This window comes from Amycolatopsis sp. MJM2582 (assembly GCF_000754115.1).
In the GTDB taxonomy this organism is placed as follows: Bacteria; Actinomycetota; Actinomycetes; order Mycobacteriales; family Pseudonocardiaceae; genus Amycolatopsis; species Amycolatopsis japonica.
In genome coordinates this window covers 342,231-398,211 of sequence record NZ_JPLW01000004.1, presented here as the reverse complement: position 1 = coordinate 398,211, position 55,981 = coordinate 342,231, and the positions used below count along the sequence as shown (strand labels likewise).

General features: G+C 70.7%; 54 protein-coding genes and 1 pseudogene (2 of these 55 only partly in view). 17 read left to right on the top strand and 38 right to left on the bottom strand.

The genetic code is table 11. The features are described from left to right. The 6 genes from ED92_RS27170 to ED92_RS27145 all read right to left on the bottom strand — a co-directional run. On the bottom strand, nt 1-45 hold the beginning of the coding sequence (locus tag ED92_RS27170; RefSeq protein WP_037343247.1) for an iron chaperone. The gene continues 396 nt to the left of window position 1, outside the view; only the first 45 of its 441 coding nucleotides appear in the window; the start codon lies at nt 43-45; the stop codon falls past the left edge of the window. Between the two features lie 50 nt (nt 46-95). After that, a complete protein-coding gene (locus ED92_RS27165; protein WP_037343246.1) occupies nt 96-719 on the bottom strand; it encodes a glyoxalase in 624 nt (207 codons plus the stop codon). 304 nt (nt 720-1,023) lie between these two features. Beyond that, a complete protein-coding gene (locus tag ED92_RS27160; RefSeq protein ID WP_125737904.1) occupies nt 1,024-1,551 on the bottom strand; it encodes a regulatory protein RecX in 528 nt (175 codons plus the stop codon). Between the two features lie 79 nt (nt 1,552-1,630). Next, complete coding sequence (gene recA, locus ED92_RS27155; protein ID WP_005164741.1) at nt 1,631-2,671, bottom strand: recombinase RecA; 1,041 nt, start codon at nt 2,669-2,671, stop codon at nt 1,631-1,633. A 207-nt stretch (nt 2,672-2,878) separates the two neighbouring features. Further along, entirely contained in the window at nt 2,879-3,073 is a 195-nt protein-coding gene (locus tag ED92_RS27150) for a DUF3046 domain-containing protein (RefSeq protein ID WP_016332706.1), read from the bottom strand. Nucleotides 3,074-3,171: 98 nt separating this feature from the next. Further along, nucleotides 3,172-5,082: an Hsp70 family protein gene (locus ED92_RS27145; RefSeq protein WP_037343242.1), complete on the bottom strand. Its 1,911-nt coding sequence runs from the start codon at nt 5,080-5,082 to the stop codon at nt 3,172-3,174. Nucleotides 5,083-5,255: 173 nt separating this feature from the next. Here ED92_RS27145 and ED92_RS27140 point away from each other — a divergent pair, with 173 nt between their 5' ends. Together ED92_RS27140 and def are read left to right on the top strand one after the other, a co-directional pair. Beyond that, nucleotides 5,256-9,878: an ATP-dependent helicase gene (locus tag ED92_RS27140; RefSeq protein ID WP_200882753.1), complete on the top strand. Its 4,623-nt coding sequence runs from the start codon at nt 5,256-5,258 to the stop codon at nt 9,876-9,878. Nucleotides 9,879-9,915: 37 nt separating this feature from the next. Further along, nucleotides 9,916-10,416, top strand: coding sequence for a peptide deformylase (gene def, locus ED92_RS27135; RefSeq protein ID WP_037343240.1), 501 nt, complete (start codon nt 9,916-9,918; stop codon nt 10,414-10,416). 64 nt (nt 10,417-10,480) lie between these two features. Here the strand turns inward: def and ED92_RS27130 are convergent, their stop codons facing one another. From ED92_RS27130 to ED92_RS27115, 4 genes are all read right to left on the bottom strand, one after another. Then, nucleotides 10,481-11,566 (bottom strand): GNAT family N-acetyltransferase, encoded by a 1,086-nt coding sequence (locus tag ED92_RS27130; protein ID WP_052120892.1) that lies wholly within the window; start codon nt 11,564-11,566, stop codon nt 10,481-10,483. A 95-nt stretch (nt 11,567-11,661) separates the two neighbouring features. Beyond that, complete coding sequence (locus ED92_RS27125; protein WP_037343238.1) at nt 11,662-12,345, bottom strand: VOC family protein; 684 nt, start codon at nt 12,343-12,345, stop codon at nt 11,662-11,664. 235 nt (nt 12,346-12,580) lie between these two features. Further along, nucleotides 12,581-13,345, bottom strand: coding sequence for a maleylpyruvate isomerase family mycothiol-dependent enzyme (locus ED92_RS27120; protein WP_037343236.1), 765 nt, complete (start codon nt 13,343-13,345; stop codon nt 12,581-12,583). A 24-nt stretch (nt 13,346-13,369) separates the two neighbouring features. Continuing rightward, nucleotides 13,370-13,852 carry an SAV_6107 family HEPN domain-containing protein gene (locus tag ED92_RS27115; protein WP_037343234.1) on the bottom strand — a complete coding sequence of 161 codons (483 nt, stop codon included), beginning with the start codon at nt 13,850-13,852 and terminating at the stop codon, nt 13,370-13,372. Nucleotides 13,853-14,073: 221 nt separating this feature from the next. Between ED92_RS27115 and ED92_RS27110 the strand changes: the two genes are divergently transcribed. Then, a complete protein-coding gene (locus ED92_RS27110) occupies nt 14,074-14,595 on the top strand; it encodes a YbaK/EbsC family protein (RefSeq protein WP_037343231.1) in 522 nt (173 codons plus the stop codon). Then, the gene (locus tag ED92_RS27105; RefSeq protein ID WP_037343229.1) at nt 14,592-15,155 is read left to right on the top strand and encodes an N-acetyltransferase; all 564 of its coding nucleotides are present in this window, start codon (nt 14,592-14,594) and stop codon (nt 15,153-15,155) included. Before ED92_RS27110 ends, ED92_RS27105 begins: the two co-directional genes overlap by 4 nt. On the opposite strand, the gene ED92_RS27100 is transcribed toward ED92_RS27105, so the two are convergent. The 3 genes from ED92_RS27100 to ED92_RS27090 all read right to left on the bottom strand — a co-directional run bounded on the left by ED92_RS27100 (nt 15,152) and on the right by ED92_RS27090 (nt 18,940). Next, on the bottom strand, nt 15,152-16,033 hold the full coding sequence (locus ED92_RS27100) for a DMT family transporter (RefSeq protein WP_037343228.1): 882 nt from the start codon (nt 16,031-16,033) through the stop codon (nt 15,152-15,154). The genes ED92_RS27105 and ED92_RS27100 overlap by 4 nt on opposite strands. Before the next feature lie 294 nt (nt 16,034-16,327). Then, the gene (locus ED92_RS27095; RefSeq protein ID WP_037343227.1) at nt 16,328-18,013 is read right to left on the bottom strand and encodes a DUF885 domain-containing protein; all 1,686 of its coding nucleotides are present in this window, start codon (nt 18,011-18,013) and stop codon (nt 16,328-16,330) included. Nucleotides 18,014-18,055: 42 nt separating this feature from the next. Then, nucleotides 18,056-18,940, bottom strand: a complete 885-nt coding sequence (locus ED92_RS27090; RefSeq protein WP_037343226.1) for a methylenetetrahydrofolate reductase — start codon at nt 18,938-18,940, stop codon at nt 18,056-18,058. A gap of 120 nt (nt 18,941-19,060) precedes the next feature. Here ED92_RS27090 and merB point away from each other — a divergent pair, with 120 nt between their 5' ends. After that, nucleotides 19,061-19,738 (top strand): organomercurial lyase, encoded by a 678-nt coding sequence (merB, locus tag ED92_RS27085; protein ID WP_037343225.1) that lies wholly within the window; start codon nt 19,061-19,063, stop codon nt 19,736-19,738. Here merB and ED92_RS27080 read toward each other — a convergent pair. Next, a complete protein-coding gene (locus tag ED92_RS27080) occupies nt 19,735-20,040 on the bottom strand; it encodes an AzlD domain-containing protein (RefSeq protein ID WP_037343224.1) in 306 nt (101 codons plus the stop codon). The genes merB and ED92_RS27080 overlap by 4 nt on opposite strands. Further along, nucleotides 20,037-20,705 carry an AzlC family ABC transporter permease gene (locus tag ED92_RS27075; RefSeq protein WP_037343222.1) on the bottom strand — a complete coding sequence of 223 codons (669 nt, stop codon included), beginning with the start codon at nt 20,703-20,705 and terminating at the stop codon, nt 20,037-20,039. The genes ED92_RS27080 and ED92_RS27075 overlap by 4 nt, the downstream gene beginning before the upstream one ends. Before the next feature lie 47 nt (nt 20,706-20,752). Between ED92_RS27075 and ED92_RS27070 the strand changes: the two genes are divergently transcribed. The 5 genes from ED92_RS27070 (at nt 20,753) to ED92_RS27050 (ending at nt 25,701) form a co-directional block, all read left to right on the top strand. Then, complete coding sequence (locus tag ED92_RS27070; protein ID WP_037343220.1) at nt 20,753-21,301, top strand: CGNR zinc finger domain-containing protein; 549 nt, start codon at nt 20,753-20,755, stop codon at nt 21,299-21,301. Nucleotides 21,302-21,423: 122 nt separating this feature from the next. Then, a complete protein-coding gene (locus ED92_RS27065) occupies nt 21,424-22,515 on the top strand; it encodes a polyprenyl synthetase family protein (protein WP_037343219.1) in 1,092 nt (363 codons plus the stop codon). Beyond that, nucleotides 22,515-23,990, top strand: coding sequence for a phytoene desaturase family protein (crtI, locus tag ED92_RS27060; RefSeq protein WP_037343218.1), 1,476 nt, complete (start codon nt 22,515-22,517; stop codon nt 23,988-23,990). The genes ED92_RS27065 and crtI overlap by 1 nt, the downstream gene beginning before the upstream one ends. Beyond that, on the top strand, nt 23,987-24,916 hold the full coding sequence (locus tag ED92_RS27055; protein ID WP_037343217.1) for a phytoene/squalene synthase family protein: 930 nt from the start codon (nt 23,987-23,989) through the stop codon (nt 24,914-24,916). Before crtI ends, ED92_RS27055 begins: the two co-directional genes overlap by 4 nt. Then, the gene (locus ED92_RS27050) at nt 24,913-25,701 is read left to right on the top strand and encodes an LLM class F420-dependent oxidoreductase (protein WP_037343216.1); all 789 of its coding nucleotides are present in this window, start codon (nt 24,913-24,915) and stop codon (nt 25,699-25,701) included. The genes ED92_RS27055 and ED92_RS27050 overlap by 4 nt, the downstream gene beginning before the upstream one ends. Before the next feature lie 59 nt (nt 25,702-25,760). Here the strand turns inward: ED92_RS27050 and ED92_RS27045 are convergent, their stop codons facing one another. Next, on the bottom strand, nt 25,761-26,321 hold the full coding sequence (locus ED92_RS27045; protein WP_052120889.1) for a CGNR zinc finger domain-containing protein: 561 nt from the start codon (nt 26,319-26,321) through the stop codon (nt 25,761-25,763). A gap of 22 nt (nt 26,322-26,343) precedes the next feature. On the opposite strand from ED92_RS27045, the gene ED92_RS27040 reads away from it, so the two are divergent. Continuing rightward, nucleotides 26,344-27,522, top strand: coding sequence for an MFS transporter (locus tag ED92_RS27040; RefSeq protein ID WP_037343215.1), 1,179 nt, complete (start codon nt 26,344-26,346; stop codon nt 27,520-27,522). Here ED92_RS27040 and ED92_RS27035 read toward each other — a convergent pair. After that, the gene (locus ED92_RS27035) at nt 27,491-27,859 is read right to left on the bottom strand and encodes an Rv2175c family DNA-binding protein (RefSeq protein WP_037343213.1); all 369 of its coding nucleotides are present in this window, start codon (nt 27,857-27,859) and stop codon (nt 27,491-27,493) included. The two genes, ED92_RS27040 and ED92_RS27035, sit on opposite strands and share 32 nt — an antisense overlap. A gap of 186 nt (nt 27,860-28,045) precedes the next feature. Here ED92_RS27035 and ED92_RS27030 point away from each other — a divergent pair. Together ED92_RS27030 and ED92_RS27025 are read left to right on the top strand one after the other, a co-directional pair. Beyond that, nucleotides 28,046-30,102: pseudogene (locus ED92_RS27030) on the top strand (PASTA domain-containing protein). A 123-nt stretch (nt 30,103-30,225) separates the two neighbouring features. Continuing rightward, nucleotides 30,226-30,990 (top strand): hypothetical protein, encoded by a 765-nt coding sequence (locus ED92_RS27025; RefSeq protein ID WP_037343212.1) that lies wholly within the window; start codon nt 30,226-30,228, stop codon nt 30,988-30,990. Nucleotides 30,991-31,096: 106 nt separating this feature from the next. On the opposite strand, the gene ED92_RS27020 is transcribed toward ED92_RS27025, so the two are convergent. Beyond that, nucleotides 31,097-31,930: an NAD(P)H-binding protein gene (locus tag ED92_RS27020; protein WP_037343210.1), complete on the bottom strand. Its 834-nt coding sequence runs from the start codon at nt 31,928-31,930 to the stop codon at nt 31,097-31,099. Nucleotides 31,931-32,025: 95 nt separating this feature from the next. Here ED92_RS27020 and ED92_RS27015 point away from each other — a divergent pair, with 95 nt between their 5' ends. Next, complete coding sequence (locus tag ED92_RS27015; protein ID WP_037343208.1) at nt 32,026-32,775, top strand: TetR/AcrR family transcriptional regulator; 750 nt, start codon at nt 32,026-32,028, stop codon at nt 32,773-32,775. A 71-nt stretch (nt 32,776-32,846) separates the two neighbouring features. Here the strand turns inward: ED92_RS27015 and ED92_RS27010 are convergent, their stop codons facing one another. The 20 genes from ED92_RS27010 to ED92_RS26915 form a co-directional block, all read right to left on the bottom strand. Beyond that, the gene (locus tag ED92_RS27010) at nt 32,847-33,683 is read right to left on the bottom strand and encodes a cell division protein FtsQ/DivIB (RefSeq protein WP_037343205.1); all 837 of its coding nucleotides are present in this window, start codon (nt 33,681-33,683) and stop codon (nt 32,847-32,849) included. Nucleotides 33,684-33,686: 3 nt separating this feature from the next. Then, nucleotides 33,687-35,096: a UDP-N-acetylmuramate--L-alanine ligase gene (gene murC / locus ED92_RS27005; protein ID WP_037343202.1), complete on the bottom strand. Its 1,410-nt coding sequence runs from the start codon at nt 35,094-35,096 to the stop codon at nt 33,687-33,689. Further along, nucleotides 35,089-36,216, bottom strand: a complete 1,128-nt coding sequence (gene murG, locus ED92_RS27000; protein WP_037343200.1) for an undecaprenyldiphospho-muramoylpentapeptide beta-N-acetylglucosaminyltransferase — start codon at nt 36,214-36,216, stop codon at nt 35,089-35,091. Before murG ends, murC begins: the two co-directional genes overlap by 8 nt. Continuing rightward, nucleotides 36,213-37,691 (bottom strand): putative lipid II flippase FtsW, encoded by a 1,479-nt coding sequence (gene ftsW, locus ED92_RS26995; RefSeq protein ID WP_037343198.1) that lies wholly within the window; start codon nt 37,689-37,691, stop codon nt 36,213-36,215. The genes murG and ftsW overlap by 4 nt, the downstream gene beginning before the upstream one ends. Next, nucleotides 37,678-39,081 (bottom strand): UDP-N-acetylmuramoyl-L-alanine--D-glutamate ligase, encoded by a 1,404-nt coding sequence (gene murD, locus ED92_RS26990; RefSeq protein ID WP_037343195.1) that lies wholly within the window; start codon nt 39,079-39,081, stop codon nt 37,678-37,680. The genes ftsW and murD overlap by 14 nt, the downstream gene beginning before the upstream one ends. Before the next feature lie 3 nt (nt 39,082-39,084). Further along, nucleotides 39,085-40,170: a phospho-N-acetylmuramoyl-pentapeptide-transferase gene (gene mraY / locus ED92_RS26985; protein ID WP_016332673.1), complete on the bottom strand. Its 1,086-nt coding sequence runs from the start codon at nt 40,168-40,170 to the stop codon at nt 39,085-39,087. Continuing rightward, nucleotides 40,167-41,699, bottom strand: a complete 1,533-nt coding sequence (gene murF / locus ED92_RS26980; protein ID WP_037343193.1) for a UDP-N-acetylmuramoyl-tripeptide--D-alanyl-D-alanine ligase — start codon at nt 41,697-41,699, stop codon at nt 40,167-40,169. The genes mraY and murF overlap by 4 nt, the downstream gene beginning before the upstream one ends. Continuing rightward, entirely contained in the window at nt 41,696-43,201 is a 1,506-nt protein-coding gene (locus ED92_RS26975) for a UDP-N-acetylmuramoyl-L-alanyl-D-glutamate--2,6-diaminopimelate ligase (protein WP_037343191.1), read from the bottom strand. The genes murF and ED92_RS26975 overlap by 4 nt, the downstream gene beginning before the upstream one ends. 365 nt (nt 43,202-43,566) lie before the next feature. After that, the gene (locus ED92_RS26970) at nt 43,567-45,495 is read right to left on the bottom strand and encodes a penicillin-binding protein 2 (protein WP_037343188.1); all 1,929 of its coding nucleotides are present in this window, start codon (nt 45,493-45,495) and stop codon (nt 43,567-43,569) included. Continuing rightward, the gene (locus tag ED92_RS26965) at nt 45,495-46,205 is read right to left on the bottom strand and encodes a hypothetical protein (protein WP_037343185.1); all 711 of its coding nucleotides are present in this window, start codon (nt 46,203-46,205) and stop codon (nt 45,495-45,497) included. The genes ED92_RS26970 and ED92_RS26965 overlap by 1 nt, the downstream gene beginning before the upstream one ends. Further along, entirely contained in the window at nt 46,202-47,161 is a 960-nt protein-coding gene (gene rsmH / locus ED92_RS26960) for a 16S rRNA (cytosine(1402)-N(4))-methyltransferase RsmH (protein WP_037343184.1), read from the bottom strand. The genes ED92_RS26965 and rsmH overlap by 4 nt, the downstream gene beginning before the upstream one ends. A 204-nt stretch (nt 47,162-47,365) precedes the next feature. Further along, nucleotides 47,366-47,797 (bottom strand): division/cell wall cluster transcriptional repressor MraZ, encoded by a 432-nt coding sequence (gene mraZ, locus ED92_RS26955; RefSeq protein WP_005156436.1) that lies wholly within the window; start codon nt 47,795-47,797, stop codon nt 47,366-47,368. Nucleotides 47,798-48,445: 648 nt separating this feature from the next. Further along, complete coding sequence (locus ED92_RS26950; protein WP_152611019.1) at nt 48,446-49,039, bottom strand: hypothetical protein; 594 nt, start codon at nt 49,037-49,039, stop codon at nt 48,446-48,448. After that, on the bottom strand, nt 49,032-50,171 hold the full coding sequence (locus tag ED92_RS26945) for a WXG100 family type VII secretion target (protein WP_037343182.1): 1,140 nt from the start codon (nt 50,169-50,171) through the stop codon (nt 49,032-49,034). Before ED92_RS26945 ends, ED92_RS26950 begins: the two co-directional genes overlap by 8 nt. Then, entirely contained in the window at nt 50,168-50,491 is a 324-nt protein-coding gene (locus tag ED92_RS26940; RefSeq protein WP_037343180.1) for a type VII secretion target, read from the bottom strand. The genes ED92_RS26945 and ED92_RS26940 overlap by 4 nt, the downstream gene beginning before the upstream one ends. After that, a complete protein-coding gene (locus tag ED92_RS26935; protein ID WP_037343177.1) occupies nt 50,488-51,015 on the bottom strand; it encodes a YbaB/EbfC family nucleoid-associated protein in 528 nt (175 codons plus the stop codon). Before ED92_RS26935 ends, ED92_RS26940 begins: the two co-directional genes overlap by 4 nt. Before the next feature lie 52 nt (nt 51,016-51,067). Further along, nucleotides 51,068-51,820 (bottom strand): ESX secretion-associated protein EspG, encoded by a 753-nt coding sequence (locus ED92_RS26930; protein WP_037343174.1) that lies wholly within the window; start codon nt 51,818-51,820, stop codon nt 51,068-51,070. After that, nucleotides 51,817-52,395 (bottom strand): PPE domain-containing protein, encoded by a 579-nt coding sequence (locus ED92_RS26925; RefSeq protein WP_037343171.1) that lies wholly within the window; start codon nt 52,393-52,395, stop codon nt 51,817-51,819. Before ED92_RS26925 ends, ED92_RS26930 begins: the two co-directional genes overlap by 4 nt. A gap of 8 nt (nt 52,396-52,403) precedes the next feature. Continuing rightward, complete coding sequence (locus ED92_RS26920; RefSeq protein WP_081975928.1) at nt 52,404-52,940, bottom strand: DUF3558 domain-containing protein; 537 nt, start codon at nt 52,938-52,940, stop codon at nt 52,404-52,406. Nucleotides 52,941-52,944: 4 nt separating this feature from the next. Beyond that, nucleotides 52,945-53,298 (bottom strand): hypothetical protein, encoded by a 354-nt coding sequence (locus ED92_RS26915; RefSeq protein ID WP_037343168.1) that lies wholly within the window; start codon nt 53,296-53,298, stop codon nt 52,945-52,947. A gap of 271 nt (nt 53,299-53,569) precedes the next feature. Between ED92_RS26915 and ED92_RS26910 the strand changes: the two genes are divergently transcribed. The 3 genes in view from ED92_RS26910 to ED92_RS26900 are tightly spaced (at most 17 nt apart) and all read left to right on the top strand, a layout consistent with a single transcriptional unit that may run on beyond the window. Beyond that, the gene (locus ED92_RS26910; RefSeq protein WP_037343166.1) at nt 53,570-54,658 is read left to right on the top strand and encodes a MoxR family ATPase; all 1,089 of its coding nucleotides are present in this window, start codon (nt 53,570-53,572) and stop codon (nt 54,656-54,658) included. 17 nt (nt 54,659-54,675) lie between these two features. Further along, the gene (locus ED92_RS26905; RefSeq protein WP_037343164.1) at nt 54,676-55,950 is read left to right on the top strand and encodes a DUF58 domain-containing protein; all 1,275 of its coding nucleotides are present in this window, start codon (nt 54,676-54,678) and stop codon (nt 55,948-55,950) included. Beyond that, on the top strand, nt 55,947-55,981 hold the start of the coding sequence (locus ED92_RS26900; RefSeq protein WP_037343161.1) for a DUF3488 and transglutaminase-like domain-containing protein. It continues 2,476 nt past the right edge of the window; the window shows 35 of its 2,511 coding nt (coding positions 1-35); its start codon is at nt 55,947-55,949; its stop codon lies beyond the right edge, outside the window. Before ED92_RS26905 ends, ED92_RS26900 begins: the two co-directional genes overlap by 4 nt.

Sequence of the window (55,981 nt, the reverse complement as noted above, 5' to 3'; positions counted from 1 at the left end):
CGCGGCCTTCTCTTCGGCCGAGAATCCTTCGTAGGTCGTGGTCATGGCGTTTTCTCCAAGGTAGGCGGCGAGCGGGGGCATCCGGAAGTGGCACATCAGGACTGGGCGGCGAGCGCCGAGGTCTCCCAGGCGAAGCCGTCCGGGTCGGTGAACGGGGCGGCGCCGCAGATCGCGATACGGTGCGAGCCGGTGCCCTCCGGGGCGACGCCGGCGTCCTTGGCCAGGGCCTTGCGCCGGTACAGCGCCAGCTTGATCGCGTCCGATCCGGACTCGAACTCGACGTACATGCGGCCGAAGCTCTTCCCGACGGTGAGACCGTGCTCGACGTAGAACTTCTTGCTCGCGGCCACATCGGCGACGCCCAGCAGCAGCACGATGGCGTCGATCTCGCGGGTGGCAGGCGCGGTGTTCTTCTTCGCCGAGGTGGCGATCTTCCAGATCGCGCCGTCCGGAGCCTGGACGGTTCCGCCGTAACCCCACATCGACTTCGTGGCGGGCTTGATCACGGTCGCCCCGGCGGCGACGGCGGCGTCGATGAGCGCGTCCGCGTTGGCGGGTTGGGAGACCGTGAGGGAAAGGGTGTAGCCGCGGAAGCCGGTGGACGGCTCCTGCGACGCCCGGAAGCGAAGCTCGGAGCCGAGCCCGAAGGCGGTGGTGTAGAAGCGTTCGGCGGCCTCGGTGTCGGCCACTTCGAGGGTGATGGCGTCGATGAAGTTCATGCCGGTAACGCTATTTCGCGGCGGGCTTCCGGCGCTTCTCGATTCCTGATCGGTCGTATCGGCGCTGTTCAGAGGCTTGGCGGAGGGTGATCTGGGCTGTGCGGGGTTCCCGTGGCGGCAGGCCCGTGGTCACCGGGGTCGTGAGTGGCGTTTCGGGTTCTAACCCGAAACGCCACTCACGACCACCCCGGCCCATGCCTCACGTGACCGATCAGACGACACGCGTGATCGCCCGGGAACGCAAAACACCGGCCGCGCGGGCAAGTGTGCCCGTACGGCCGGTGAGTGGCTGTGGTGCGGAAGCTCAGTCGAGGGTGGCGTCGTCCAGCAGTGCCGATTCGGCGCCGAACTCGCGGAGTTCGTCGCGGATCACGGTGTAGGCCAGCCCTTGGGGATAGCCCTTGCGGGCGAGGAAGCCCAGCAGGCGGCGGATCGCCGTCTGCTCGTCGACGTTGCCCAAGGAGCGCATGCGCTTCCGTACCAGCTCTCGGGCGCGCTGCTCCTCTGCCTCTCGGTCCACCTCTTCGGCGGCCTGGACGGCGATATCCCCATCGATTCCTTTGCGTTTGAGTTCGGCTACGAGGGCGGTCCGTGCCAGGCCCATGTTGGCATGGCGGGAACGCACCCACATCTCGGCGAACTCGGCGTCGTTGATGAGCCCTGCCTGGTCCAGCTTACCGAGCAGGGTCTCCGTCGTCTCCTCGTCGAAGCCCTTGCGCTTGAGGGCCTGACGCAGTTCCTCCGTGGAACGCGGGCGCGCGGCCAGGAGATCGAAGCAGATCTCCTTGGCCTTCTTCCTCCGCTCGTCCGGCGGCAGCTCCGCCGGATCCACTTTGGGCGCACGCATTCAGCTCTCACTCCAGTCGAAACGGTCAATCGGCGACTTCACCCCGGTTGCGGGGCTCCGGAACTCAGAAGTCGACCGGCGCGGGGGCGGCTTCGGCGTCGACGGCGGCACCGATGCCGAGCTTCTCCTTGATGCGCTTCTCGATCTCGTTGGCGATGTCCGGGTTGTCCAGCAGGAACTTGCGGGCGTTCTCCTTGCCCTGGCCGAGCTGGTCGCCCTCGTAGGTGTACCAGGCGCCGGACTTGCGCAGGATGCCCTGGTCGACACCCATGTCGATCAACGAACCCTCGCGGGAGACACCCTTGCCGTAGAGGATGTCGAACTCGGCCTGCTTGAAGGGCGGCGCGACCTTGTTCTTCACGACCTTGACGCGGGTGCGGTTGCCGACGGGCTCGCCGCCGTCCTTCAGCGTCTCGATCCGGCGGACGTCCAGGCGGACCGACGCGTAGAACTTCAGCGCCTTACCACCGGTCGTGGTCTCCGGGGAGCCGAACATGACGCCGATCTTCTCGCGCAGCTGGTTGATGAAGATCGCGGTGGTGCCGGAGTTGTTCATCGCACCGGTCATCTTCCGCAGCGCCTGGCTCATCAGCCGGGCCTGCAGACCGACGTGGTTGTCACCCATCTCGCCCTCGATCTCGGCGCGCGGCACGAGCGCGGCGACCGAGTCGATGACCAGGATGTCGAGCGCGCCGGAACGGATCAGCATGTCCGCGATCTCGAGCGCCTGCTCACCGGTGTCCGGCTGGGAGACCAGCAGCGCGTCGGTGTCGACGCCGAGCTTCTTGGCGTACTCCGGGTCCAGCGCGTGCTCCGCGTCGATGAACGCGGCGATGCCGCCGTTCTTCTGCGCATTGGCGACCGCGTGCAGGGCGACGGTGGTCTTACCGGAGGACTCCGGACCGTAGATCTCGATGACGCGACCGCGGGGCAGGCCGCCGATCCCGAGCGCGACGTCGAGTGCGATGGCACCGGTGGGGATGACCTCGATCGGCGCGCGGCCCTCTTCGCCGAGGCGCATGACCGAGCCCTTGCCGTACTGCTTGTCGATCTGGGCGAGGGCCAGTTCGAGCGCCTTGTCCTTGTCGGGTGCTGCTGGTGCCATGGAGTCCACCTCGTTGGTTGAGCCGGGTAGGGCTTGATTCAGTTCTGAGCTGTCGGGTCCGACGCTACGGGCGACCACCGACAATTCCAGGCCTCGCGCCCAAGCTGTGGATCGCTGACCCCGTTGTGGACAACACCATAGACGAACGTGTGTTCGAGGCCGTCGCCGACACGCCGTTGCGCTAGGGTTCTTGCCCGTTCTTCGAGGTCAGCGCCGCTCGGGCGGGATCTCGAAGGCGTCGCAGACCGCCCGCCAGACGTCCTTGGCCGAGGTTCCCGCGTCGAGGGCCTGTTCGACGGTCCGGCCCCCGAGTTCGCCGAAGACGTGATCCCTGGAGAGGGTTTCCGCACGTCCTGGACCGAATTCGTCGGCCATCAGCCGCCGGAAGACCGTGATACGCATCAAGCGGAGTCTAGCCCGGGCACTAGGCGGGAAACGCGTGAAGGCCCCCTTCACGCGGCTGAGCCGAGGGAAGGAGGCCTTCACGCGCGAAAAGGGGGCTATTCGCCCGGCTGGACGCTCTTCTCGAAGTAATCGGCCAGCTCACCCGGCGTCGGGGTCTGTCCTTCGGCAGGCACCTGGTAGATGAAGCCGACCAGCGGCCGGTCGGTCACGGTGAACACCAGCACGGCGGCGTTCCGCCCGGCGGCCGAGGAGTACTGGCCTTCCAGCGCGTTGCCGGCCCACTTGGCCTCGGTGCGGTCCCCGCCCGCCGACTTGAGCAGCCCGTCGGTGTAGGCCTTGAGCTTCTCCGCCGAGTCGCTCTGCAGATAGGTCACCTGGGTCCCGGCGCGGCCCGGCGCGGAGCAGGTCGACGTCACACCGAGGTCTTCCGCCGGTTTCGCCGGCCCGTTGCCCATGCCGGGTTTGCAGTCCCCGGTGTCGGCGATCTTCCCCGCGAGCTGGCGCAGGCATCCGGTGAGGCCCTTGTCGTCGGCCGCGCCGGGCACCTTGCACTCGTCGGCCGTGTACGTCGTCGCCGAAGAGGACGTCAGGAAGAACGTGAGCCCGGCGGCGAGCAGCACGACGACGGCCACGATGGCGCCGATGACGAGCGGCTTCTTCTTGCTCGCGGGCGCCTTCTCGGCGGTGGCCTGCCCGGCGAGGGAGTACGTCGGGAAATTCGTCGGCGCGGGCTGCTGCGCCTGCTGCGGGCCGCTGTTCGGATAACCCGACTGGGGGAAGCCGCCGGACTGGCCGGGGCCCCCGCCCGAGTAGCCGGGGATCGACGCGACCTGCTGCGGCGGCGCATACGGTCCCGACGCGCCGGGGCCGACCTGATGCGCCCCGGTTCCCGCCGCGACCTGCCCTTCGACACCCTGCGTCCGCGAGCTGATGCCGTCGGAAGCGACGTGCTGGGCGCCGAGCGCCACCGCGGTCTCGGGCTGGTCGAGGCTGCCGGGGACGACGCCGAGCTTCTCCGCGATCAGGCTGCCGACCAGCGGGAGACGGCTCGAACCGCCGACGAGGTAGATACCGGCGAGCCGGTCGGGGGTCATCCCCGCCGAGCGGACCACCCGCGACATCAGCTCGACACTGCGCAGCATCGACGGCCGCACCAGCGCTTCGAGTTCGCCTCGCGTGACGAGGACGTCCTCGAACGGCTCCGGCATCGGGACCTCGGTCTGCGGGTGCCGCGAAAGGGCTTCCTTCGCCGCCTTCACGTCCTCCTGCAGCGCGCGCCGCGTACGGCGGTCCGGAGTGGACTCGGGCCGCAAAACCCGCTGCCAGCGCTGGGGGTCCCTGTGCGAGACCTCGCGGCCGACGTGCACCAGCAGCGCCTGGTCGACGTCGAGACCACCGAGGTCGGGAAGGCCGTCTTCGGCGACGACGGTGAAGCCGCCGTTCGGGGTCGCGCCGACGATCGCGACGTCGAAGGTGCCGGCACCGAGGTCGTACACGGCGAGCGCCTGCCCCGGCGCGAGCGTCTTGCCGGGGAACGACGCGAAATGCGCGGCCGCGGCGACCGGCTCGGGGACGAGCACGATGTTGCCGCCCATCCCGGCGAGCCGGGCGGCGGACAGCAGCACGTTGCGGCGGGTCTGTCCCCACTGCGCGGGGTGGGTGAGCCGGACCTCGTCGGGCAGTTCGCCGCCGAGCTGGCGGGTGGTCTCGTCGAGGACGCGGCGCAGGATCGCGGCCAGCACCTCGGTGACCGGGATGACGTCCGTGCCCAGCAGGAGCGTCTGCTCGTCGATCCGGCGTTTGGGGTTGGGCTCGAAGCGGGTCGGGTCGAGCCGCGCACGGCGTTCGGCGTCGCGGCCGACCATGATCGTGCCGTCCTCGGTGGCGAACACCGCGGACGGCATGTTGGCCGAACCGTCGACCTCGACCACCCGCGGCGGCCTCCCGTGCGCCGATAGGACGGCCACGGTGTTGGACGTCCCGAGGTCCACCGACAGGATCCGCACAGCTCATACCCCTTCAACAGACGAACGGCGACCGCCCCAAGTACCGATCCGGCCGCGCTGGCCGTGATGCTCCCATGAGCGAGGTCACCGCACGTGCGGAACCCGCCGATCTCGTCCCGACCGGGTGCCTCGTCACAGCCCTCGGAGCGAAACTGTCGGTGGTCCGGCGCACTATGGAGGGCGTGGCAGACGTACTCGACCTCTTCTCCCCCGCGACCAGGGACTGGTTCACCGGGGCCTTCGCCGCGCCCACCCGCGCGCAGGAGGGGGCGTGGCGAGCCGCGCACGCGAAGGAACACGCGCTGGTCGTGGCCCCGACAGGCTCCGGTAAAACGCTGTCGGCCTTCCTCTGGGCACTGGACAGGCTGTCGGTCGAGCCGCCGCCGTCCGAGCCGCGGAAACGCTGCCGCGTCCTCTACGTCTCGCCGCTGAAGGCGCTCGCGGTCGACGTCCAGCGCAACCTGAGGGCACCGCTGGCGGGCATCTCGCAGGCCTCGCGACGGCTGGGGCTGCCGGTGCCGGACATCGGCGTCGGCATGCGCACGGGTGACACCACGGCCGCCGAGCGGCGCTCGTTCGGCAAGAACCCGCCGGACGTGCTGGTCACCACGCCGGAGTCGCTGTTCCTCATCCTCACCTCCTCCGCCCGCGATTCGCTGCGCGGCGTGGAGACGGTGATCATCGACGAGGTCCACGCGGTCGCGGGCGGCAAACGCGGCGCGCATCTGGCCTTGTCCCTGGAGCGGCTCGACGCGTTGCTGGAGAAGCCCGCCCAGCGGATCGGGCTGTCGGCGACGGTCCGGCCGATCGACGAGGTCGCCTCGTTCCTGGCCGGTGGCAGGCCGGTCACCATCGTCCAGCCGAAGCTCGCGAAGACGATCGAGGTCCGTGTCGAGGTCCCGGTCGAGGACATGTCCAATCTCGACGGTCCTCAGGGGCCGAAGCAGAACGAAGACCTCGACGCGGGCCTCGCGCGGTTGCCGGGCTCGCTGGAGGACATCGACGGCGCACCGCGGCGGCCGTCGATCTGGCCCGCGGTGGAGGAGCGGGTCCTCGAACTGATCCAGGCGCACCGGTCGACCATCGTGTTCGCCAACTCGCGGCGGCTCACCGAGCGGATGACGGCCCGGCTCAACGAACTCGTGGCGGAACAGAGCGAGCTGGAGCCGGATCAGCGGTATCCGGCCGAGGCGATCGGCCAGTCCGGGCTCACCACCGGCGCGGCCCCGGTGATCGCGCGGGCGCACCACGGCTCGATGTCGCGTGAGCAGCGCACGCATGTGGAAGAGGAGCTCAAGTCCGGACGGCTGGCGTGTGTCGTGGCGACGTCCTCATTGGAACTGGGCATCGACATGGGCGCGGTCGATCTCGTCGTGCAGATCGAGGCGCCGCCGACGGTCGCTTCGGGCCTGCAGCGGGTCGGCCGGGCCGGGCACCAGGTCGGCGCGGTGTCGAGCGGGGTGATGTTCCCGAAGTTCCGTGGCGACCTCGTCTCCTGCGCGGTGGTGGCGGAACGGATGGCGTCCGGGGCGATCGAGGCGGTCCGGTATCCGCGGAATCCGCTGGACGTGCTCGCGCAGCAGATCGTGGCGATGGTGGCGCTCGAATCGTGGACGGTGGACGAACTCGCCGCACTGGCCCGCCGCGCAGCGCCGTTCGCGTCCCTGCCGGACGACGCGTTGCTGGCCGTGCTCGACATGCTCGCCGGCCGGTACCCCAGCGAGGAGTTCGGTGAACTGCGCGCCCGGATCACCTGGGACAGGGTCAGCGGCGAGCTGCACGGCCGCCCGGGTTCGCAGCGGCTGGCAGTGACCTCGGGCGGCACGATCCCCGACCGCGGCCTGTTCACCGTGATGACGCCGGGCGGCGACGACAAACCCGGGTCGCGGGTGGGCGAGCTCGACGAGGAGATGGTCTACGAGTCCCGCGTCGGCGACACGATCCTGCTCGGCACCTCCTCCTGGCGGGTCACCGACATCACCCACGACCGGGTGATCGTGGTCCCCGCGCCGGGTGAGCCCGCCCGGATGCCGTTCTGGAAGGGCGACGCCCCGGGCCGTCCGCTGGAACTGGGGCGGGCGCTGGGCGCGTTCGTCCGCGAACTGTCCACTTCGGAGCCCTCGGCGGCCAGGGAACGCGCCGCCGTCGCCGGGCTGGACGAGTACGCCTGCGACAACCTACTGGCGTACCTGGAAGAGCAGAAGTCGGCCACCCGGCATGTGCCGAACGACAAAACCGTGCTCCTGGAACGGTTCCGCGACGAGCTGGGCGACTGGCGCGTCATCCTGCACTCGCCGTTCGGCGCGCAGGTCAACGCGCCGTGGGCGCTCGCGATCGCGGCCCGGCTGCGGGAGAACCGCGGGGTCGACGCCCAGGTGGCGCATTCCGACGACGGCATCGTGCTACGGCTGCCCGAGGCACTGGACATGGACGGCGCCGAGGTCACCATCGGGGTCGAAGACGTGTTGCTCGATCCGGAAGAGGTCGAGCAGCTGATCGTCGCCGAAGTCGGCGGCTCCGCGCTGTTCGCCGCACGGTTCCGGGAATGCGCGGCGCGGTCGCTGCTGCTCCCCCGCCGGGATCCGCGCCGCCGCACCCCGCTGTGGCAGCAACGACAGCGCGCGTCCCAGCTGCTTTCGGTCGCGGCCAAGTACGAGCGGTTCCCCGTGGTGCTGGAAGCGATGCGGGAAGTCCTGCAGGACGTGTACGACGTCGGCGGGCTGCGCGAACTGATGGCCGACGTCCGGTCCCGGAAGGTCAAGCTGGTCGAGGTCGAGACGCCGTCCGCGTCCCCGTTCGCGCGCAGCCTGCTCTTCGGCTACGTCGGGATGTTCCTGTACGAGACGGACGCCCCGCTCGCGGAACGGCGCGCGGCGGCGCTGGCACTGGATTCGACGCTGCTGGCCGAACTGCTGGGCACCGAGGCGATCCGGGAACTGCTGGACGCCGAGGTCGTCGCCGAAGTGGAGCGCTCCCTGCAGCGGCTCGACCCGGACAGGCACGCCCGCAACGCCGAAGACGCCGCGGATCTGTTGCGGTTCCTCGGCGATCTCTCGATCGAGGAGGCCGCCGCGCGCGGGATCCAGCGGGAATGGCTGGAAGAGCTGGAAGCCGCGCGACGGGTGATCCGGGTGCGTATCGGCGGCGGCGAGCGGTTCATCGCGATCGAGGACGCGGGCCGGGTGCGGGACGCGCTGGGCACCGCGCTGCCGGTCGGTGTGCCGGAGGCGTTCACCGAACCGGTCGAGGATCCGGTCGGAGACCTGCTTTCCCGCTATTCGCGAAGCCGTGGCCCGTTCAGCGCCCGCCAAGCCGCCAAGCGGTTCGGGCTCGGGACGGCCGTGGTCACCGGCGTGCTGGACAGGCTGACCGCGCAGGGCAGGCTGGTCCGGGGCGAGCTGAGCCCGGTCGGGCATCCGGAAACCCACGGCGTCGGCATCGAGTTCTGCGACGCGTCGGTGCTGCGCAGGCTCCGGCGGGCGTCGCTGGCCCGGCTGCGGGCGGAGGTCGAGCCGGTCGAACCGGCGGCGTTGGGCCGGTTCCTGCCCTCGTGGCACGGTATCGGCGCGCGGGTGCGGTCGGCTCCGACGGCGGACGACGTGCTGTCCGTGGTCGAGCAACTGGCCGGGGCCCCGCTGCCGGCGAGCGCGGTCGAGTCCCTGATTCTGCCGAGCAGGCTGCCCGGCTACACCCCCTCACTGCTGGACGAGCTCACCACGGCGGGCGAGGTCACCTGGTGCGGCTGCGGTTCCCTGTCCGGCGGGGACGGCTGGCTGGCGCTCGCGCCCACGGACGTCGCCGATCTGCTGTTGCCGGATCTCGACGACGACCTGCCCTCCGGTCCGCTCCACGAAGCCATTCTGTCCACTTTGGAGGGTGGGGCGCAGTTCTTCCGCCAGCTGGTGGATCGCGCGTCGCCGTTGGTCGAGACCCCACCCAACGACGGCGAAGTCGTGGCGGCACTGTGGGATCTCGTGTGGGCCGGGCTGGTCACCGGGGACACGCTGGGCCCGCTGCGGGCGCAGGTCTCCGGCTCCGGCGCGGCGCACAAACCACGGCGGCAGGCTCCTCGCGGCCGGTACGCACGGCTTCGAGCCGGGCGCCCGGCGATGCCTTCGCGCACCGGGCCGCCGACGGTCGCGGGACGCTGGGCCCTGACCCCCGATCGCGAACCGGATCCGACCAGGCGCGCGCACGCGCGGACCGAGGCCTTCCTGGAGCGGCACGGCGTCCTCACCCGCGGAGCTCTCGACACCGAGCGCGTGACGGGCGGTTTTTCCGGGATCTACAAGGTTTTGCGCGGGATGGAGGATTCGGGCCAGGTCGTCCGGGGGTACGTGGTCGAAGGGCTCGGCGCGGCGCAGTTCGCGGCGAAGGGCGCCGTCGACAGGCTGCGCGCGCAATCCGGGAACCAGCGCACGACCACCGAAGGCGCCGTCGTGCTCGCCGCCGCGGATCCGGCCCAGCCCTACGGTGCCGCGTTGCCGTGGCCCGCCGCGACGGGTGACACGAAGCACCGCCCGGCAAGGAAAGCGGGCGCGCTGGCGGTGCTCGTGGACGGTGTCCCGGCGATGTACGTCGAGCGGGGCGGCCGGTCGCTGCTGAGCTTCACCGAGGATCAGGAGACGTTGCGGTCGGCCGCGCGGGCGCTGTCCACGGCCGTGCGGGAGGGCTGGCTCGGGCAGCTCGCGGTCCAGAAGGCCGATGGCGAGGTGGCGCTCACTTCGGAGCTTTCGACCGTCCTCCAGGAGGCCGGTTTCCGGGCGACTCCCAAGGGACTGCGCCTGCGGGCCTAGAATCACCGCTCAGGCCTGCGGAAAAGGACGTTCGAACATGGTGATGCGCGACCTGCGCTACTTCGGGGATCCCGTGCTCAAGACCGTATGCGACCCGGTCACGACATTCGACAAGAAGATCGAGTCACTGGTGACCGATCTGATGGACGGGGTGAAACCGGCCGGGCGTGCGGGGCTGGCGGCGCCGCAGATCGGGGTCGGGCTGCGGGTGTTCAGCTACGACGTGGGCGGGCTGAGCGGATACGTGATCAACCCGGAGATCGTCGAACTGTCCGAGGAGACGCACGAGATCGGCGAGGGCTGTCTGTCGGTGCCGGAGCTGTGGTTCCCGGTGGTGCGCGCGAAGCACGCCGTGGTGCGCGGTGTCGACCTGCGCAACGAGCCCGTCGAGGTCGAAGGCGTCGACGTGCTCGCCCAGTGCCTGCAGCACGAGACCGATCACCTCGACGGCAAGCTGTACCTGGAGCGGCTCACTCCCGAGCGCAAGAAGCGCGCACTTGGCGAGGCGCGGGGCAAAGACTGGTTCTGGAACCGCTGACCCCGTCCCGCATTTCGTCCTCTGGATGCGGTGGTTGGTAGCGCGAACTACCGCATCCAGAGGACTAAACGCGGGGGTCGGGGAGCGGGAAGCGCAGGGTGCCGGAGTCGCCGGCGACGCGTTCGGGGCGGAGCCCCACGCGGACGGCGGTGCGGTACAGGGAATCGTCGCCGGGCAGGCAGACGGCGGTGAGCTCGCGCTCCCCCTTGGCCAGGGCGAGCGTGGCGAGGCGGGCCAGCAAAGCCGTGCCGATGCCTTGGCGCTGCCAGGAATCCTCGACCAGGAGCGAGACTTCGGCCGCGCCGCCGTCGGCCGCCGGGATCAGCTGACCGAGGCCGATCACGTCGCGGCCGCAGACCGCGAGCAGGCTGATCCCGCGCGGCGGCATCAGGAGCCGGTGCAGCCAGCGACGCGGTACGGCACGCATTCCGGTGTGATAGCGGTGGAAGAGCGTCGTCATCGAGCATCTCTGATGCAGCGCGGACACCGCTTCCGCGTCACCCGGGACTCCCTTGCGCAGGACGACCGCGGCGCCGTCGGGCCGGTCGAGCACGATCGGGCCGGTCACGTTGTCGCGGACGGCGGCGATCAGGCCGGTCAGCGCGACGGCGCGGCTCAATTCCAGCTCGACGAACGGCGACCACCGGCGGCGGGCGACGAACGCGGCGCCGTCCCCCGCGGGGAACACCGCCCGGTGCCCGCCTTCCGTGCGGGCCGGGTTCGACTCGATCGACGGGACCTTCGTGACGACGTCGGCCGCCAGGACACCGCGGAGCACCTCCGCGAGGCCATCGGGTTCCTCGACGGCACGTTTGGCCGCGGTGAGGGTCGCGGTGGCCGGATCGACCAGTTCCGCCAGATCGGCGTCGACGACGGCGGAGCATTCGCATCCTTCGTCGCGGATCGCGTCGATGAGCAGCTGCCGTGGCAGCCCGGTGGCCGGCCGCAGGACGATCTCGTCGAGCACGCCGCCGGGCACCGGCAGCACCGACAGCCCGAGGATGTTGCACTCGAGGTCGGCCAGCCGGATCGCGATCCTGGCCAGCGTGCCGGGCCGGTCGTCGACGCGGATCCGGACACGCCAGGCCGAAGCGGCCGCCGTCTCTTCGCCGGGATGGACCAGGGTGGGCCGGACTCGATAGGTCTCCATGGCCTCAACGGTCCCGGCCGGTTGTTGCCTGCCCACGGCGCGGGTGTTTCGCTCAGGTCAGCGTTCGACGCCGCCGCGCAACCGGGGCGAAACACTCAGCGGGGCGTGAGCACGCTGAACTCGTTGCCCTCCGGATCCACCAGGGACACGGCGCCTTGTCTCGCCGTACCGCGCCCTAGCGCGCCCAGCCCCAGCAGACGCCGGACCTCGGCCGCCCGGCTCCCGCCCGGCCGTGGCGCGATCTCGAAGCGCAGCCGGTTCCGCTCCACCTTGTCCTCTTTCGTGGCGAGGAACTCGACCCAGGGACCGCGACCGTCCGGCGGCCGCAGGCCTACGATCGTCTCTTCCCGGACGCCGATCTCCCAGCCCAGCGCGGCCGCCCAGAACCGCGCGAGCCGCTCCGGGTCGAGGGCGTCGACGACGACCGCGGCGATCGCACCGGTGCCCTCGTACTGCTCTCGCGGCTCGAGGACGCAGAACTCGTTGCCCTCCGGATCCGCGAGCACCACCCACGGCACCCGTTTCTCCTCCGGCGGGCCTTGGCCGACGTCGATGTGCCGGGCGCCGAGGGACAGCGCACGGTCCACCAGCTCGGCCTGGTGCCCGGGCGAACGGCTCGCCAGATCCAGATGCAGCCGGTTCTTGCGGCCTTTGGGCCGCGTTTCGGAACGGAACGCCGGCTCGAACGGCGCGTCCCAGCTGAACAGCCCTTCCCAGAAACCCGCCAGATCCCTGGGAAGGGCCGAATCGAAGACCAGGTTCACCAGATGTGCCACCACACCGTGAACCTAGACGGCACCACCGACACTTTCCTTGTCGTAGGTGAACCCGCGACCGCTATCGACGTCGGCAGGGCGCTCGCCGCTCAAGCACGTCACGCTAAGCGGAAGGGGCGACCTGCCACCGCGATAGCGGGGCCTTCGGCCGGGCGGGTTCACGTGTTCGGTCGCTCTACAGGCACATCTTCAGCTCCGTCGACCCGCTCTTGACCGGTTTGGCTTCCCCACCGACCGGTCATCGGGTCGCGAGCCGCAGAAGGGCCCAGAGTTGTCCCGCCATGTCCTGGTCTCCGCTGACCGTCACCGCCGTCGGACCCGCCCGGCCCCAGAGCCAGCGGTAGATCTTGTCCGGCTTCCCGGTGATCAGATCGTCCGCGCGCTGGGCTTCGTCGGCCGAGCACCGCCAGGCGACCGTTTCCGTGGGGCCGGCCCTGGCGATCCAGGTGTGGCCCGCGGTGCGGACGCCGACGGATCCGGTCTTGGTGCCGGACAGCCCGAGCAACGGCAGCCGCTGCCCGAACCAGAGCACCAGGGCCTCGTCGATCCCGTCGACCGCCACGTCTTCGGGGATCTCCGACACCTCCCGGCCGGCCGCGCTCTCCGCGTCGATCCGGTGGATCGTCGTCTCGTGCGCCATCCGGCGCCGCCAGAACCCGTAACTGCGGTCCGCGGGCCACCAGGTCGGCGCCAGTTCGTCCGGATCGTGCGCGGACAGCTCGGCGACGAGCTCGTCCCGGCCCTCGCGGAAGTACTCCTCCAGGGTCTGCCCCGGCCCCGGTTTGCGCTGCCAGTGCTCCGGACGCCGCCCGTCGGCGATCCAGCGACGGGTGACCCGGTACACGCTGCCCACGTGCCGGAGGACCTCACCGAGTGTCCAGCCGGGGCAGGTGGGGACCGGCGCGTCGGCGGACGCGGTGTGCGCCACTTGAGCCATCAGCTCGGTTTCGGCGCCGATCACCTCCAGGAACCTGCCCTGGTCGATCATGGCCTGCCCGGCCATCGGGCACCCCCTCTCCGTGGAGCACTAAGCCACATGCGCCGAATCACCCATCGGCAGCCCGTGCACCACTCGTCGCACCAGTTCCAGGAACACCGTCGCGGCCCGCGTCAGCTCGTCCGCCAGCTCGACGGTGACCTTGCCGGTGATACCCGCCTGCGCGGCGGCCCGCGTCGCCGAGTTGGCCGCGAAGAACGCCGCCCATTCCTTCAGCTCGGGCGCGACGGAGTCGAGCAGCACCCAGCCGCTCGCCGGCCGGGCACGACCCCGGTGCGGACGCCCGCGGGCCTCCAGTACCGCTGCGGCGCCCCGCAACGCGGCGAGATAAGCGCCGATGAACCGCTCCGCGGGATCGTTTTCCCGCTCTGCTTCGGCGAGCCCCCGCCTCGCCTGCGCGTACAAGGAGACCGCCGCGGGTGGTGCCGGCGGGCGCAACGACATGGGCAGGGCGGCCTGCGCGGTGCCCCCCGGCCTCTCGGCTTCGTCAGGGGACACGACCGAAACGGACATGACGACCCTCCTCCTGTACGTGAGCGCCGGCCGGTGCCCGGCGCCGAGGCGCTTCCCCCGCCCCCGCGCCGGGCACCTACCGGTGCGCGCTCACCGAATGTCGAACGTCTGTTCGAACAACTCCAATGTAACCCCGAAGTGCCCACTTCTTCAACCCCGTAGCCGGGTGGTCGCCGCATGTGGTGCGGGACACGGCATCGGCCACGTGATCTCATAGGCGTATGAGCACCATCGACCATCCCTCGGTGGCCAAGGTCGCGGCCGCGCTCGCCGAGGCGGGCCAGCAGGCCGCCGCGGACGGGATCCGGATCCTCCCCGCCGAAGTCCGCACGGCCGCCCAGGCCGCCGAAGCGCTCGGTGTCGAGGTCGGCGCGATCGCGAACAGCCTCGTCTTCCGCAGCCGCACCGGCGACACCGAAACGGCCCTGCTCGCCTTGACCTCAGGCGCGCACCGCGCCGATACGGGTCTCCTCGCTTCGCTGACCGGAGCCGACGAGATCGGCAAGGCGGACGCGGATTTCGTCCGCGCGCACACCGGGCAGCCGATCGGCGGCGTCGCCCCCATCGGTCACCCGAAGGCGTTGACCACCCTCGTCGACACCGCGTTACGCGCCCACGAAGTCGTCTGGGCGGCCGCCGGGCATCCGAAGTCGGTGTATCCCACGACGTTCGACGGCCTCGTGGCACTGACCGGGGGCACTCCCGCGGACGTCGCGGGCGACAGGCAGGATGGGCGCCCGTGACCGCGATGTCCTCGGAATGCACCCGCTACGTCCAGCTGTCCGCGGACGAGTTCCGCGCCCGGCTCCCCGAGGCGCTGACCATCTACGTCAACGCCATGCGCTACCCCGAAGGCACGGCGGAGCAACGCGCGCCGATGTGGCTCACGCACGCGCTGCGCGAAGGCTGGCGCTGCATGGCCGCGCTCGACGCAGACGGTGTCCTGCTCGGGCTCGCCTACGGCTACAAGGGCCGCGGCGGCCAGTGGTGGCACGAACAGGTCCGCCACGGCCTGACCCGTCGCGAGGGCCAGGCCACCGCCGAGCACTGGATGTCCGACTACTTCGAGCTCACCGAGATCCACGTCAGCCCCGAAAGCCAGGGGAAGCGGATCGGCGAAGACCTCTTGCGACGACTGCTCGACGGCGTGCCCAGCGCCCACGTCCTCCTTTCCACGCCGGAAGGCACCAGCCGGGCCTGGAACCTGTACCGGCGCGTCGGATTCGTCGATGTGCTGCGGGACTACCACTTCGCCGGGGATCCGCGGCCCTTCGCGATCCTCGGCCGGACGCTGCCGCTCTAGGGCCTGGAATACGCCACGGCGAGCGCGGCGATGAGCACCACCGCGCCGCACCAGCCCACGGCACCGAGCCGTTCCCCGAGCACGGCCATGGACAGCAGCGCGGCGGTCAGCGGTTCGAGCAGCGCGGACAGCGCGGCCAGCACCGGATGCGCGCTTTCGAGACCCCGGAAGTACGCGGCGTACGCCAGCGCCGTCGGCACCACACCGAAGTAGACGACGAGCGCGAGCACGTCGGCCTGAAGCGGCACGGCCATCCCGAACCACAACGCGGCGGGAGTGAGCGCGGCGCCGCCGATCAGGCAACCGAAAGCCGTGGTGGGCAAGGGATCCAGCCCCTCGACGCGGGTCGCGGTCACGAGTGTCAGCGCGGCGAACCCGGCCGCGGCGAGCAGAGCGAACAAAACACCGGCGACGTTGACTTCCTGCCCTGGTGTCCATTGCAGCAGCGCGAGCCCGGCGAGCGACCCGGCCAGGGACACCGCCGTCCACGCTCCGGGCAGGCGGCGGGTTTTGACGACCGTCGCGACGGCGAGCAGCACCGGCGCGCTGCCGATGGTGGTCATCGTCGCGACACTCACGGAACTCAGCGAGACCGAGGCGAAGTAGCTGGTCTGGAAGAGCGCGAACAACCCACCGACCGCCAGGAGGCGACGGCGGGCCTGTGGCGTGCGGGGAAGGCCGCGAAGGCCTCCGGTGAGCCAGAGGTAGCCGGTGGCGATCACGCCGCCGATGAGCAGCCGGTACGCGGCGACGCTCAGCGGATGGAGCCCCGCCCGGGAGGCGAGCAGGGATCCGGCGAGGCCGCCGGTCCCCCAGAGGACCCCGGCGAGGACGAGCGCGGCCGACGATCGGGCGCGCGTGGGTACGGCAACGGACATGGGGAAACGCTCCTGCGTCTGTGTCTGTCGGAAAGGACGTCGACGACGCGGGGTGCTTCAGTGCAGCACGGATCGGCCGGGCGGCGGGAACGCCGCGCGGCCGGAGACACCCCGCTCAGGAGGCGGGGGGTGGGGTGACGAGAAAGATCCGGTGCACGCGGGGAACGTATCAAGGCCGCGGTAGCGGGGGCACGTGAATTACGGCACGCGGAGGGCCAGATGTCATGAAAGGGCCGTTCCTGACATTTTTCGTCAGGAACGGCCCTTTCATGACATTCGGGGAAGGGCGGCGGCTCAGTCGAGAGCGGCCAGCATCTCCCGCAGCGTGTCCAGCCCCATCCCGCCGAGCGCCAGCGCCCGCGTGTGGAACTGCTTGATGTCGAACGCGTCGCCCTGCCGCGCGCGGGCCTCCTCGCGGGCGGTGAGCCACAGCCGCTCGCCGAGCTTGTACGACGGCGCCTGCCCCGGCCAGCCCAGGTAGCGGTCGATCTCGTCGTGCACGTGGGCCGGGTCGGTGACGGTCCGGGTGAGCATGAACTCCAGGCCCAGCTCGGGCGTCCACCGCTCGCCCTCGTGGAAACCGGTGCCCGCCGGGATCTCCAGTTCCAGGTGCATGCCGATGTCGACGATCACCCGCGCGGCGCGGAACAGCTGCTCGGACAGCATGCCGAACAGTTCGCCGTCGTCGGCGAGGAACCCGAGGTCCTCCATGAGCCGCTCGGAGTACAGCGCCCAGCCCTCGGCGTGCCCGGAGGTGAACGCGAGCAGCCGCTGGTACTTGTTCAGCGACTCCGACTGGTCGACCGCGGTCGCGATCTGCAGGTGGTGACCCGGCGCGCCCTCGTGGTAGACGGTGCTGACCTCGCGCCAGGTGGTGAACTCGTCCCGGCCCTGCGGCAGCGACCACCACATGCGGCCGGGGCGGGAGAAGTCCTCGCTCGGGCCGGTGTAGTACGCGCCGACGGTGCCGCCGGGCGGGGCGATCTTGCACTCCAGCGCCATCACCCGGTCGGAGATGTCGAAGTGCTTGCCGCGCAACGACTTCAGCGCGTTGTCGGACAGGTTCTGCATCCAGGCCTGGAATTCCGCCCGGCCACGCACGGTGTACTTGGGGTCGGCGTCGAGGGCGGCGGCCGCCTCGGCGAGGGTGGCGCCCGGTTTGATCCGGCCGGCGACCTCGCGCATCTCCGTTTCGAGGCGGGTGAACTCGGCCCAGCCCCAGGCGTAGGCCTCGTCCAGGTCGAGGGTGGCGCCGGTGAACACGCGGGACCACAGCTGGTAGACCTCGGCGCCGACGGCGTCCTTGACCGGTGCCAGCGGGGCGAGTTCGGCGCGGAGGAAACCGGCGAACTCCGCGTACGCCTCCTGGGCGGCGTGGGCGGCCTGGCCGAGTTCGGCGCGGAGCTTCTCGTCGACGTCTTTCGCGCCGGAGACGAGGGTCTCGAAGAAACCGGTCTCGTCCTTCAGCCCGGCCCAGGTTTCGGCCTGTTCGGCGACCTTGCCGACCTGCCGCAACGCCGCCACCCGGCCGGCGTCCGCGGACGCGAGCAGCGAGGTACGCAGACCGTCGAGCGCTTCGGGCACCCTCGCCATCCGGGCGGCGATCGTCGCCCAGTCCTCCGCGGTCTCGGTGGGCATGAAGTCGAAGACCATGCGCAGTTCCTGCACCGGGCTTTCGATCACGTTCAGCGCCGCGATGTCGAGGCCCGCTTCGTGGATTTCGAGGTTCAGCGCGATCCGCTCGCTGAACACGGCTTTCGCCGCGCGCTCACCGTCGTCGACCGGTTCGGCCGCGGCGATGTCGGCCAGTGCGCGCGCGGCGATCGCGGCCCTGGCCGCGTGCCCGGCGGGCGAATAGTCGGTCAGCTGGTCGTCGTATCCGGAGATACCGAACGTCGTCGCGGCGACCGGGTCGGCCGCGGCGTACTCGTCGACGTACCGGTCACAGATCTCGTGCACACTTCGCGCGGTTGAAGCCATGACCGGCACGCTACCGGGATCGCGGGCGACTTCGGTACGGAGTTACGCCCGGGCGGGGACCAGCCCGAGCCTGCTGACCACCTCACGCGTGGCCTTGGACCGGTTGAACGTGTAGAAGTGCAGGTCGGGCACGCCTTCGGCGATGAGCCGCTCACCCAGTTCGGTCACCGCGTCGATACCCGCGGCGCGGAAGGCCTTCGGGTCGTCGGCCAGCGGCTCCAGCCGGTCCAGCAGCCGCCGCGGCGCGGGCGCGCCGGACAGCTTGATGGACGTGTGCAGCGTCCGCGGCGTGGTCAGCGGCATGATGCCGGGGATGACCAGTGCCTCGCAGCCGGTGGCCGCCACCCGGTCACGCAGGCGGAGGAAGTCTTCCGGTTCGAAGAACAGCTGCGCGATCGCGAAATCCGCGCCCGCGCGCAGTTTGCGCACGAGGTACTCGGTGTCGGCTTCGAGGTTGGCCGAGCGAGGGTGGCCGTACGGGAAGGCCGAGACGCCGACGCAGAAGTCGCCGAGCGAACGCACCAGTTCGACGAGTTCCTCGGCGTAGTTCAGCCCGTCCGGATGCGGGACCCAGTCGCCGTAGACGTCGCCCGGCGGGTCGCCCCGCAGCGCGAGGATGTTCCGCACGCCGACGGCGGCGTACCAGCCGATGACGTTGCGCAGTTCCGCGACCGAGTGGTTCACGGCGGTGAGGTGCGCCATCGGCACCAGCGTGGTTTCGGTCGCGACGCGGGCGATGCTGCGGATCGTGCCGTCCCGGCTGGAGCCGCCCGCGCCGTAGGTGATCGACATGTACGCCGGGTCCAGCGGCTCGAGTTCCCGGATCGACTTCCACAGCACGGCCTCGTCGGCCGCGTCCCGGGGCGGGAAGAACTCGATGGAGAACACGGGTCCATCACCCTGCAACCGCTCGACCACCGACGTCATACGGCCATGTTAAGGGGGAATGTCCGCTGGCTGGGAGCCCCCTCTCAGGCTATGGGCGGACGAGCGGTTGCCGAGCGGGGCCCGCCTGGGGAGACTCGGTGAGGAGCACAGGGAGCCGCCATGAGCGCCGAAACCGACACCAGCTGGGATGAGGACGTCCGCGTGGCGGTCTACCGCGCGTTCGCCGAGCACGGGAGGCCGCCGACGGCCCCGGAACTGGCCGACGCCGCCCACGGATCGCTCGCGGTGGCGAAACAGGCGCTGCACCGGCTCGCGGAGCGGCGCCATCTCGTCCTCGACGAATGCGAGCACGTCGTGCTGGCGCATCCGTTCGCGGCGATCCCGCTCGGGTTCTCCGTGATGGGCGAGCGCACGTTGTGGTGGGGTGGCTGCGCGTGGGACACGTTCGCGATCCCGCATCTGGTCAAGGGCGAGCCCGAGGTGCTGGTGTCCACCCGCTGCCGCGGCTGCGGCGAACCCCAGGCGCTGATGGTGAACGACCGGACCCCGCCGAAGGGTGATCTGGTCGCGCATTTCCTCGTCCCGGTGGCGCGGATGTGGGACGACGTCGTGCACACCTGCGCCAACCAGCGCCTGTTCTGCGGTGAGTCCTGTGTGGACGAATGGCTGGCGGAAACGGGGCAGGACAAGGGTTACGTCATGGATCTGGCGACGCTGTGGCGGCTCGCGGCCGGCTGGTACGACGGCAGGCTCGACCACGGCTACACCCGCCGGGAACCGGCCGCGGCGGCCGCCTACTTCGAGCAGGCCGGGCTGAGCGGACCGTTCTGGCGTTAGACGAGGAACCGCAGCACTGCTGTGACGACCACGCCGCAGAGGATCGCGGCGAGCACCGGCACGCGCAGCACGTACGTCACCGCGATCGCCGCCAGACCGGCGCAAAGCGTCCAGTCGAGCCCGGACCAGGCCGGACCGGTCACGTCCGTGAGCACGAGCCCGGCCAGCAGCGCGGGCGCGAGCAACGCGATCACCCCCGCGAGCCGCGGCGGCAGCGTCCGGTCGCCGAGCAGGACCGGTCCCGCCGCTTTGAACCCGATGCTGACCAGCGCCACCAGGACGATCGCGAGCCAGAGCGTCATCGCCGCACCCCCAGCCCGACCAGCGCGGCGGCCGAAGCGCCGATCAGCGCGAGCCCGACCGGGACGAACAGCACCAGGATCCCGGCGAGGCAGGCGGCGAGCGCCGCGGTCAGCACCGCCTGGCGTGACCGGCGCAGTTCGTCGATGAGCAGGACTAGGAAGAAGCCGGGGAACACGACGTCGAGCCCGAACCGGGAGACGACGTCCGGTGGCGGCGCGGCCAGGACCCCAAGCACCGTCCCCAGCACCCACGCGGGCAGCTGGACGAGCGTGCAGCCGATGAGTTTCTCGCGGTCGAAGCGTCCTTCGCCGAGGTGGGCGGCGACCCATGAACCGTCGACGACGGCCTGGCCTTCCCACGCGCGGCGCAGGCGCCCGCCACGCAGGTCGGCGGCGACGGCGGCGCCCATCGGCAGGAACCGGGCGTTGATCAGGGCGGCCGCGCCGACCGCGACCGCGAGGTTGCCGCCGCCCGCGAGCGCGGTGGCCATCGCGAACTGGGCCGAGCCGGAGAACACCACGATCGAGGCGACGATGGGGGCGGCGATCCCCCAGCCGAGGGTCTGGCTGTACGCGCCGAAGGTGACACCGAGGACGAAGGTCGCGACACCCAGTCCGAGCCCGACACGGGCGCCGGCCAGATAGTTGTGCCGGAGCGTTGTCATGGTTCGACTCTAACAAGCTAAACTCGTTTTGACCATTAGGAGGATGCGTGGACGGCCATTGGGACGGGTACGACAGCATCGGCGGGAGCGTGCCGTTGGACCTGGTCAACACCGTTTCCTGGCGACGCGATCCGGCCCGGCGGGAAGACCGGCTTTCGGCGCCGGAACGGCTGTCCGAGTGGGTCGTCCTGGTCGGCGCGGGCACCGAACGGCTGGAGATCTCCGAAGCCGTCCTGGAGGCGGTGAAGGACTTCCGCGAGACGCTGTATCGCGTGCTGACGTCGGATCCGCCGGACGTCACGGCGTTGCGCAAACCGCTGCTGGCGGCGTACCGGCACGCCGAACTCACGCCGTCCCTGCCGCTGCGGTGGCAGGTGCCGCTGGTGGACGACACCGCGTTGCCGCACTTCCTCGCGTTGGCGGCCGAGGACCTGCTCCGGTCCGGGGAGCTGGAACGGATCCGGGAGTGCGAGGGCCCCGGCTGCGGCTGGATCTTCACCGACCACACGCGCAACCGGTCGCGGCGCTGGTGCAGTTCGTCGGACTGCGGGAACCGGGCGCGGGCGAAGCGGCACTACGACAAGACCCGCGTTTAGTCCTCTGAATGCGGTCCTTGCGCGTGCAACTATCGCATTCAGAGGACTAAATGCGGCGAGTTCCGCCACATTCGAAGGCACCCGACTGGGTCACGACGACGTCCTTCCCGGAGGATGTGCTCATGGACACGTCCGCCTACGACGCCGATCTGCCCGCCCACGTCGAGCGGGCGCTGGCCGGATTCCTCGAGCGCGCCGGTGCCGAAATCCGCCGCACCGAGCCCACGGTCGGGGCCGGGATCGACGCGCTGGCCGGATTCGTGCTGGGCGGCGGCAAACGCCTGCGCCCGACGTTCGCCTGGTGGGGCTGGCGCGGCGCGGGCGGCGACCCGGACGGGCCGGACGTCGAAGGTGTCCTGCAGGCGGTGGCGAGCCTGGAGCTGATCCAGGCGTGCGCGCTGATCCACGACGACCTCATCGACTCCTCCGATTCGCGCCGCGGTGCGCCGACGGTGCACATCGCGGGCGCCAAACTGCACGCCGACAGCGGCTGGCTGGGGTCGCCGAGCACGTTCGGGCTCGCGACCGCCGTCCTGGTCGGCGATCTCGCGCTGGCCTGGGCCGACGACATGTTCGGCGAGGCCCCGCTCCCGCCCGCGGCCCTCGCGGCGGCGCGGCCGGCGTGGCGCGCGATGCGCACCGAGGTGCTCGCCGGGCAGTACCTCGACGTCCGCACCCAGGCCACCGGCGACGCCTCCCCCGAGGCGGCGCTGCACATCTGCAAGCTCAAGACGGCCGCGTACACCGTCCAGCGCCCGCTGCACCTCGGTGCCGCGCTCGGCGGCGCCGACGACGCCCTGATCGCGACGCTGCGCGAGTTCGGCGACGAGGTCGGCGTGGCGTTCCAGCTGCGGGACGACCTGCTCGGCGTGTTCGGCGACCCGTCGGTCACCGGCAAGCCCGCGGGTGACGACCTGCGTGAGGGCAAGCGAACGCTGCTGGTCGCGCTGGGTCTCCAGCGCGCGGCCGAACAGGGCAAGGACGCGGCGGCGAAGGTCATCTCCGACGCCATCGGCGACGCGCACCTGTCCGAAGACGCCGTCGAGACCGTGCGCGAGGCACTGCAGGACGTCGGCGCCGTCGACGCGGTGGAACGCCGTATCGACGAGCTCACCGACTCCGCGATGGCCGCGCTGGACCGCGCCCACCTGGCCGAACCCGCCCCCGCCGCGCTGACCGGACTGGTCGTCAAGGCGACCCAGCGGACCTACTGATGCGCACGGTCACCGGTCCGAGTGACCACGTGGTGGTGATCGGTGGCGGGCTCGCCGGGCTGTCGGCGACGCTGCACCTGCTCGGCGCCGGACGCCGGGTGACCCTGCTGGAGCAGGACAAGACTCCCGGCGGCCGGGCCGGACAGGCGGATTTCGGCGGCAACACCGTCGACACCGGCGCCAGCGTGCTGACCATGCCGGAACTGCTCGACGAAGCCTTCTCCGCCGTCGGCGAATCCCTGGCGGACAACCTCACGCTGACGCGGCTCGACCCCGCGTATCGCGCGCGGTTCGCCGACGGGAGCACGATCGCCGTGCACACCGAGGCGGCGGCGATGGAGGCCGAGATCCGCGAGGCCGCCGGTCCGGCCGAGGCCGAGGGCTACCGGCGGCTGCGGCGCTGGCTGACCGAGCTGTACGCGGTGCAGAAGGACCACTTCATCGGCGCGAACTTCGATTCGCCGTTCGATCTCGTGCACCCGGAGCTGGCGAAACTGGCCGCGCTGGGCGGTTTCGGACGGCTCGGCCCGAAGATCGGCGGGTTCCTGCGCGACGACCGGGTGCGCCGGCTGTTCTCCTTCCAGGCGCTCTACGCGGGGCTCGATCCGGCGCGCGCGATCGGCGCGTACGGCGTCATCTCCTACATGGACACCGTCGGCGGCGTCTACTACCCGTCGGGCGGGATGGGCGAGATCGCGCGGGCGATGGCGAACGCGGCCGAACGCGCCGGCGCGGAGCTGCGCTTCGGCACCGAAGCCGCTTGGCTGGAAAGGGTTTCCTCGCGGGTGCGCGCGGTGCGGACCCGCACGGGTGAGCGGATCCCTTGCGACACCGTGGTTCTCGCGACCGAACTCGGCACCGCGTACCGGCTGCTCGGTGCCCGCCCCCGGCGTCCGCTGCCGCTGCGGTACTCGCCGTCGGCCGTCGTGCTGCACGGGCACGCGCCGAAACCGTGGCCGGATCTGGGCCACCACACCATCTTCTTCGGCCATGCCTGGGAGAAGACGTTCTCGGAGATCATCCGCGAAGGCAAGCTGATGAGCGATCCTTCGCTGCTGGTGACCCGGCCGACGGCGACCGAACCGGCCCTCGCCCCCGGCGGCGACCAGGTGATCTCGGTACTGGCCCCGGCGCCGAACCTCACCCGGGGCAAGATCGACTGGCACCGGGTCGGGCCCGCGTATCGCGCGGAACTCCTGCGCACGCTGGAAAACCGCGGCCTCACCGGCTTCGCCGACGACTTCTCCGTCGACGAGATGATCACCCCGGCGGGCTGGGCGGACCGCGGGCTCACCGCGGGCACTCCGTTCTCGCTCGCGCACACCTTCGCCCAGACCGGCCCCTTCCGGCCGGGGAACCTGATGCGGGCGGTGGACAACGTCGTGCTGGCAGGCTGCGGGACCACGCCGGGTGTCGGCATCCCGCCGGTGGTGATCTCCGGCAGGCTCGCGGCGGGAAGGGTCACCGGCCGATGAGCGAACTCGACGCCGCGGGCATCACCGAACCGGCGTTGCGGGCCGCGTACACCGAATGCCGCCGCGTCAACGCGCACTACGGCCGCACCTTCTTCCTCGCGACCCGGCTGCTGCCGCCGCGGACGCGGCCGTTCGCGCACGCGCTGTACGGCTTCGCCCGCATGGCGGACGAAGTGGTCGACAATCCCGCGCCCGGCACCGATCCGGCGGTCGCGCTGGACGACGTCGCCGCGATGGTCGCGCAAGTCTTCGACGGTGACACGCCCGCTGATCCGGTGCTGACGGCGCTCGCCGACACCGTGCGGCGCCACAGCCTCGACCGCGACCTGTTCGACGCGTTCCTGCGGTCCATGGCGATGGACCTCAAGATCACCGAGTACGCGACCTACGCCGACCTGCGGGAGTACATCCACGGTTCGGCCGAGGTGATCGGCCTGCAGATGCTGCCGATCTTCGGCACCGTCGTCCCGGTCGAGGAAGCCGTACCCGGCGCCGCCGCGCTGGGCGAGGCGTTCCAGCTGACCAATTTCCTGCGCGACGTCGGCGAGGACCTCGACCGGGGGCGACTGTACCTGCCGACCGAAGAGCTGGCCGCGTTCGGCGTCGACCGTGAGCTGCTCGAATCCTCCCGCGCCCGCGGCCTGCCCGACCGGCGGGTGCGGCGCGCGCTCGCCGTCGCGGTGGCCCGCAACCGGGCGGTGTACCGCCGCGCCGAAGCGGGCATCCCGTTGCTGCGCGAGGAAGCCCGCGACTGCGTGCGGACCGCGCTCGTGCTCTACGAAGGCATCCTCGACGAGATCGTGGCCCTCGGGTACGACGTGCTGAACACCCGCGCGGTCGTCCCCCGCCGCCGCCGGCTGGGTGTCGCTCTGCCGAGGCTGTTGGCGAGCAAGTGGAGCAACTCCAGGCTTAGGCTGCGATCATGACTTCTGCTTCGAACAGGAAGATCCGGATCGGCGTCCAGCTTCAGCCCCAGCACGCCGAGTACAAGGCGATCCGCCGGGCGGCTTCGGAGGCCGAAGACCTCGGTGTGGACATCGTCTTCAACTGGGACCACTTCTACCCGCTCTACGGCGAGCCCGAAGGACTGCACTACGAGTGCTGGACCATGCTGGGCGCTTGGGCGGAGTCGACGTCGCGGGTCGAGATCGGCGCGCTGGTGACGTGCAACAGCTACCGCAATCCCGAACTGCTCGCCGACATGGCCCGCACCGTCGACCACATCTCCGACGGACGGCTGATCCTCGGCATCGGCTCCGGCTGGTTCGAGAAGGACTACGACGAGTACGGCTACGAGTTCGGCACCGCGGGCGGGCGGCTCGACAACCTGGCCGAGGCGCTCCCGCGGATCGAGAGCCGGTTCGGCAAGCTGAACCCGGCGCCGACCCGCAAGATCCCGGTGCTGATCGGTGGTGGCGGCGAGAAGAAGACGCTGCGCCTGGTCGCGAAGCACGCCGACATCTGGCACGGCTTCGGCGACCCGGAGGTGGTGGAGCGCAAGGTCAAGATCCTCGACCAGCACTGCGCCGACGTCGGGCGCGACCCGAAGGAGATCGAGCGTTCGGTCGCCGTCGACGGTGAGCCCGAGGAACTCGGTCCCAAGCTGCTGGACCTGGGTGTCTCGCTGTTCACCGTGGCGACCGGCGGGCCCGACTACAACCTGGACAAGCTGCGGTCCTGGATCCAGTGGCGGGACAAGCAGCAGTCCTGACCCGCTCGCAAATGTCATGAAAGGGCCGTTCAGGACGTTTCTTGTCCTGAACGGCCCTTTCATGACATCCGGGACCGATCGCGCCGGTGAGCCGCCACCCGCTCCCGAGTGGCGCACCGCGTCGAGCAATACCGCCGCGGGCTCCCACCGCCCAAGTGCGCGAACGGCTTCCCGCAGCCCGAAGCAGCACATAACCCGCCCGGCGGCGCCTGACGGTCCGCCAGCAGCACGGCCAGCGCCAGCGCGGACGACGTCACCAGCCACGCGCCCCACGGCCCGTCGTCGTCGGCGTCCACGTGGAGATGCCAGCCGAACCCGTCCGCGTGATCGGTCAGCCGCGGCGGATGCGCGTAGCGGGCCAGCAGCCGGTTGAGCACGTCGGCCGCCTCCGCGACATCCCGCGCCGCGAACACCTCCCGTAGTTCCGCGGCCGCCTCGCGCAACGACGCCACATCCGACGGCGCCAGCTCGACCGAGGTCTCCCCGTGCGCTTCCAGCACGGCACGGACCGAGGAAGCCGACGGATCCGGTGCCAGCAGCACGACCATCAGATCCACCGCCCGCTGCGCCGCCGCCCGCGCCGACCGGCCGGGCAGGAAATCCCGCTGCGCTGAAGTCATATCCCACTGTAACGTCTCAGCTATGAGAAGCCGTTACAGGCTCGCCGTCTACCTGACCGGCGCGACGGTCGCCAGGACCGGCGACGAGCTGTCCGGGCCTGCGTTGCTCCTGCTGGGACTGAGCGTCGACGGCTCGGCCGCCACCGGATCCGCGCTGCTCGCGGGCCTGACGATCTCCGCGGCGGCGGGTGGGCCGCTGCTCGGCGCCCTGCTCGACCGCAGTCCCCGGCCGGGACGGCTGCTGGCGTGGGCACTGCTCGCGTACGCGGGCGGGCTCGGCGCGGTGCTCACGCTGGTCGAGCTCCCCGCGGCGATCGTGGTGGCCGTCGCGGCCGGGCTGCTCAACCCCGCGTTGGCGGGCGGCTGGACGGCGCAGCTGCCGCAGGTCCGCGGCGGCACACCACTGGAGCGGGCGAGCACGCTGGACGCGATGACGTTCACCGCCGCGAGCCTGGCCGGGCCGGGACTCGCCGGGCTCGTGGCCGCGTACGCCGGCGCCCCGGCCGCCGTGGCGCTCGCGATCACGCTGGTCGCGGCCGCCTTCCCGGCGGCATGGTCGCTGCCCGCCACCGAGGCGAAGCCCACGAGACCGATCCGCCGTCAGCTCGCCGACGGGTTCGCGGTCCTCTTCCGCAACCGCGCGCTGCTGCGGGCCACCGCGACGTCCACCGTGTCCTTCGTCGGTATCGGGATCGCCGTGGTCTGCTATCCGCTGCTCGGCGCCCAGCGACTGGGGAATCCGGGGTTCGGCGCGCTCCTGCTCACCGTGCTGGCCGCCGCGTCACTGGCCGCGAACGCCGTGCTGGCCCGCACGCCACCGCAGCCGGATCGCACCGTGTTCGCCAGCACCGTCCTGCTGGGCGCGAGCTTCCTGCTCGCGGCGGCAGGCCACGGCGTGGTGCTCCTGCTGGCCGCCGCCGTACTCGCCGGTTTCGCGGAAGGGCCCCAGCTTTCGGCGCTGTTCACCATCCGGCATCGCGAAGCACCCGCGGCGGTGCGAGCTCAGGTTTTCACGACGGCGGCGAGCGTGAAGATCACCGGGCTCGCGGTCGGAGCCGCGGTCGCGGGGCCGTTGAGTGCACTCTCCGTAACCGCCGCGCTGGGTGCCGCGGCGGGGTTCCAGCTTCTCGCTGCTGCGGCGTATGTACTGGTCAGAACGTCCGGGCGGACTAGAACGCCATCGCCTGCGCGCGCCGTTTGACCTCGGTGCCGTGGCTGGTGCGGAGCGCGTTGACCGGGGTGGTCCCGGGCAGGGTCTCGTCCTCGGCGAAGAGCCAGCGCAGCATCTCCGTGCGGCTGAACCCGGAGTCCGCGAGCACGGTGATGGTGCCCGCCAGGCCCTTGACCACGCCGTCCTTGACCAGGAACGCGGCCGGGACGTACAGCTCGCCCTTGCGCCGGACGGCGATCAGGTGGCCGTCGCGCAGCATCTGGCGGACCTTGTTGGCCGAGACGTTCAGCGCGGTCGCGACCTCCGGAAGCGGGAGAACGGCCACATCTGCATCGAGAACGTCGTCGGCGACGGGAATACCACTCACAGGTGACACTGTGCCACATTCCGTCTCCCCCTCCGTTAGTGCGCATGGGTGACGGCCACGAGTCATGACGGACAGTGCCCGCATGGTCACGGATACCGCCAATTCGACGAAATGCAGGGAATCGTGATCCCCGGCGACCCAGGTCCCGTACACCAGAACATGGGTACTTCCGTACGATCCATAGCCGTGACACGCACGGACCCCACGCTGGTGGGCACTCTGCTCGAGGGCCGCTACCGGGTGGACAAGCTGCTCGCACGCGGTGGGATGTCGTCGGTGTACCGCGGCGTCGACACCCGCCTGGACCGCCAGGTCGCCATCAAGATCATGGACCCGCGGTTCGCCGACGACAGGTCCTTCGTCGAACGCTTCGAACGGGAAGCCCGTTCGGCGGCCCGGCTGCACCACCCGCACGTGGTGGCGGTGCACGACCAGGGCTTCGACACCCCCGGCGGCGAGGAGTCCGGCCGCGCGTTCCTGGTCATGGAACTCGTCGACGGCGGCACCCTGCGCGAACTGCTCGCCGAACGCGGTCCACTGGACGTCGCGCTCGCGCTGAGCATCACCGAACCGGTCCTCTCCGCGCTGGCCGCGGCGCACGCCGCCGGTCTGGTGCATCGCGACGTCAAACCGGAGAACGTCCTCATCGGCCGCGGGGGAACCGCTCTGTCGGGTGGTGTGGTCAAGGTGGGCGACTTCGGGCTGGTCCGCGCGGTCGCGAGCGCGGGCACCACGAGCTCGAGCGTCATCCTCGGCACCGTCGCCTACGTCTCGCCCGAGCAGGTCGCGACCGGCGCGACCACCTCGCGCGGCGACGTCTACTCGGCCGGGATCCTGCTCTACGAAATGCTCACCGGACGCCCGCCGTACACCGGCGACACCGCGCTCTCGGTGGCGTACCGGCACGTCAACGACGACGTCCCGCGCCCGAGCGAGCTGCGGCCGGGGATCCCGCCGCAGCTGGACGAGCTGATCCTGCGCGCCACGCGCCGCGACCCCGAGCAGCGACCGGCCGACGCCGCGGCGTTCCTCGCCGAGCTGAACCATCTGCGCACCGTCCTCGGCGTCCCGGCGGTCCCGGTGCCGGTCCCGCTGCCCGCCGACGCCGACCGCGAGACCGACGCCGAGCGCACCACCCCGGCATCCCCGCCGTCCCCGCGGTGGCTCCGGCCGCCGCCGCGACGACCGTGCTGCCCCCGGTCGCCGAAGCGACCTTGCCGGTCACCGGGCCGCGCGGAACGCAGGCGCTGCACCGCGAGCCGCAGATCCCGGCCGCGCAGCCGCCCCGCACGCCTCCCCCGCGGCCCAAACCGGCCGTCGGCGACGAGCAGCCGGGGTCACGCAAACGGCTCTACCTGATGATCGCGGCCGCGGTACTGGTCCTCGGCGGTCTGATCGGCGCGTTCGCCTTCATCCTCAACGACTCCGGCCCGACGTCGTCGTCGGTGCCGAAGCTCACCGGGATGAACCAGGCCGCCGCCGGTGACGCGCTCCGGTCGGCGAAGCTGACCCCGGCCTACACCGAGGAGTACAGCGACACCGCCGCCCAGCACACGGTGATCCGCTCCGACCCCGCGGAGGGCACGTCGCTCGCGCCGGGCGCCACGGTCAACGTCGTGCTGTCGAAGGGCCGTCCGATCGTGCCCGACATCCAGGCCGGGACGAGCCAGCAGGACGCGGAGACGGCGATCAAGGCCGCGCAGCTGACGCCGGTCCAGGGCGAGCAGGAGTACAGCGACGTCGCCAAGAACAAGGTGGTCCGCGTCGATCCGGGCCCCGGTTCGCAGCTGAACATCGGCGGGCAGGTCACGATCATCCTGTCCAAGGGTCCCGAGCCGCTGCCGCCGGTCCCGGACGTCACGGGCCAGAGCAAGGACGCCGCGTTCCAGATCCTGCAGCAGGCGGGCTTCCAGCCGTTCCAGGCCGGCGAGGAGTTCTCCGACCAGTTCGCCGCCGGTCAGGTGATCCGCACCGACCCGAAGGGCGGCGGCAAGGCGAGCAACCGCCGGATCGGCGTGTTCGTTTCGAACGCCGTCGAAGTACCGAACGTGACCTTCAAGCGGATGGAGGAGGCGATCCAGATCCTGAAACAGGCGGGTCTGGAGCCGGACCGTCAGGGTCGCGGAAACGGGAACGGTCACGGCGGCGGAAACGGTGGTTTCGACTTCGTCCTGGAGCAGGATCCGCAGCCGGGCACCAAGGTGCCGAAGGGCACGAAGGTGAAGATCAAGGGCTTCGGGTGACGCGAAAGGTGCTTTGAAACCGTTCAGTACCGGCATGGTCATCGGCTACCGTGAGCGCATGGTGGTAGTCGACGGCGTGAACGGCAGGTCGGACAGCTTCACCCCGCGTTCCGCCGCGCCACGATGAGCTTCTTCACGGACGGTCCGCGCAGCCGCCCCCTGTTCCCGGTGCCGGAACAGGAGCTGTTCGGCTACAACGGCCGCCCCTGGGTGGAGACGCCGCACGAGTACATCGTCCCGGCGATCCTGCCGTGGTCGATGCCGCTGGGCCGCGCCGAACGGACCATCGTGGCGCTGCGTGGCATCGAGGTGTGGCCGGAGTCGGTGTCCTTCCAGCTGTCGGTGTACTCGCGGGATCTCCTGCTCGACGAACCCGGCGAAGGACTGATCGACCACCGCCGGGTCCCGGACTACAACGCGCTGCTGGTCGGGGTGCTGTTCCCCGACGGAAGGCGGGCCAGTTCGGAGACCATCTCCGTGCCGTCGGCCACCAAACCGGATCAGCCGGTGCTGCGCGCGCAGGGGCTGGGCGGTTCGGCGTTCCATGTCGACCACGAGATCTTCCTCTGGCCGCTGCCGCCCGACGGGCCGCTGGAGTTCATCGTCCAGTGGCTCGACCGCGACATCGAGGAGTCGCGCACCTCGCTCGACGGCACCGCGATCCGCGACGCCGCCAAGGAGGCGGGCGAGATTTGGCCCGGCCTGCCCGCCCGGAAATCGCACGGGCTGCCCGTCCGCCGGGTCGGGGCTCAGGCGATGATCACCCCGGCTTGGCCCGCTCAGGCCCCGCCGCCCCTGCCTCAGCCGCAGCGATCGTCCCCGCCACCCGCTTCGGACCAGCCGCGGGGCGCTCCGCTGCCGACCCGCCTCCCCCGCCGGGCCCGCTGACGCGTCGGCAACCCGTATCTCGCGTGTTCCAGGCCGTATCTCGCGTGATTGAAGCCGGAACGTCTCCAATCACGCGAGTGACGGCTTCAATCACGCGAGATACGGCTCAGCGGAAGGCTTCGACGTTCGCCACCGCCCACTCCGCGTAGGTGACGCCGGGCCGGCCGGTGAGTTCCTGGACGACGCCGGTCGGCTTGTCGGGGTTTTCGGTGAAGTACGCGAAGCCGTCGAGCAGCCACTCGGCGATCTCGGCCGGGACCCCGGCGGCCGCCCACTGCTTGTTCGCCTCTTCCCTGGTGAGCTCCTGGAAGACCACCTCTTCGCCGAGCGCGGCCGAGATGGCGGCGACCTGTTCGCGCTGGCTGATCGCAGTCGGCCCGCTCAGCGTGTGCTTCTTGCCGACGTGTCCCTCGGTCAGGATGACGTGCGCCGCGACGGCGGCGATGTCCGCGAGGTCGATCGGCGTCATCCGTGCCTCGGGGTAGGCCTCGCGGACCACCCGCTCGGCCTTGATCGTCTCCGCCCAGCCGAGCGTGTTGTTCATGAACGCGCCCGGCCGCAGGAACGTCCAGTCGAACTCCCCCTCCCGGACGGCCTTCTCGATGATCGCGTAGTCCACGCCGCTCGAGTTGTCCGCCGGGTCGTCGGCGTTGCTGCCCGACAGCGCCACCACGCGGCGCACCCCGGCCTCCTTCGCCAGCTTCACGAAGTCGTCCACCTTCGCCGCGAGCGGCGCGAGGTACACGGTCTCGATGCCCTTGAGGGCTTCCGGCAACGTCTCCGGCTTGCCCAGGTAGCCCTTGGCGACCTCCACCTGCTCGGGCAGTGCCGCCTTCGCCGGGTTGACGGTCAACGCCCGCACCGGCGCCCCGGCCTTCACCAGTTCGTCGACGAGCAGCCTGCCGACGCTTCCGGTCGCACCGGTCACCAGGATCGTCACGATTCCCCACTCCTTTTCGTACGCCCTACGGGATCAGTTTAACCGTACAGCATACGAGAATGTAGAATCCAGCTTCACGGCCGAGTGGAGTGTGGATGGACTTCGAGCGCAGCCTCGATCTGTTGTGGCGTGACCGCGGCGAAGCCCGGCAGCCGACCAGGGGACGAAAACCCAAACTGACCCTCGACCAGGTGATCGCCACCGCCGTCGCGCTCGCCGACCGGGCGGGCGAGGCGACCGTGTCGATGAGCCAGATCGCCAAGGAACTCGGCGCGGGCACGATGACGCTCTACACCTACGTCCCCGGCAAGACGGAACTGCTCGATCTCATGGTCGACTCCGTGCTCGCCGAACGGAACCTCCCCGGCCCCGGCGACCCGCGGCCGGACGGCTGGCGCGAACAGGTGCGGCTCTACGCCGAGCGCACACTGGCCGTGTTCCGGGCACACCCGTGGCTGCGTTCGACGTCGATGGTGCGGCCGGTGCTCGGGCCCGGACTGATGGCGGGCCAGGAGTACGTGATCGCGGCGGTGTCGGACATCGGGCTGCAACCGCGCGAGGCGGCCGCGGCCGCGAACAGCATCGAGATCTACGTGCAGGCCAACGCGACGCTTTTCGCCGAGACGGCGCAGGTCGAGCAGGAGACCGGGGAGTCGACGGACGCCTGGTGGGGGCAGCGGTCGGTGTTCTGGGAGAAGTACTTCGACGTGGCGCGGCATCCGGCGATGACGCGGATCTGGGAGAGCGGCGGCTACGACGCGGACACCTGCGAAGCCGCCGACGAGACCTTCGCGTTCGGCCTGGAACGCATGCTGGACGGCATCGAAGCCCTCGTCACCCGCTGAGCGCCCCGCATTTCGTCCTCTGAATGCGGTAGTCGGGGATACGAACTATCGCATTCAGAGGACGAAACGCGTCAGGAGACGGTGGGCAGATCGGGGGCCGAGACGTCGAAGACCTTGCCCTCGCGGGTGAGCAGCGCGGCCAGGACCTTCGCCTTGCGTTCGGTGTCGGCCGAGGTCCCCCACCGCACGGTCTTCCCGTCGGCCAGCGCGAACTCGACGCTGCCGGGGGTCTTCGCCGTCGCGGTGGTGACCTGCTTGAGCAACTGCTGCGGGATCACGCCGAGGACGCCGGTCACCGCGCGGGTCACCGGGTCGTCGGCCGACACCGACGGCAGCTTGAGCTCGGGCAGCCCGGCGGGCCGTTCCTTGACGGTCTTGAACACCACTCCCCCGCCGTCGACGAGGTGCACGCCGTCGCCGCCGGGCCCGCTGTCGAAGAACGCGATCGCGGTCCGCTCGGTCACGGTGATCTCGAGGGTGCTCGGCCACGACCGGGAGACGTCGACGGTCGCGATACCGGGCATCTGCGCCACCTTGTCGCGGATCTCGTCGGTGTCCAGGCGCAGCATCGGCTTCTGGTCCGGCACCGCCGCCGCGGCGCGGATCTGGTCCGCGGGCACGGAGCTCGCCCCGACGACGTCGACCTGCCGCACCCCCAGCATCGAGCTGAACCACAGCAGGTAGACGAGGGCGACGGCGGTCAGCACCGAAAGCAGCGCGACCCAGCGCCGCCGCAGCTCCTTGTGCCGGGTCGGCCGGGCGGAACGGCGGCGGTCGTCCATCGACCGCCTGCCGCGCCGCTGCTTCAGGCGTTGAGTCCGTTCGGCCCGTGGGGTCCGCTTGACCCGTTCGGAGCGCGGACGCCGACCGGGTTCGGCCGGGCGGCGGCGTTCCCCGGTCTGTGTCATGGGCTAGCCCGCCCGCCGGTCCAGTTCGGCCAGGATCTCCGGGCCGAGCTGCGTGACGTCGCCGGCGCCCATGGTCACCAGCAGGTCGCCGGGTTTGACCAGATCCGCCGCGAGCTTCGCCGCGACGTCGAACGCGGGCTGGTAGTGCACGGGGACACCGGAGATCTGGTCGGCGATGAGCGCGCCGCTCACCCCGGGCTCCGGCTTCTCGCGCGCTCCGAAGACGTCCAGCACGACGACCTCGTCGGCCAGCGACAACGCGGCCGCGAACTCCTTCGAGAACGCCTTCGTGCGCGAGTACAGATGCGGCTGGAAGACCACGACGACCCGGCCCTGGCCCGCGGCCGTCCGCACCGCGCGCAGCTGCGCGTCGACCTCGGTCGGGTGGTGCGCGTAGTCGTCGTACACGCGGACGTCGCCCGCGCGGCCCTTGAACTCGAACCGCCGCCGGACGCCGCCGAACGCGGCCAGCCCTTCGGCCAGTCCTTCGATCGGCGCGCCGAGCTCGATCCCGGCCAGCAGCGCGGCGATCGCGTTCAACGCCATGTGCTCACCCGGCACCGCGACCCGCAGGACGATCTCCTCGCCCCGCACCGAGATCCGGACGACGCCGCCGTCCGGCGCGGGAACGTAGTCGAGCACCTTCGCGTCGTCCGCGCCGGTGACCGAACGCCCGTAGCGGCGGACGCGGATGCCCCGCTCCTCGGCCAGCGCGCCCAGCTTCCCGGCGCCCTCGTCGTCACCGCAGACGATGAGCAGCCCGCCCGGCACGATCCGGCCGAGGAAGTCGGCGAACACCGAGACGTACGCCTCGGCCGTGCCGTGGTGGTCCAGGTGGTCCGGCTCGACGTTGGTCACCACGGCGACCGACGGCGAGTACGCCAGGAACGACCCGTCGCTCTCGTCGGCCTCGGCGACGAAGACGCCGCCCTCGCCGTGATGGGCGTTCGCGCCCGACTCGTTGAGGTCGCCGCCGATGGCGAACGACGGGTCGAGACGGCACTGCTGCAACGCGACGGTCAGCATCGACGTCGTCGACGTCTTGCCGTGCGTCCCGGCGATGCAGGCGACGCGGTGCCCCTCCATCAGCCCGGCCAGCGCCTGCGCGCGGTGCAGCACGGTGATCCCGCGTTCCCGCGCGGCCATCAGTTCCGGGTTGTCGTCCTTGATCGCGGTCGACACGATCACCGAGGACGGGCCTTCGGGGAACGCGTCGAGGTTCTCGGCGCGCTGGCCGACGGCGATCTCGGCGCCCTGGGCACGCAGCGAAAGGAACGCGCGCGACTCCTTGGCGTCGGAACCGGACACCTGGACACCGCGGGCGAGCAGGATACGGGCGATGCCGCTCATCCCGGCGCCGCCGATCCCGATCAGGTGGGCACGCGTGAGCGTGTCGGGGAGTTGATCAGGCACCTGCGGCCTCCAGCACGATCTTGGCAAGGGTCTCGTCGGCCTCACGGTGACCGAGGCCGACCGCGGCCGCGCTCATCTTCGCGACCCGGTCGGCGTCGGACACCAGCGGGATCACCAGCTCCGCGACCTTGGCGGGGGTGAGGTCGGCGTCGTCGACCATCAGGCCGGCACCGGCGTCGACCGCGGGCCGGGCGTTGACCGCCTGCTCGCCGTTGCCGTAGGGCAGCGGGACGAACACCGCGGGCAGGCCGACCGCGGACACTTCCGCGACGGTCATCGCACCGGAGCGGCACAGCACCGCGTCGGCGGCGGCGTACGCGAGATCCATGCGCTCCAGGTACGGCACCGGCACGTACGCGGGCCGTCCGGGGAACTCCTGGACGACCAGCGTGTTCTTCGGTCCGTGGGCGTGCAGGACACCGACACCGGCGTCCGCGAACTCCTTGGCCGCGCCGGAGACGGCGCCGTTGATCGACACCGCGCCCTGCGAACCGCCGAAGACCAGCAGGGTCGGGGCGTCGGGGTCGAGCCCGAAGTGCTCGCGGGCTTCGGCGCGCAGCGCGGCCCTGTCGAGCGAGGTGATGGAGCGGCGCAGCGGGATGCCGATGACCTCGGCTTTCGCCAGCGGCGTCCCCGGGACGGCGACGGCGACGCGGACGGCGAACCGCGCGCCGACCTTGTTCGCCAGGCCCGGCTTCTCGTTGGCCTCGTGCACCACGATCGGCGTGCGGCCGCGCGCGGCGAGGTACGCCGGGAGCGCGACATAGCCGCCGAAGCCGACGACGACGTCCGCGCCGACCCGGTCCAGGATCTCGCGGGTGCGCTTGACCGAGTCACGGACCTTCAGCGGCATCTTCAGCAGCTCGGGCGTCGGCTTGCGCGGCATCGGCACCGGCGGGATCAGCTCCAGCGGGTACCCGCGCGCCGGGACGAGCTTGTTCTCCAGTCCGCGCTGGGTCCCCAGCGCGACCACCTTCGCGTCGGGACGCAGGCGCATCACCGCGTCGGCGAGGGCGAGTGCCGGTTCGATATGCCCGGCGGTCCCACCGCCGGCGACCACGACCACCGGCGCCTTGCCGGTGACCTCGCCTGAAACGCCACCTCTGACGGGGTTGTTCACCTATGACCTCTCCGGTTTGCGGTACCCCGTTTCGCGGTACCGCGGTTCACCGCCGTTCGCGCGGCCGTCCTCCTGCCGGGCTCCCGTACCGAACGGCGCCGCTCCTGTGCGGGCGAAGGCCTCGCCGTCCTCGGCGCGGGCCTCGCCGCCTTGGCGGCGCCTCCCCTGGCCGCGCCGCCCTTGCGTTTGGCCGGCGGGCGGTACGGCTCGGGCGCGGGAAGCCTCAGCAGGCGTCCGAATTTACCTGGCCCCTGCGAGCGCAGTGCGGCCACCGCCTCCGGTTCGTGCCGGGCGGCGTTGGCCAGGATCCCCATGATGAGCATGGTGATCACCAGCGACGTGCCGCCGTAGGAGATCAACGGCAGCGTGACGCCGGTGACCGGCAGCAGACCGACGACGTAGCCGATGTTGATACCGGCCTGCGCGACCAGGAAGACGGTCAGCGTGCCGGACACGATGCGGATCCACGGGTCGAGGTTGCGGGTGGCGATCCGCAGGCCGACGACGGCGACCCCGGCGAACAGCCCGAGTACCACCGCGCAGCCGATGAAGCCGAGTTCCTCGCCGATCAGGGCGAAGATGAAGTCGTTCTGCACGTTGGGCAGGTAGCCCCAGTTGGACTGGCCCTGGCCGAGGCCCTTGCCGAGGAACCCGCCGTCGGCGAGCGCGAGTTTCGCCTGGTTGGCCTGGAAGCCGTCGGCGCTGGTGTCCGGGTCGCCGGAGACGAACGACATGACCCGCGCCAGCCGGTACGGGGCGATGATCGCCAGGACCAGGATCCCGGCCAGGCCACCGGCGAGGATGACCCCGAACAGCCGTTTCGGCGCGCCCGCGAACCACAGCAGGGCCATCAGCACCACCGCGAGGGTGATCGTGCCGCCGAGGTCGGGTTGCATCATGACCAGCGCGAACATCAGCAGGGCGATCGGCACGACCGGGACGAGCAGATGCCGCCACTGGTTGATGATGTTGTACTTGATCACCAGGATGTGCGCGCCCCAGAAGGCCAGCGCGACCTTCGCCGCCTCGACCGGCTGGAAGGCGAACCCGCCGAGCCGGAACCAGCCCTGTGAGCCGTTGACCGTGGACCCGAGCGGGGTCAGCACCAGCACGAGCAGCCCGAGGCACACCACCGTCGCCGTCGCCGACAGCCGCCGGACGCGTTCCAGCGGCACCCGCAGCCCGATCCAGAACACCACGGCGCCGATCGCGACGAACATGAGGTGCTTGCTGAACTGGGCGTACACGCCGGTGCCGGTCTTGGGGTTGTACGAGGCGACCGAGGACGCGGACAGCACCATCACGATGCCGATCACGGTCAGCACGCCGGTGAGCGCCAGAACCAGGTGGAACGAGGCGAGCGGCCGCGAAAGCCAGGCCGTCAGCGCGGTGCGGAAGGCGACGAACGGGCTTTCCTTGCGTTCACGGCGCTTGCGCTGCGCGGGCTCGCGTTTTCTTTCCTCAACCGCCGTCACTGGTCTCCCCCGCACCGTCGCGCAGGACACGGACCGCGCTCGCGAACGCGTCGCCGCGTGCGCCATAGCTCGAGTACATGTCCAACGACGCCGCGGCGGGGGCCAGCAGCACCACATCTCCAGGGCGCGCCAGGGCGCGGGCCGCCTTCACCGCCGCAGTCATGGTGTCATCGTCACCCGAAGGGAGGCTGTTCACCGGGACATCCGGCGCGTGTCGCGCGACAGCGGCGGCGATCACGGGTGAATCCACGCCGAACAGCACGACTCCGCGCAGCCTTCCGGCGATCGAACCGACGAGTTCGTCCACGGAAGCGCCCTTGAGCTGGCCACCGGCGATCCAGACGACGTTCAGATGCGCGCGCAGCGAACCGCTCGCCGCGTGTGGGTTGGTCGCCTTGGAGTCGTTGATGTAGCGAACACCGTCGATCTCGCCGATCTCCTCGGCCCGGTGCGGGGCGGGCCGGTACTCGCGCAGCCCCTTGGCGACGTCCTCGCCGGTGACGCCGTACGCGCGGGCCAGCGCCGCCGCGGCGAGCGCGTTGGAGACGTTGTGCGGACCGGCGGGACGCACGTCGGCCAGCGTGCCGAGTTCGTCGGCGCTGGTCGCCGGGTCGGCCACGAAGGCGCGGTCGACCAGCAGGTCTTCCACGATCCCGAGTTCGCCGGGCCGCGGGGTGTCCATGCCGAACGCGACGCGGCGGGCGTCGGCGGGCGCGTGTTCGTCGGCGAGCCGGGCGGACCACTCCTCGTGGAGGTTGTGCACGACGGTCCGGGAGTGGGTGTGGACCCGGCCCTTCGCCGCCGCGTACTCCTCCATCGAGCCGTGCCAGTCGAGGTGGTCCTCGGCCAGGTTCAGCACCACCGACGCGAGCGGGGCCAGCGTCGACGACCAGTGCAGCTGGAAACTCGACAGCTCCACGGCCAGCACCTCGTGCCCGGCGCGCACCGCGTCGAGCACCGCGAAACCGACGTTCCCGCAGGCCACGGCGTCGACCCCGGCGGTACGCAGGATCGACTCCAGCATCCCGACCGTGGTGGTCTTGCCGTTGGTGCCGGTGATCGCGAGCCACACCGGCGGCTTGTCGCGCAGCTGCCCGACGCGCCACGCCAGCTCGACGTCGCCGATCACCTCGATCCCCGCTTCGGCCGCCGCCACCAGCAGGGGCGACGTCGGCTTCCAGCCGGGGCTGGTGACGACCAGCTCGACGTCTCCGGGCGGCTCGGTCAGGCCCGGCACCAGCTCGGCGCCGAGCCCTTCGAGCTCCGCCAACCGTTCGGCGTTGCCGTCGGTGACGGTGATCCGCGCGCCCAGCTCCGCCAGGACGGGGACGATCGACTTGCCGGTGACCCCGGCTCCGGCGACGAGGACGTGACGCCCGGCCAGCTCCACCGCTTAACCCCCGAGACCGAGCTGTTCGCTGTAGAACAGGCCGAGACCGAACATGCAGCAGATGGCCGAAAGCAGCCAGAACCGGATGATGACGGTGGTTTCGGCCCAGCCCGCGAGCTCGAAGTGGTGATGGAACGGGGCCATCCGGAACAGCCGCCGCCGGGTCGTGCGGAACACGGCGATCTGCGCGACCACCGAGATCATCTCGACCATGAACAGACCGCCGATGACGATGGCGAGCAGCTCGGTGCGGGTGGTCATCGACAGCCCGGCGACGAGGCCACCGAGGGCCAGCGAACCGGTGTCACCCATGAAGATCTTCGCCGGTGCGGCGTTCCACCACAGGAAGCCGACACAGGCGCCGGTCGCCGCGGCGGCGACCACCGCCAGGTCCAGCGGGTCACGGACGTCGTAGCAGGCGGCCTGCGGGGTGACCGCGCACGAGAGGCGGGTCTGCCAGAACGCGATGACGACGTAGGTCGCCAGCACCATCGCCGCGGTGCCGCCGGCGAGACCGTCGAGGCCGTCGGTGAAGTTCACCGCGTTCGACCAGCCCGAGATGACGATGTAGCAGAAGATCACGAAGAACACCGACGGGAAGGTGATCAGCGCGAGGTCCCGCACGTAGGACAGGCTTTCCGACGCCGGGGTGAGCCCGCGTTCGTCGGCGAACTGCAGCGCCAGGATCGCGAAGGCGATCGTGACGACGAGCTGGCCGACCAGTTTCGCGGTCTTGTTCAGCCCGAGGTTGCGCTGTTTGCGGATCTTGATGAAGTCGTCGAGGAACCCGACGAGCCCGAGGCCGACGGCCAGCAGGAGGACCAGCAGCCCCGAGGCGGACGGGCCGCCGGTGCCGTTGCCGCCGCTGAGCGCGCTGATCAGATGCGCCACGAAATACCCGACGACCATCGCGACGATGATCGCGACACCACCCATCGTCGGGGTACCGCGTTTGGATTTGTGTCCCTGCGGTCCTTCCTCCCGGATCTCCTGGCCGAAGCCCTGCCGGGAGAACACCCGGATCAGATAGGGAGTGAGGAGGATGGAGACCAGCAGGCCCGCCGCGGCCGCGATCAGGATGCTGATCACGCGTCACCACCGTTCGAGCGTTCGTGAGAGGGGGAAGGGGCTACTACAGGGGATTCAGCGTCGGTTACGGGAGCGGCGAGCACGGCGTCGGCCACCCGCCACAGGGCGGCGGCCTTGGACGCCTTCACCAGCACCACGTCTCCCGCGCGGAGCTGATCATGCAGCAGGGCGATGGCGGCCTCGACGTCGGGTACCAGTACCGACTCCTCGCCCCAGGAACCCTCGTGCTGGGCACCCTGATGGGTGGCCGCGGCGGCCTGGCCGATGACCACGAGCTTGTCGATGTTGAGCCGGACGACGAGCCTGCCGATGCCGTCGTGCGCGGCGACCGAGTTCTCGCCGAGGTCGCCCATCACGCCGAGCACGGCCCAGGAGCGGCGGTTCGCGCTCATCGACGCGAGCGCCTTGAGCGCGGCCCGCATCGACTCGGGGCTGGCGTTGAAGGAGTCGTTGAGGACCGTGACGCCGTCGGCGCGGGTGGTGACCTCCATACGGCGCTCGGAGCGTCGCTCCAGGCTCGACAGGCGGGCCGCGACCTCCTCGACCGTCGAGCCCATCTCCAGGGCCACAGCGGCCGCGCTGAGCGCGTTGCCGACCTGGTGCTCGCCGTAGAGCGGCAGCTTCACCGGTGCTTCGCCGTCCGGGGTGACCAGGCGGAACGACGCGCGCGCCTCGTCGTCGAGGGTGATGTCGACCGCGCGGACCTGCGCGGACTCGCTCTCGCCGACGAACACGACCCGGGCCTTCGTCCGGCTCGCCATGGCCGCGACGTACGGGTCGTCGAGGTTCAGGACCGCGACACCGCCGTCCTCGGCGCTCGGCAGCGCCTCCACGAGCTCGCCCTTGCCCTTGGCGATGCCCTCGCGCGAGCCGAACTCGCCGACGTGCGCGGTGCCGACGTTGAGCACGACCCCGATCCGCGGCGGCGCGATGGCCGCCAGCTCGGCGATGTGGCCGGGCCCGCGGGCGGAGAGCTCCAGCACGAGCTGCCGCGTCGAGTCGTCGGCCCGCAGCGCCGTCCAGGGGTGGCCCAGCTCGTTGTTGAACGAGCCCGGCGGCGCCACCGTCGGGCCGAGCGGCTCCAGCAGCTGGGCGATGATGTCCTTGGTGGAGGTCTTGCCCGCCGAACCGGTGACCCCGACGACGGTCAGGTGGTCACCCGCGAGCTTCTGGATCACGTGCCGGGCGAGTTTGGCGAGCGCGGCCAGCACCGCGGCACCCGCCCCGTCCTTGTCCGAGACCAGCGCGAACGCCCGCTCGTGCCCCTCGCCGGCCGCCAGCGGCGGCACGATCACGGCCGGGGCGTCGACCTCGCGGGCCGCGAGCACCGCGACGGCGCCCGCCTCGACGGCCCGCGCGGCGAAGTCGTGGCCGTCGACCTTCGCGCCGGGCAGCGCGATGAACAGACCGCCGGGAGTGACCTCGCGGGTGTCGAATTCGACGCTTCCGGTGACCTCGGCGGTCCCGTCGGTCCGATGCAGCCGCCCGCCGACGATGGCGGCGATCTCGGCCAGGCTGAGCACGATCACACTGTCTCCAGACGTCTGCGGATGGCGGCGGCCAGCTCTTCCCGGTCGGAGAACGGGTGCACGACACCCTGGACCTCCTGGCCGGTCTCGTGGCCCTTGCCCGCGATGAGCACGATGTCGCCGGGCCGGGCCAGCTCGACCGCGTGGACGATGGCTTCCCGGCGGTCGGCGATCTCGAGGATCTCGCCGCCCAGTGCCGGTCCGGCGTTGCGGGCACCGGCCAGCATCGCCGCCCGGATCGCGGCCGGATCCTCCGACCGCGGGTTGTCGTCGGTCACGATCAGCACCTCGCTGCGGCGGACCGCGGCCTCGCCCATGACCGGGCGTTTGGCGGTGTCACGGTCCCCGCCGCAGCCGAGGACGGTGATGATCCGGCCCTCGGTGCGGGCACGCAGCGCGTCGAGCCCCTGCGCCACCGCGGCGGGCTTGTGCGCGTAGTCGACGACCGCGGTGAACGGCTGGCCGAGGTAGACCCGCTCCATCCGGCCCGGCACCTCGACCGAGGCGAGCCCGGCGACGATGGCGTCGAGCGGGACACCGGCGGTGTCGAGGATCGCGGCCGCGAGCACGGCGTTGGCCACGTTGAACTCACCCGGCAGCGGGATCTTGGCCGCGGCGGTGAGGCCCTCGGGGCCGTGGAGGGTGAAGGTCTGCTCGCCGGCCGGGGTGGGGTTGAGGTCGGTGGCGCGCCACAGCGCGTCCGTCCCCGGCTCGGTGGACACGGTCACCGTGTGCGGGGTGAGGAGTGCCTGGCCCCAGGCGCTGTCGACGACGACCACCTCGGCGGTGGACCGGCCGTCGAACAGCAGCGACTTGGCGGCGAAGTACTCCTCCATGTCCTTGTGGAAGTCCAGGTGATCCTGGGAGAGGTTGGTGAAGGCCCCGACCGCGAAGCGCGTGCCGTTGACCCGGCCCAGCGACAGCGCGTGGCTGGAGACCTCCATCGGGACGTGCGTGACGCCGCGTTCCACCATCACCGCCAGGAGCGCCTGCAGATCCGGCGCCTCGGGGGTGGTGAACCCGCTGGCGAGGCGCTCCCCCGCGATCCGGGTCTCGACCGTGCCGATCAGCCCGGTGGTGAGCCCGGCCGCCTTGAGCCCGGCGTCGACCAGGTACGACGTCGTGGTCTTGCCGGACGTCCCGGTGATGCCGAGGACCGACAGCTCCAGCGACGGCTCCCCGTAGATCCAGGCGGCGATCTCGCCGAGGGCGGCCCGCGGGTCCGGGTGCACCAGGATCGGCACACCGGCGTCGCGGAGCACCGGGCGCTCGGCACCGGCCTCGTCGGTGAGCACGGCGGCCGCACCGGCCGCGATGGCCTGGTCGCTGAAGTCCGCGCCGTGGGCGCGAGCACCGGGAAGCGCGGCGAAAAGGTCACCGGGGAGGACGTGCTGGGCGCGGAGCGTGCTGCCCGTGACCGTCAACTCGGCCGCGGCCGGGTGGTCGTCGCCACCCACCACGAGCCGGGCGCCCGCCCTGGCGAGCAGCGTGCCCAGCGGCATCGGCTCGATCCTGGCCGGACGAGGGGGTGCGGCGACGGCCTTGACCGGGCTGTCCGGGACCTGGGCAGCCGTCGCGCCGGACCCGCTTTCGACGGCGGGACCGCTGCGGGGATCTGAAGTAGGCACCGACACAGCCAAGGAGGTTACCGGCGCGGCATTCGGGTGACTGAAGCGGTGCGGGGTGTGAGCGCGGCGATCATGCTCGTGGTAATGGGTTTCGCGAGCTCTCCTTGGCACGCAAGGGCTTCCGACTGTCGCTTGAGGACAGCGAGCCTCAGCGCGCTCCCGCTGGGCGAGATCCGGCCCCGAACACGCGAGTTCCGCCTTCAAGCACGCGAGTTGCGGCTCCGGACACGCGTGTCACGTCAGGAAAGCACCAGCGGCACCTGAGGCGACGGACCGTCCGACAGCGGGATCTGGAACCGCTGCGCCAGGTACGCGGCCACCGAATGGAACAGCGGCGCGGCCGAGAGTCCTTGCTGCAGGGTGGCGTCCGGCGCGTCGAGCCGGATGCCGACCACGAAACGCGGGTTGTCGGCGGGCAGGATCCCGGCGAAGGTGATGTTGTACAGATGGTTGCTGTACGTCTTCGTCTGCGGGTCGACCTGCTGGCCGGTGCCCGTCTTGCCCGAGATCTGGTAGCCCTCCAGCGCCGCCTTCGGCCCGGTGCCGCTCTGCTGCCCGCGGCCCTTCTGCGTCACCGCGCGCATCATCTCGCGTACGGTCTTCGCCGCCTGCGGGCTGATGACCTGGACGGTCTTCGGCGCCGGTTCCGGGACGAGGGTCCCGTCCGGGTTGACCTTCGCCTTGACCACCCGGGGTTCCACCCGCAGGCCGTCGTTCGCGATGGCCTGGTACATCCCCGCCATCTGCACGACGGTCATCGAAAGTCCCTGTCCGATCGGCAGGTTTCCGAAGGTCGTGGCCGACCACTGGTTGCGCGGCGGCACGACACCGGGGCTCTCACCGGGGAGGCCGAGCCCGGTGCGCTGGCCGAGTCCGAACTTCTTGAGCAGATCCGCGTACCGGTCCTCGCCGAGTTTCTGCGCCAGCAACAGGGTGCCGACGTTCGACGACTTCGCGAAGATGCCGGTGGTGGTGAACTGCTGGGTGCCGTGGTGCCAGGCGTCCTTGACGATCTTGTCCGCGACCTGCAACGAACCCGGCACCGGCAGCGAGGCCTCCGGCGTGGTGATACCCGCGTCGATCGCGCCCGCGGCGGTGACGATCTTGTTCACCGAACCGGGTTCGAACGGCGTGGTCACCGCGCGGTTGTTCAGGTTCTCCGTCTCGCTGCGCGAAGCGGGGTCGTTGAGGTTGACGGTCTTGTCGTTGGCCAGCGCGTAGACCTCGCCGGTCTTCGAGTCCAGAATGACCGCCTGGCCGCCCTTGGCCTTCGACTTGGCGACGTAATCGCTCAGCTGCCGCTGCAGTTCGTACTGCAGGTCGGTGTCGATCGTGAGCTGCAGGTCCGAACCGGGGACGGCGTTCTGGATGTCCCGTTCGGTACCCGGGATGACGAGATTGTCGTTGCCGTTCCGGGTGTTGACGATCTTGCGGCCCGGTGTTCCGGCTAGATCGTTGTCCCGCGAGGCTTCGAGACCGTAGCCACCGTGCAGGTTGTGCTTGGAGACGTCCTTGTCGTCGGTGCGCCAGTTCGCGTAGCCGACGATGTTCGCGCCGACCGAGTCACCGGGATACTCCCGCTTCGAACGCTTCTCGACGCTGATCCACGGGTATTCCTTGACGATCGCCTCGGCGACCGAAGGTTCGATGTCGTGGACCAGGTAGGTGAAGCCGTCCGGCTTGTGGAACTTGTCCAGCAGTTCCTGCTCGGTGATCACCCCGGGCAGCTTGGCCGCGATCAGCTTCGCCGCGCCCGCCACCTCGGACTCGAAGTTCTTGCCCTTGGTCGGGTTCTTCGCGGCGAAGTCGTCCATCGTCTTGTGGAGCCAGTTCAGGCTCACCGCGAGCGTCCGGACCTCGACGCTGAACGCGATCTTCGTCCCGTTGCGGTCCAGAATGGAGCCGCGCTGCGCGGGACTTTCGATCACCGACGTCCGCTGCCGTTCCGCCGCCTCGGACAGCGCGCCGGCCTCGAACCACTGCACCTGCACCAGTTTGAGGCCGGCGAGCACCATCACGACGATCAGCAGGATCCGGACACCGGTGAACCGGCTCCGGTTCCCGCCGTTGCCCCGGCGGGCGGTGGCACGACGGGTCCCGGCGGCGTAGGTCCGCCGCGCGCTTCCCGCCGACCTGGCCCTGGCCTGAGCCGGGCGGCCGGGCGACATCACTGACCTCCCTGCGCCGGGGTCGCCGCGTTCTCCTGCGGCACCGCGGGCTGGTCGCCCTCGTACGGGGTGCCCTGCTGCGTTCCCTCGGCGGGCGGGGGCGCCGTCGATTCGGTCGAGGCGGCGGGCGCCTCCCCTTCGGCCTTCTTCGGCTCACCGACCACAGTGGACTGTCCATCCGGGCCGACCACGATATGCGCGGGGTCGCCGCCGGGCACCATGCCCAGTTCCCTGGCCTTGGGCGCCAGCGATGCGGGCGACTCGGCCTTCGCGACCTCGCGCTGCAGCCGTTCCTTCGCCTCGGCGAGCCCGGCGTTGGTCGTGCGGAGCTGTTCGAGCCGGTACGAATCGGCGATGGCCTGCGTGGTCAGCCACAGCGTGCACGCCACACCGACGGCCAGCATGCCCATCATCATCAGCACGAACGAGGCGCGCGAACGCGGCCAGCGCAGCTTGAGCTTCTTCTTCGGCTCTTCCTTGCCCGCGCCGCCTTCCGCGTCGGGACGGTTGCGCTGCTGGTCTCGCTGCAGCAGGTCAGCGCGCTGGGCACGGCGGGCGTAGGCGCGCTCGGCCGCCGACGTCCGGCCACGGGAGGCGCGGGACGTCGTGGTCTCGGTGGTGTCGGTCGCCTGGTCGGCGGTGGCGGTCGCGCGGGCACGCCGTCCGGGCGGCGGTGTCCGGCGGCCGCGGGACTTCGCGGGAGCGGTCATCGTGCTCGGTCTCCGATCCGTTCGGCGGCCCGTAGCCGCACGGAGGCGGCCCGCGTGTTCTGTTCGGTCTCCGCCTCGCCGGCCTTCTCGGCCCCTCTGGTGAGCAGTTTCAGTTCCGGGCCGTGGCCCGGCAGTTCCACCGGAAGCCCTTCCGGCGTCCGGGATTTCGCCAGTTCCGCGAAGGCCTGCTTGACCAGCCTGTCTTCGAGGGACTGATAGGACTCCACGACGATGCGGCCGCCGACGGCCAGGCAGGACAGCGCCCGCGGCATCGCCCGCCGCAGCACCTCCAGCTCGCCGTTGACCTCGATCCGCAACGCCTGGAAGGTGCGCTTCGCCGGATGTCCGCCGGTGCGCCTGCTCGCCGCGGGGACCGCGTCGTACAGCAGTTCCACCAGCCGTCCGCTGCGCGTGAAGGGTTCCTTCTCCCGTTCCGCCACAACGGCTTTGACGATCCGCTGGGCGAACCGTTCCTCGCCGTAGTCGCGCAGGATCCGGATCAGCTCGCCGGGGGCGTAGGTGTTGAGCACGTCGGCCGCGGTGAACCCGGTGGTCGGGTCCATGCGCATGTCGAGCGGGGAATCCTTGGAATAGGCGAAACCGCGCTCGGCCCGGTCGAGCTGCATCGAGGACACCCCGAGGTCGAACAGGATCCCGTCCACTCTGGACAGTCCGAGTCCCTGCAGCGCGGACGGCATCTCGTCGTAGACCGCGTGCACGAAGTCGACACGATCACCGTGCGGCGCAAGCCGTTTCGCGGAAAGCTCCAGCGCGTTGGGATCACGGTCGAGGGCGACCAGGCGCAGCCGGGGGAACGCGGTGAGCAGCGCGTCGGAATGACCGCCGAGCCCGACGGTCGCGTCGACCAGCACGGCCTCGCGGTCGGAGAAGACCGGCGCGAACAGTTCGACGATGCGGTCGAGCAACACCGGGACGTGCTCGTGTTCGTCTGCCATGTCTTCCCCCCTTTCCTGTAGTGCCGGGGAAGATGCCGGATGCCGTCAGGTCCCTGTCCGCCCGCCTGCTGACCTGGTACCGGGGAAGGTGTACCAGGGCCACTGAGCGGACAGAGGCCTCACGGCATCCGTGTGGACGGTTCCCGGCGTGTCCGAAGCGTGAACCCGCGCCCCCCGACGGCGTGGGTGCTTCCTCGGCCACGTCTAGAAGACGCCCGGCAGAACTTCCTCTCGAGCCTTCGCGTAGCTGTCCTCGTGTTCGTCCAGGTAGCCCTGCCACGCTTGGGCGTCCCAGATCTCCAGCCTGGTGATCGCCCCGATCACCACGCACTCCTTGTTCAGCCCGGCATAGCGTCGGAGCTCGGACGCGATCGCGATACGTCCTTGCCCGTCCGGGCGTTGTTCGTCCGTCCCGGCGAAGAGATAACGCTGATAGGCCCGGACCGCCTCGTTCGTGAACGGGGCGTCGGCGACCTTCCTCGCCATCTGCTCGAACTCGGCCCGGGGAAAGACGAAGAGACAGTGATCCTGTCCCTTGGTGACCATCAGCCCACCGGCGAGCGCGTCGCGGAACTTCGCGGGCAGCGTGAGCCGCCCCTTGTCATCCAGTTTCGGGGTGTGGGTGCCGAGGAACACCGGCTCCACCTCCCTACCGATCTCGGCTGCGAACAGCCAAGCCCGGCCACGGGGCTCCCTTCTGCCCCACTGCGCACCACCGTACCCCACTTTTCACCACAGTCAACGCGGCAAAAGCCGCGACCACTCCGTCGTGTCAGACGTTTTCGCTGGTCAGCCAGGTGGGGCCTGGTGGGGGCTCGGTGGGGGACGGTGGCCAAGATCCCCCTGGGCGGGTATCGAAGCAACCTCATCCATGCCTGACACGTCCGGATATCGGCCGCCGGAACCCTGCTGTGGTGCGGAGTGGGGGTGAAAGTGGGGAATCCGGTGGGGCGTGGTGGGGACCGCCGAGGACACAATGGAGGGTGACCGTCGGGTCATCCCATGACCCGGGTCGACAAAGGACTGCGGCCCTCGTCCTCGCCACGCACGAGGACCTGTACCGAACGGCGCCTTCGCGTGACTGATCGGACGACACGTGTGATCAGACGGACGACACACGTGACCAGATGGACGACACACCTGCGGCGAAGCCTCCGCCCCGTGCCGTCCGTTCAGACACACATGTCGTCCGTCTGATCACGTGTGTCGTCCAACCAATCACGCAAGGCCGCCACTAGGTATCCAGGACACGGTTGGTTCTAACCGTCCTCGCCACTCACGAGGTCAGCCGCGGTTGCGCTTGCGACGGCGTCCGTTCATTCCCGATGTGGCGCGACGGCTGACGCCGCGCCAGTCCTTGGGTTTCTCCGTCGGTTCAGGCAGGAGCCGGTCGATGCCCTTGCCCGCGAACCACCCGGCGACATACCCGGGGACCAAGCTCACGACAGTGAAGAAGAACCACCAACCGAACGGGAACAGCGGCCTTGGGCGCTCGACGGGGACGGCGTTGTACTGCGACCCGCCATAGCGGCCCGCGGACTGGTAGGACACGACGTTCACCTCGCCCGACAGGTTCGAAACCGAACCGATCACAGCGGAACTGACGAGGGGCTTGCCCGGCGCCTTCCGATCCCACGTCACCTCGGCTTGGCAGACATGGATCAGCCAGAACCGCAGCGGGCTGCGGTGGCATTCCTGGATGCGCGCCACCCCGAACCGGTCCACTTTCCCCGTGTCGCTGATCCCCAGTGACAATCCGAGCGAGAACATGAACCACGCGGTCACCACCGCGACGACGACACCGGAGAGCACCCTCAGACTGACCCGGCCTCGCCGTTTCCGAACCGGCCGCTCGTCTTGTCCGGTCCGTTCAGTCATCGTCGTCGTCGAGCGTTCCGCTGATCCGGCCGGTGGTGGGCGGTGTGACCCTGCCGCGCTCGGCCGATCCGCCGTCGTATTGGACGCGATTCTCCGCGGCGGCCTTGCCTGCTTCCTTCCCGACCTTCAGGTAGGTGTTGTCGGCGATCTTGCCCGCGACGGTGTTCTCCATCCGGTTCATCCCGCCCCGCGCGTGTTTGAGCACACGCTCGGCACCTGTCGCGTCGGAGTCCAAGGCCTTCTTCGCGAGCTTGAGGTTGTCGGCTTTGAAAGCGTCCAGTGTCTTGTCACTGGCCTTGATCGCCTGATTGGCCTCGTGGCCCAGGTCCGAAGCCTTACGCCCCAGGGCCCGTGCCGCCTCCCGGGCCCGGTCGCTCGATCCTTCGAACCGTTTCACGAACTTTTGGATGGCACTGAGCAGCTTGCCGAGCTTCTTCTGGATCTTCGCCATGACCTTGACCGCGTCGGCGAAGATGCTCGCGGTGAAGGCCGCGACCGAGCCGCCCAGGGTGAACCACGATGAGGCGAGGGCCAGGAGCGCACGGGTGATCACATCGCTGATGAAGCCGGCGATGATGTCGAAGATCAGCGCCCGCGCGGTCGCCACCACCATCCCGCCCGTGGTGATCCAGTGGGCCGAATCCTTCGCCTCGGCCGCGACGTCGCGCAAGGACTGCGTGTACTGCAGGGCGATCCGCCGGTACGCGATCGCCGCGTCACCGTCCCACCCGGATGTCGTGCTCAGCGCACCTTCGTAGTCGCCCGCCACCGCCTCGAGTTCCGTCGCGATGTTGTTCCAGGTCTGTGCCGCCTGCTGGACCAGATCGGGATCACCGGTGAGGATCTCCAGTGGTTCGCGGATGAACTCCAGGTTCTCCATCAGCCAGCCGACTCCGGCCTTCACCAGCTCACCGAGCGGGTTCAAGCCCATCGACAGCAGGTCCAGCCCGACCGAGACCCCGTCCATGGCGAGCGCGAACGAGTCGATGTCCTGGCCTTGATCGGGATTCAGGGTGCCGGCCAGCCCTTCGAGGCTGTCCGCCAGGCCGCCACCCTTGAAGTTCTTCTTCTCTTCGTTCTTCTGCGCGACCAGGTTCTGTTCCCTCGGGCCCGCGACAGGTCCTTCGCTCACAGCTTCTTCCCCAGGTCCCGGCCGAGCTGCGCCGCGTCGTCGTCGATCTTCGTGTAGTCCGTGGCCGCCTTCCGCAGCGCGTCGGACAACGCGTCACCGAGATTCGCCGCGCTGGTCATCAGCTCGTCCGCGTCACCCTGGGCCAGTTGCAGGACCCCGCCGACGGGCACTGCGCACAGGAGGCCATAGCCCTGGAAGCCGCCCATCCCGACCTGGTTCGCCGCCGAGGCCGCGCCGCGGATGCGATCGGCGAGGTCGGCGACCTGGTCCGCGTGCGCTTTGAGGCGTTCCGGCGAGACGCCGTATCCCGGCCCGCTCACGAGCGGCCGGTCCAGTCGACGTGCTGGAAGTCCTCGCCGTCGTCCTCATCGGACACGGGACGGGACGGCCGGGGTTTCGCGGGCGGAGCGGGCGGCGGTTCGGCCGAGACGCCGAAGCGTGCGGAGTCGTCCGGTTCCGGGGCGGGCTGCGCTTCTTCCCTCGGCGGCAAGGTGCTCTTGATGAAGTCCACCGCGTCGGAGTCTTCGCCGGTCAGCCCGGCCATGATCTCCAGCGTCCGGTCCGCCGCGCGCGTCGTCGCCTTGCGGTAGGTGCTCATGATCAGCGACGCGAGCTGGGCGGGCGGACGCTCCTGTGCCTGCGGGGACAGCGAGAGCGACGTCAGTCCCCCACCGGGGTTGACCGTCACGGTGACCAGCCGGTCCGGGCTGCTCAGCGTGACGACGTTGTTCTCCAGCTCGGCCTTCGCCTGTTCCGCCTTGGCGAGCAGAGCGGCGCTGCGCCGCTCCTGTTCCCGCATCCACTCCTGCGGATCCCGCACTCGGCCACCGAATGGCACGGTCATTCCGAAACCCCCACTTCCCGAAGGCCCCCTCAGGCTTTCGTCTCGTCACAACTTAGCGGTCCGGGTCGAGCAGCGAAGCCAATCGCGCGGCCAGCCGGGGACCGTCCACAGGGGACACGTTCACCCACGTCTGCCCGCCGCGGCCCTCGGTGCGCGCCGCGCAGTACGCGCCGACGTCGGTGTCGAACCAGGTCAGCCCGCCCGCCCGGTGCGCCCGGCCGTCGCGGTCGCGGGTCCGCACGGTGAACTGGCCCGCGCTGTAGACGGGCCGCGCCTGGATCGCGAGCACCTCACGCAGCTGGCTGTCCGAAGCCGACGATCGCCCGCCGTCGCCGAACACCGGATCCTCCAGGGCGTCGCCGAAGCGCGCCGCGGGCAGGCTGATGCCGTAACCGGGGCCGGGCCGCAGTTCGGGCAGGACGTCGACGATCGCGCCGAACACCTCGCCGTCGCCGATCCCGGAGAGCGCGATGGTCTGCTCGGGTTGCGTGGCCAGCACGCCGTGCCGCCCGCGCGCGGCCGCGACCGCGCGGAACGGCGCCGGAGCCGTCATGTCGGCCAGCGCCTCGCATTCGACGTAGACCTCGGCGCGTGCGAGCAGGTCCAGCCGCGCTTCCAGGGCGGCGTCGAGCCGGTCCCCGTCATAGAGGCCTCGTTCGGCGAGGTTGTCGTAGACCGCGCCGCGGATCTCGGCGCGTTCCGCTTCCGTGGTGCCGACGCTGCGCACGGACAACGGCCACGGCGGGGCCGCGTGCCCCAGATCGGTCCAGAGGACGTCGAACGCCGACGCGGAAACCCGGATCAAGACCGCCCCAGCTCGGGCGGCTTCCCGAAGGAGACCCGCGGGGTCAGCGAACGCAGCGAGGCATCGCGGGTGTTCATGACATCGACGGCCTTGCGGCGGGCCTCTTCGGCTTCCGCGTGCTTGGCCTCCAGCTCGTCGGCGAGGGCGGCCAGGAGCGCGAGGTTCCCACCCGCCGCGGCGCCGCGGATCATCGCGCCGGGGTCGTAATCCACCGGCGGCGGCATGTCGGCGCGGGCCCGCGCGGCGGCCTCGGCCTGTCCGGACACGGCCTTCCCGAGCGAGGACGAGAGGTCCGCCGACCACGCCAGCCAGCCGGACGCCGTGGCCAGCACGCCGCGGAGCGCGTCGCCCGCTTCCCCGCGCCAGTTCTCCTCACTGCTGCCGACCAGCCCGGCCAGTTCCGACGTCGCGTCCTGCATGCGCCGCGCGAGCGCGTCCCAGCCGGCGCCGATACCGCCCGCGGCCTCGGGGTCGTTGCCCGCTTCGACCTCGGCTGCCAGCGCTTCGTGGCTGTACGCCTCGTACCGCGTGGCCGCGACCGGGACCTCGCGTCCCGGCGTCTCTCCATCAGGCACTGTCACTCCTAAGGCAGTTTCGGTTCGGCCAATCCCGCCACCGTCACCGCGCGCTCGCACGCGAGCGGGGTGTCGGCGAAGTTCGTGTTGCTCACGTCGATCTGGACGCTCGCCTTCTCCCCCATGCCGAGCAGGACCGCGCAGGTCCCGTCGGCGGCCCTCTTGTCGGCGACCTTGAGCGCCTCCCGGCCGCCGACCTTGGTCTTGGTGGCGGTCTTGCGCTCGACCTCGAGATCCGCCAGGCCGTTCTTCTCGTCCACGGTGATGGTGACGCCGAACGTGGCGGGCACCGTCCAGTCGCAGGCGCGGGCGCCGTTGATCTCCTTCGCGACGCCGAGCACGGTGATCCCGGCGGTCGACCTGTCCTTCGGGTCGAGCAGCGTGCACGGATCCACGCCGCGATCCGGCGCGGGAGCCGAGGACGAAGACGCGGGAGCCGGGGCGCCGTCGGCGGCCGGAACCGGCGTCTGGCCCGCGGACCCTTGCCCGCAGGCGGACACTGTGAGGACGACCAGGACGCCGAGCGCGGAGAGGCCGGACTTCATGGGGTCAGCCGCCGACACAATCCACATCCGCCGCCGCTTGTTCATCCTGTCGGGTGTACTTCGCCAGCGCCTTCTCGATCCGGTTCTTGAGCGCCTCGAGTTCCTTGCCGAACGCGGTGAGCGCCTCGACCGCGGAGCCTTCGGCGCCGATCCCGTACTGCGCCATGAACTTGCCGACCTCGTCCGCGTATCCCCCGCCGAGGGGAACCGTGCGGCCGAGCACCTTCGCCTCGCGGACCATCTGGCCGACCACGTCTTGCAGGGCGGAGATCTTCACGTGGGCGTCGGCGGCCAGCTCCGGCGCGACCGCGAACCCGCTCAGATCGAACCTCGGCTTGGCGGTACTCACCTCGCTCATATGCGATTACGCCTCTCCGTAGTCGAGCGACCTCGCACCGGAGCATACGACAAAACAAGGTGTCAGCGGGAGCACCCGAAAACGCGCTCACCTCACCCGATCGAGGTAAGGTCTCTGGTTGCACAGAGTCATCGACTGGGGTTGGCGGGGTTCCCCCCACGAGTTCGCCCGAGTTTGACACACTTCGTGGGAGGCTGACCGCTGCCCGGGGGACTGAACGGTCCGGCAGAGGACCCAGCGGAAATCCAGCCACGCGGCATCAGGAGGTCGAGTGACGTCGAGAATCCAGTCTGCGACGCCCGGCGAACACCAGGGCGAGCAGGCAACCGGGCAAGCCCCGTACCCCACGGGCGCCGGCTCGATCAGCGGCCGGCAGAACGGCCGTGAAGCCCCAGCGTCGCTGGACGAACTGCACGAGACCGCGCGGCGGATCGCCGCCAACGTGGAGCGGGTACTGGTCGGCAAACCCGACGTCATCCGCATCGCGCTCGTGACCCTGCTCGCCGAAGGTCACCTCCTCGTCGAAGACGTCCCCGGGGTCGGCAAGACCTCGCTGGCGAAGGCGCTGGCCCGCTCGATCGACTGCACCGTCAGCCGGATCCAGTTCACCCCCGACCTGTTGCCCAGCGACGTCACCGGGGTGTCCATCTACAACCGGCAGAGCGGCGAGTTCGAGTTCCGTCCCGGCCCGGTGTTCGCGAACATCGTGGTCGGCGACGAGATCAACCGCGCCTCGCCGAAGACGCAGTCGGCCCTGCTCGAATGCATGGAAGAGCACCAGGTCACCGTCGACACCTCGACCTACCACCTCGAAGAGCCGTTCATGGTGATCGCCACCCAGAACCCCATCGAGATGGAGGGCACGTACGCGCTGCCCGAGGCCCAGCGGGACCGGTTCACCGCGCGGGTGTCCATCGGCTACCCCGACCAGCAGGCCGAGCTGGCCATGGTCGACGAGCACGCCGGGCACAACCCGCTGGCCGACCTCGAGCCCGTCTCCGACCGCGAGTCGGTGCAGCGGCTGATCGAGACGGTGCGCTCGGTGCACATGTCGCCGGAGATCCGCCGGTACGCCGTCGACCTGGTGGCCGCGACCCGTCAGGTGCCGGAGATCCGTCTCGGCGCCTCGCCGCGGGCGACCCTGCAGCTGGTCCGCGCCGCCCGCGCGCAGGCCGCGCTGTCCGGCCGTGAGTTCGTCGTCCCGGACGACCTGCACACGGTCGCGGTGCCGGTGCTGGCCCACCGCATGGTGCTCACCACCGAGGCGCACGCCGCCCGCCGGTCGGCCACCGACGTGGTCCGCGCGATCCTGCACCGCGTTCCCGTTCCGCAGGGCTCCTCGGGCACGAACCACCGCTGAGTAAAGGAAACGTGGCCATGCTGCGTGCGCTGTCCGGCCTGACCACACGCGGCCGCTGCCTCCTCGCCGCCGGCGTCGCCGCGGCGGCGTGCTCGTTCGTGCTCAACGAACGGGATCTGCTGCGGGTCGCGGTGTTCGTGATCGCCCTGCCGCTGCTGGTCGCCTTCTTCATCTCGGCGACCCGGCTGCGGCTGGGCGCGGCCCGCTCGCTACGCCCGGAGCGGGTCTCGGTCGGCTCGCCGGGCGAGGTCCAGCTCGAACTCTGGCGCAACGGCAGGCTCCCGGCCGGTGAGGTGCTGCTCGAAGACGGCGTGCCCTACGCGCTCGGTTCGCGGCCGAGGTTCGTCGTCGAACGCCTCCCCCACGACCGCCGGGTCGCGCTGCGGTATCCGCTGCAGCCGGTGCTGCGCGGGATCCAGCAGGTCGGCCCGCTGCGGGCGACGATCACCGACCCGTTCGGACTGTGCGAGTTCGAACGTGAGCTGATCGCGCATTCCCGGCTGGTCGTCGTGCCGAAGGTGGTCGGCCTGTGGGGCCTGCCCAGCGGCGCCGGGATCGGCGCGGGCGACGACGGCAGCATCCGCCTGCACGCCGGGCAGGGCGAGTCGGACGTTATCGTCCGGCAGTACCGCCAAGGCGACGACCTGCGGAAGGTCCACTGGCGCTCGACCGCCCGCCGCGACGAGATCATGGTCCGCGTCGAGGAACGGCCGTGGCGCGGCGGCACCACGGTGCTGCTGGACCACCGCGCGGCCGCGCACCACGGCACCGGCCCCGCGGCGAGCCTCGAATGGGCCGTCTCGTTCGCCGCCTCCGTGGCCCTGCACCTGCGGCGTTCCGGGCACCGGGTCCGCCTGATCACCGAACACGGCCTGACCCTGGCCGACACCCCCGGCGAGGGTGGCGAGCACTACGACAACGTCGTGCTCGACGTCCTCGCCGCGCTCCAGCCCGCGCACCAGCGCGACATCACCCTCGGCCACGACCCGGCCGAGGGACAGGAACTCATCGCGGTGCTCGGCACCGTCAGCAACGAATCCGTGCACGAGCTGTCCCGGTACCGCCCGCGCGGGATCCGGAGCCTCGCCGTGCTGCTCGACACCCCCGGCTGGTCGTCCGGCGTCAACCGGCCCGAAAACCGTGCCGCCGCCACCGAGGAGTCGGTGGCGCTGCTGCGAGCCGCGGGCTGGGGCGTCGTCGTCGCCGGTCCCGGATCGCCCATGCCGCAGGTCTGGGCCGAGCTCTGCCAGACGGCCACCCGCCGGGGCACGCTGATCGGAGGCGGCCTGTGACCGCGACCGCGCCGCCCCTGCGGCACACCCC

What these genes read in the sequence shown, in the direction of transcription:
- ED92_RS27165 (WP_037343246.1), bottom strand. Translation starts at nt 719, where the DNA reads ATGAACTTCATCGACGCCATCACCCTCGAAGTGGCCGACACCGAGGCC.
- recA (WP_005164741.1), bottom strand. Translation starts at nt 2,671, where the DNA reads ATGGCACCAGCAGCACCCGACAAGGACAAGGCGCTCGAACTGGCCCTC.
- ED92_RS27150 (WP_016332706.1), bottom strand. Translation starts at nt 3,073, where the DNA reads ATGCGTATCACGGTCTTCCGGCGGCTGATGGCCGACGAATTCGGTCCA.
- ED92_RS27140 (WP_200882753.1), top strand. Translation starts at nt 5,256, where the DNA reads ATGGAGGGCGTGGCAGACGTACTCGACCTCTTCTCCCCCGCGACCAGG.
- def (WP_037343240.1), top strand. Translation starts at nt 9,916, where the DNA reads ATGGTGATGCGCGACCTGCGCTACTTCGGGGATCCCGTGCTCAAGACC.
- ED92_RS27130 (WP_052120892.1), bottom strand. Translation starts at nt 11,566, where the DNA reads ATGGAGACCTATCGAGTCCGGCCCACCCTGGTCCATCCCGGCGAAGAG.
- ED92_RS27120 (WP_037343236.1), bottom strand. Translation starts at nt 13,345, where the DNA reads ATGGCCGGGCAGGCCATGATCGACCAGGGCAGGTTCCTGGAGGTGATC.
- ED92_RS27115 (WP_037343234.1), bottom strand. Translation starts at nt 13,852, where the DNA reads ATGTCCGTTTCGGTCGTGTCCCCTGACGAAGCCGAGAGGCCGGGGGGC.
- ED92_RS27110 (WP_037343231.1), top strand. Translation starts at nt 14,074, where the DNA reads ATGAGCACCATCGACCATCCCTCGGTGGCCAAGGTCGCGGCCGCGCTC.
- ED92_RS27100 (WP_037343228.1), bottom strand. Translation starts at nt 16,033, where the DNA reads ATGTCCGTTGCCGTACCCACGCGCGCCCGATCGTCGGCCGCGCTCGTC.
- ED92_RS27095 (WP_037343227.1), bottom strand. Translation starts at nt 18,013, where the DNA reads ATGGCTTCAACCGCGCGAAGTGTGCACGAGATCTGTGACCGGTACGTC.
- ED92_RS27090 (WP_037343226.1), bottom strand. Translation starts at nt 18,940, where the DNA reads ATGACGTCGGTGGTCGAGCGGTTGCAGGGTGATGGACCCGTGTTCTCC.
- merB (WP_037343225.1), top strand. Translation starts at nt 19,061, where the DNA reads ATGAGCGCCGAAACCGACACCAGCTGGGATGAGGACGTCCGCGTGGCG.
- ED92_RS27080 (WP_037343224.1), bottom strand. Translation starts at nt 20,040, where the DNA reads ATGACGCTCTGGCTCGCGATCGTCCTGGTGGCGCTGGTCAGCATCGGG.
- ED92_RS27075 (WP_037343222.1), bottom strand. Translation starts at nt 20,705, where the DNA reads ATGACAACGCTCCGGCACAACTATCTGGCCGGCGCCCGTGTCGGGCTC.
- ED92_RS27065 (WP_037343219.1), top strand. Translation starts at nt 21,424, where the DNA reads ATGGACACGTCCGCCTACGACGCCGATCTGCCCGCCCACGTCGAGCGG.
- crtI (WP_037343218.1), top strand. Translation starts at nt 22,515, where the DNA reads ATGCGCACGGTCACCGGTCCGAGTGACCACGTGGTGGTGATCGGTGGC.
- ED92_RS27055 (WP_037343217.1), top strand. Translation starts at nt 23,987, where the DNA reads ATGAGCGAACTCGACGCCGCGGGCATCACCGAACCGGCGTTGCGGGCC.
- ED92_RS27050 (WP_037343216.1), top strand. Translation starts at nt 24,913, where the DNA reads ATGACTTCTGCTTCGAACAGGAAGATCCGGATCGGCGTCCAGCTTCAG.
- ED92_RS27045 (WP_052120889.1), bottom strand. Translation starts at nt 26,321, where the DNA reads ATGACTTCAGCGCAGCGGGATTTCCTGCCCGGCCGGTCGGCGCGGGCG.
- ED92_RS27040 (WP_037343215.1), top strand. Translation starts at nt 26,344, where the DNA reads ATGAGAAGCCGTTACAGGCTCGCCGTCTACCTGACCGGCGCGACGGTC.
- ED92_RS27025 (WP_037343212.1), top strand. Translation starts at nt 30,226, where the DNA reads ATGAGCTTCTTCACGGACGGTCCGCGCAGCCGCCCCCTGTTCCCGGTG.
- ED92_RS27015 (WP_037343208.1), top strand. Translation starts at nt 32,026, where the DNA reads ATGGACTTCGAGCGCAGCCTCGATCTGTTGTGGCGTGACCGCGGCGAA.
- ED92_RS27010 (WP_037343205.1), bottom strand. Translation starts at nt 33,683, where the DNA reads ATGACACAGACCGGGGAACGCCGCCGCCCGGCCGAACCCGGTCGGCGT.
- ED92_RS26975 (WP_037343191.1), bottom strand. Translation starts at nt 43,201, where the DNA reads ATGCCGCTGGGCACGCTGCTCGCCAGGGCGGGCGCCCGGCTCGTGGTG.
- ED92_RS26970 (WP_037343188.1), bottom strand. Translation starts at nt 45,495, where the DNA reads ATGTCGCCCGGCCGCCCGGCTCAGGCCAGGGCCAGGTCGGCGGGAAGC.
- ED92_RS26965 (WP_037343185.1), bottom strand. Translation starts at nt 46,205, where the DNA reads ATGACCGCTCCCGCGAAGTCCCGCGGCCGCCGGACACCGCCGCCCGGA.
- rsmH (WP_037343184.1), bottom strand. Translation starts at nt 47,161, where the DNA reads ATGGCAGACGAACACGAGCACGTCCCGGTGTTGCTCGACCGCATCGTC.
- ED92_RS26950 (WP_152611019.1), bottom strand. Translation starts at nt 49,039, where the DNA reads ATGACTGAACGGACCGGACAAGACGAGCGGCCGGTTCGGAAACGGCGA.
- ED92_RS26935 (WP_037343177.1), bottom strand. Translation starts at nt 51,015, where the DNA reads ATGACCGTGCCATTCGGTGGCCGAGTGCGGGATCCGCAGGAGTGGATG.
- ED92_RS26920 (WP_081975928.1), bottom strand. Translation starts at nt 52,940, where the DNA reads ATGAAGTCCGGCCTCTCCGCGCTCGGCGTCCTGGTCGTCCTCACAGTG.
- ED92_RS26915 (WP_037343168.1), bottom strand. Translation starts at nt 53,298, where the DNA reads ATGAGCGAGGTGAGTACCGCCAAGCCGAGGTTCGATCTGAGCGGGTTC.
- ED92_RS26905 (WP_037343164.1), top strand. Translation starts at nt 54,676, where the DNA reads ATGCTGCGTGCGCTGTCCGGCCTGACCACACGCGGCCGCTGCCTCCTC.